Origin of the sequence: Streptomyces sp. NPDC079141 (assembly GCF_040686775.1) — a bacterium.
Taxonomy (GTDB): domain Bacteria; phylum Actinomycetota; class Actinomycetes; order Streptomycetales; family Streptomycetaceae; genus Streptomyces.
The window spans coordinates 57,672-109,200 of record NZ_JBFBLP010000026.1 but is presented as its reverse complement, the minus strand read 5'-3'; the positions used below and the strand labels follow the sequence as shown (position 1 = coordinate 109,200).

Genomic DNA, 51,529 nt, shown 5'->3' with positions numbered 1-51,529 from the left:
AAGCGAGATCAGACTGCCCACCAAGATCAGCATTCATGTCCACCGCGAACGTCGCCAACTCCCAGCTACGTGCTCACACAGAGAGTCGTCCAACACCCGGCCGAACTGGCCGACGCACTGCCGTATCTGCTCGGATATCGCCCCGAGGACAGCATCGTGCTGGTCGCCCTCCACGACCGGGACGGGCGCGGACGCTTCGGAGGCCGGGCCCGGCTCGGCATCCCGACGAACCCGGACGACTGGCCGCCCGCCGCCAGGCAGCTCGCCCACGGACTGGTGACCGGCAGCGAACGCCGAGGCGCCCGGCCCGAGCAGATGGTCGCCTACCTCTGCCAGGAACCGGCGCCGGGCGAGTCCGGCCGACAGGTCATGGAACGGCTGCGGCCGCTGGCCCAGAAGCTGCGCACCGAGTGCGGCCACCTCGACGTCCCGGTGATCGAGGCACTGTGCATCTCGGACGGCCGCTTCTGGTCCTACTGCTGTGCCAATGAGCGGTGCTGCCCGCCGGCGGGCACCCCGATGGGCCTGCCCGGCACCTCCGTGCTGGCCGCCGCTGCCACTTATGCCGGCCTGCAGGTGCGCGGCACACTGCGTGAGCTGCGGGCCAGGCTGTTTCCCTGGGAGACCGCGGCCGCCCTGGAGCAGGAAGTCGCCCTGGACACCGCCAGCATGGCCCTGGTCCCCAGGATCCTCGACGACACGAGCCGCGGCGAAGTGGCCGCCGAGACCATGGAGCTGGCGGCGCGGGTCATGAAGCGTCTCTCCGACGCGCCCGCGATCTCCGGCCCGCTCACGGCGGACCTCCGCGACGACGAACTCCTCACGCACGACGAAGCGGCCCTGCTGATCCTCGGTCTGCAGGACCGTACGACCCGCGATCGCGCCGCCGAGTGGATGGAGGGCGACGAGGCCGCTCCCGCCCTTCGCCTCTGGCGGGCACTGGCCCGCCGTTGCGTCGGACCGTACGGCGAGCACGCCGCGGCGCCTCTCACCCTCGTCGGCTGGGTCGCCTGGTCCACCGGTGACGACCTGGAAGCTCGGGAGGCGCTCGCGATGGCACTCGGCGCGGATCCTGGTTACCTCTTCGCCCGCCTTCTGCATCAGGCCTGCAACGAGGGACTGGACCCGGAGTCGATCCGCCGCTGCCTGCGCGCGGCGCGCACGGGCAGCGCGCCGACGCCGACCGAGCGACTCGACGCCACGACCAGTGCCGATTCCTCGGCATCCGCTGACTCCACCCCATCAGGACCGCCGTCGGAGGAGAACGAACGACGAGGCGCGCGTTCCGCGCACTCGTCCGACGGTCCGGGGCGACCGGCCGAAGCGGAAGGCCGGCGCCTGGGAGCAAGGGTGCCGCGTCCGCGCACGCCCAAGGCTGGGACGCGCCCGGCCTCCGCGCGGCCTGCCCGGACGCGGCCACGCACGTCGGGCAAGGGAGTGGCGCGTCGCCGCGGCACGTGCCCGGGAGCGACGGGCCCCGAGGCCGCGGAACCCCAGGGGGAGGAATGAGCACCCGCAGGGAACTGACCGGTCTGCGCCGTCCGACCGAGGGCGACCGACCGGCGATCCACGGAGCACGGCGGGCGGCGAGCGCGGGTGATCCGGGCCTCCGCCGCCATTCGGTCGGGTTACCCGCCCTGGGGCGTTACCCGGGGGAGTGTCGCCCCGTTCACCTGAGTGGCGGAACGCCTGGACGGGCCGTGCCGCCGCCCTGCCCAGGCATTTCCGGACCCACCACCCGGTGCCGCACACGCCCGAGGCGCACAGCGCCCAGAGGAAGCCGCCCCATGCATCAGCCGACTCCGCCCTTCGCCGCCGACGACCGCTCGCCCGTCGACCGCTCCAAGGCGCCCGTCGGTCCGGACCACGGTGCGCCGCCCCTCACGGACAGCGCGGACCGGCCAGACCATGGCTCCCCGCGCCTCGGCTCGGGAGTGCTCGGACGTGAACACGGCCGTCTCGTCTCCGACGAGGCCTCGCCCGGACGTGCCCCGGGGCTCCCCGGGCCACCCCCCGACCGCTCCCCGGAATTCTCCACTCGCACCCACCGCCCCTCGTCATCTCCGGGCCTGTCTGCGCCACCACCGCCCGCAGCCACGGCACGCCGCGCCTCGCTCCCAGCACCCGGTTCCCCTCCCGCGCCACCACCGCAACCGCGCCGATCCGTCGAGCTACCACCCACCCACCACGCGATGATCTGCATCGCCCTCCCGGGCCTCGTGATCTCCACAGACCGGGGCCAGTTGACCGGGCACGGACTGGAAGGGTTCTACCGAGCGGGCAAGCGGGTGCTCTCCCGCTGCCAGGTGCGCGTCGCGGGGCGCGAACCGCTCGCGGTCCACGCGCGGATGACCGCCGCGGATCAGGCCCGCTTCGTCGGCACCGTGCGCGTCTCCCCCGACGCCGGACCGGATCCGGACGTCGTGGTCGAGCGGATCCGCCACGCGGGGGGCACCGAGCGGATCACGCTCCACAGCGCGGCCGTCCGCCCGTTGCGCCTGCCGGTCGAGGTCGCCCTGGGGACGGATCTGGCGCCCCTGGGGGCCATCGCCTCCGGCGCGACCGGGCCCGAGCTGCCCGCCAGCGTCCACGACTCCGGCCTGCGCTGGTCGTGCGCTGCCGGGAACGCGTCCGTCACGGCCGAACCACCGCCCTCTGACGCACTTGCCTCGGCAGGGCTGCTGCGTTGGGAGTTCGAACTGCCACCGGGCGGGAGCGCGAGCGTGGAGCTCCGGGTCCGACCGGACGGGGCGGGGCCCGTCCGGGCCGTGGCCCGGGCGGCGACGACACCCCTGGCCTCAGCGCGGGCCGCGGGCGACCATCCGGGCGTCCAGGCTCTGCTGCGGACGAGCATCGAGGACCTCCAGGCCCTCCTGCTGCGCGACCCGGCACACCCTTCCGACGTCCATCTCGCCGCCGGTGCGCCCTGGCGCTGCGGCCTGGCCCCGGCCGAGGCACTTGCCGCGGCCCGGATGTCACTGCCCCTGGGCACCCGGCTCGCCGCGGGCACACTGCGCACCCTGGCCCGCACTCAACTTCCGGGACCCGCCCCGCGGTCCGGCATGATCCCGGGCCCGCGCCGGGACGCGGGCACGCATCTGTCGCCGAGCTGCACGGGTACGGAGGCCACGCTGCTCTTCCCCGTGCTGCTGGCTGAAGCCCGCCGCTGGGGGCTCCCCGGGCAGGAGACGGAGGAACTGCTGCCGGCCGCCGAGCAGTGCCTGACCTGGCTGCGGACCAGCGTGAGCGACGGCACGTATCTCTGTGACCCACAGCCCGGAGGGCCCGCCCGCTGCGAAACGCAGGCACACGCCCACCGCGCGGCGCTGCTCGGCGCCGACCTGCTCGATTCGTTCGGCAGGCCGGGCGGAGCCTGGCTGCGACAGTGGGCCATGAGCCTGCGGGCGGCGTTCCAGCAGGAGTTCTGGATCGACGACCTGGGCGGCGGCCGGCCCGCGGCCGCCCGATCCCCCGACGGGCGACTCGTACCGCACCTGGGCGCGAGCTCTGTCCACCTCCTCGACACCGGCCTGCTGGGCGGCGGCGAACCCGCGCCCGGGCTGCTCGACAAGGTTCAGACCGAGCAGCTCGCCCGACTGCTCGGCAGCCCGGCCATGGACTCCGGCTGGGGACTGCGCGGACTGGGCGCGAAGGAGGTGGGACACAACCCGTTCGGCCACCGCAGCGGTGCCGTGCGGATCCACGAGACAGCCATCGCGGTGGCCGGTCTGATCGCCGCCGGGTACGAGAAGGAGGCGAACGGCCTGTTGCGCGGAACGCTCGCGGCGGCCGAGGCCTTCGGGCACCGACTGCCGGAGATGTACGCGGGGGAGCAGCGCACCGACGGGAGCACTCCCCTTCCACACCCTGCCGCCTGCCGTCCGGCCGCCACCGCGGCGGCGGCCGGGGTGCTGCTGCTGACCGCGCTCGCGGGGATCCGCCCCGACGCCCCGGCAGGGACGGTCACGCTCCGCCCGGCACGCAGCGCCCCTCTCGGGGAGATCGTCCTCACCGGGCTGCGGGTCGCCGGCGCGCCCTTCTCCGTACGGGTCGGCCGACTGGGGCACGCCATGGTCGAGGAGGCGGCCGACGGACTGCAACTGGGGGTGTGACCTCCTGGGACCGGCCCCGGCGCGACAGTCCGGAACCGCAGCCACGGCAGGTCCCGCAGCGAACTGGATCAGCCACCGATGCGGCTGGCGAAGGGAGTGTTTATCGTCAGGAAGACGACTATGATCGCCGCATGCCCTACGACCCGTCAGCCTTTCCGCCCTTCGCCGTCACCGTGGACCTGGTCGTGCTGACCGTGCGCCGCCATGCCCTGTGCGCGCTGGCGGTACGCAGGGGCGAGCCGCCGTTCCAGGGCCGCTGGGCCCTTCCCGGCGGATTCGTGCGGGCCGACGAGGACCTGGCCCAGGCGGCCGCGCGCGAGCTGGCCGAGGAGACCGGCATGCGGGCCCACGATCCCGCCGTCCCGGTCCAGGACAATGGCGCTCACCTGGAGCAGCTTGCGACGTACGGCGACCCCAAGCGCGACCCGCGCATGCGCGTCGTCAGCGTCGCCCACCTCGCACTCGCCCCCGACCTTCCCGCCCCGCGCGCCGGTGGCGACGCCAGCAACGCCCGCTGGGCACCGGTCGAGGAACTGCTCCAGCAGGGCGGTTATGGCCGCGACGGCGAGCCCGTGGCGCCGCTCGCCTTCGACCACGCGCAGATCCTGTCGGACGGGGTGGAGCGCGCCCGCTCCAAGATCGAGTACTCGTCGCTGGCCACGGCGTTCTGTCCCACCGAGTTCACCGTCGGCGAGCTGCGCCGCGTCTATGAAGCCGTCTGGGGTGTGGCCCTCGACCCGCGCAATTTCCACCGCAAGGTGACCGGCACCCCCGGCTTCCTCGTCCCGACCGGTGGCACTACCACCCGCCAAGGCGGCCGCCCCGCCCAGCTCTTCCGGGCCGGCGGAGCCACACTGCTCAACCCCCCGATGCTGCGCCCCGAAGTCTGAGGCGAAGACCCGAACGGCGCGGCCCGACCGGGCCGGGGATCGAACGGCGAACAGGGGTCCGAGTCGGTCGACTGCCGCCTTTGGAGCGGGCCTTGCGGTGCCCGAAAAACCGGACATAGCGCGCTATCTTGCTTCGGGTGATCCAGGCCTTCGGACTGACCAGCAACCCGCGCAAGGAGCTTCCGCCCGCCGTCGACGACGTCTCCTTCGACGCACGTGCGGGCCATGTCACCACGCTGCTCGGTGCACCGGGGGCGGGCAAGACGACGGCGCTCAGACTCATGCTCGAACTCCAACAGGGTCGTGGACTCACCTACTTCAGAGGCCGCCCGCTGCACCGCATCGCTCATCCGTCACGCGAGGTCGGCGTCCTCCTGGGCGATGTGCCGGGGCACCCGGCCCGCACGGTCCGCGGCCACCTGCGCATGCTGTGCGCCGCGGCCGGCGTTCCGGTCCGCCGCGCCGACGAAGTCCTGGAGGTGGTGGGCCTGGTCAGCCTGCGCGACGAACGCCTGGGCACACTCTCGCGCGGCATGGACCGCCGCCTCGGACTGGCCTGCGCCCTGCTCGCCGACCCGCACACGCTTGTGCTCGACGACCCCGCCGACGGACTCTCCGCCCGGGAGAGCCGCTGGCTGCACGGCGTCCTGCGCACCCATGCGGCGAAGGGCGGCACGGTGTTGCTGACCACGGCCGACCCCAAGGAGGCCGCCCGCACGGCCGACAGGGTCATCACCCTGGACCAGGGCCGGCTCGTCGCCGACCAGGAGGCCGCCGAGTTCGCCCGCACCCGGCTGCGCCCCCGTGTCGCCGTCCGCACCCCGCACGCCACCCGTCTCGCGGCCCTGCTGGCCAAGGAGGCCCGCACCGCACAGCGCTCCGTCGAGATCGTGCGTGAGGAGGGCAACCGCCTCGCCGTGTACGGCAGCACCTGCGCCGACATCGGGGAGATCGCCTTCCGGCACGGCATCCTCGTTCACCAACTCGCGGACGAAATCGGGGACATGGGCCCCGCGTCGTCCCGCACGACGGAGGAACCCGATGCCCGGCAACCAGCAGGTCAGGGGGCTTTGCCGGCCGACGACGCGGCTCAGGAGCTTGCCGACTCGCCCGAGACGCACGCGCCCGCCCGGACCCAGCCCGACGTCCGCTCGCAGTCGATGTCGGACCCCTCCACTCCCCGCACCGAAGCCCGCACACTCACCCCCCTCCCCTCCCTCCCGCCCCCCATCTCCGTACGCCCCGCCCCCAGCCCCCTGCGCCCGCTCCGCTACGAACTCCGCCGCGCCGCCGGAGTCGGCACCGGGTTCCTCACCGGGGCCGCCGTACTCGTGGCGTCCGCCGTCACCGCCGTACTGCTGGCCCGCATCGGGCACACCCCGCAGCCGCGCCTGCTGGCCGCGTGGCCGAGGGAGCTGCCGCTTCCGCCCGCGGCGCTTGGCGCGGGACTGCTCGGCGCGCTCGCCTTCGGCGACGAGTTCCGCCACCCCGCCCTGGCAGCGGACCGCGGCACCGTGCCCCGTCGGCTGGGACTGCTCGCCGCCAAGCTCCTCGTCTCCGCGGGCACCGCGCTGCTCCTGGCCTTCTTCACGGTGGGATGCGACGCCGAAGTGCTCTATCTCGTCTACGGACGGGAGCTCGCGCAAGTTCCCGCGGACTGGCTTTCGCTGAGCGCGAGTTGGATTGGGCTGGTGGTCGGGAGCGCCTGGGCCGGTGTACTGGCCGCCGGCGTCTTCCGGTCCGCCTCGGCAGGGCTCGCCGCGGTGGTCGCCGTACCCGTGATCGTCGTACCCCTCGTACAGAAGGCCGTGGAGGGACCCGCTGTGCGATCGGCGGCCGGATTTCCGCTGCGGTTGCGCGAGCTGCTGCTGATGCAGTGGCCCTTCGGCGGCGAGCGCTATCTGGCGGCCGCCGCGCGCGTGGTAGCCCAACCCGTGGGCGGCGCACTGGCGTTGTCGCTGACCGCCCTGCTCTGCGCGTATCTGCTCACAACCCTTCGCGGCAAGGTCCGATGACGACCGACCGCGCCCCTTCCGGCCCCGCCGTGCGCACAACTCCCCGTGGAAAGCCCATTTCTTTCCGATAAGGCGTCAATTGCGACGGGGTGAGCGATCACCCTTTCGTGTGCTTTTCACCAAAGACCTCAAGGGAGTTGGAGAGGGCGCCGACAAAGGATCCGTGAGTACCCTTGCGCACACCATGATGACCGCCGCCCGCGCCGCCGATTCCGGTCTGGCCGGCCCGGGCGAACTCGACCGCTACCCCTACGCAGAGGCCCCTGTGGCCGACCGCGTCGGAGCCCCCTCCTGGGAGGGCGCGGACCCGGAGCTGGGCCGCGTGGGCCGGCGTGCCGCGGGCAGCCGCGGGCGCGGACTGCACGGCCAACTCGTCCAGCAGCTCGGCCAGATGATCGTCTCCGGCGACCTGGGCGCGGACCGTCCGCTGGTGCCCGAGGAGATCGGCCAGCGTTTCGAGGTCTCCCGTACCGTCGTTCGCGAGTCGCTCCGCGTGCTGGAGGCCAAGGGGCTGGTCAGTGCCCGGCCGAATGTCGGCACGCGCGTGCGTCCCGTCAGTGACTGGAACCTCCTCGACCCGGACATCATCGAGTGGCGGGCCTTCGGGCCGCAGCGTGACGACCAGCGCCGCGAGCTGAGCGAGCTGCGCTGGACGATCGAACCCCTCGCCGCGCGGCTCGCCGCCGGGCACGGGCGCGAGGACGTCCAGCAGCGGCTGTCCGACATGGTGGAGATCATGGGCCACGCCATGGGCCAGGGTGACGCGCTCACCTTCTCCCGCGCGGACGCCGAGTTCCACTCCCTGCTCATCCAGGTCGCGGGCAATCGCATGCTGGAGCACCTGTCCGGGATCGTGTCCGCCGCGCTTCAGGTCTCCGGCGGCCCGGTCACGGGCTGTGACCGGCCGAACGAGGCGTCGCTGGCGCACCACGCGCGGATCGTCGACGCCCTCGCCGCCGCGGACGGCGCCGGCGCGGAGGCGGCCATGCGGCAGCTTCTCACCGTCCATCCCGAGGTGGAGCGCGTGGTGCCCGCCCCGCGCGAGCACTGACCGCGCACCCGCGGGCGGCGCGGTCGTGGGATGCCTCCCCCCTCCTGTGGCATCGCTCGGCCGGCGAGCCGCCTCCCGACGGACCCCGCAGGATCCCGGGTGATCCTGCGGGGTCCGACGGTGCGACGAGGCGGTGACAACACCCGCTCTGCCTCGGGCGTAGGCCTTGACTGACCTCCTCTGCCCGTGTCTGACCGTTTTTGAGCGCTTACGGGGTGTGACTCGGGACACGCAGATTGGGCGTAACGCTCATGGAAACAACGCGATGACCTAAGAGGTGACAGCCGCGGAGGGAATACGGACGCCATACAAGGCGCTGTGCATCTTCCCGGCCCCCGCCCGCGCCGTCGGCCCATCCCCAAGGCCGGTGGTCGGCTCCTGTCCGCCTTGGACGGGGCCGGAAGCCGTTTTCCAACGTTCCGAGAGGTTGTTCGTGTCGGCCAGCACATCCCGTACGCTCCCGCCGGAGATCGCCGAGTCCGTCTCTGTCATGGCGCTCATTGAGCGGGGAAAGGCTGAGGGGCAGATCGCCGGCGATGACGTGCGTCGGGCCTTCGAAGCTGACCAGATTCCGGCCACTCAGTGGAAGAACGTACTGCGCAGCCTCAACCAGATCCTCGAGGAAGAGGGTGTGACGCTGATGGTCAGTGCCGCGGAGCCCAAGCGCACCCGAAAGAGCGTCGCAGCGAAGAGTCCGGCCAAGCGCACCGCCACCAAGACGGTTGCGGCGAAGACGGTGACCACCAGGAAGGCCACCGCCACCGCCACGCCGGCGGCGCCTGCCGCCGACGCCGCCGCTGTCGAGGACGAGGCGCCCGCGAAGAAGGCCGCCGCCAAGAAGACGACCGCCAAGAAGGCGGCCACGAAGAAGACCGTCGCCAAGAAGACCGCGGCGAAGAAGACCACCGCCAAGAAGGACGACGCCGAGGTTCTTGAGGACGAGGTCCTTGAGGACGCCAAGCCCGGCGAGGAGCCCGAGGGCGCCGAGAGCGCCGGCTTCGTGCTCTCCGACGAGGACGAGGACGACGCTCCTGCGCAGCAGGTCGCCGCGGCCGGTGCCACCGCCGACCCGGTCAAGGACTACCTGAAGCAGATCGGCAAGGTCCCCCTGCTCAACGCCGAGCAGGAGGTCGAGCTCGCCAAGCGCATCGAGGCCGGTCTGTTCGCCGAGGACAAGCTGGCCAACGCCGACAAGCTCGCCCCGAAGCTCAAGCGCGAGCTGGAGATCATCGCCGAGGACGGCCGCCGCGCCAAGAACCACCTCCTGGAGGCCAACCTCCGTCTGGTGGTCTCCCTGGCCAAGCGTTACACCGGCCGCGGCATGCTCTTCCTGGACCTCATCCAGGAGGGCAACCTCGGTCTGATCCGCGCGGTCGAGAAGTTCGACTACACCAAGGGCTACAAGTTCTCCACGTACGCCACCTGGTGGATCCGTCAGGCGATCACCCGCGCCATGGCCGACCAGGCCCGCACCATCCGTATCCCGGTGCACATGGTCGAGGTCATCAACAAGCTCGCGCGCGTGCAGCGCCAGATGCTCCAGGACCTGGGCCGCGAGCCCACCCCGGAGGAGCTGGCCAAGGAACTCGACATGACCCCGGAGAAGGTCATCGAGGTCCAGAAGTACGGCCGCGAGCCCATCTCGCTGCACACCCCGCTGGGCGAGGACGGCGACAGCGAGTTCGGTGACCTCATCGAGGACTCCGAGGCCGTCGTCCCGGCCGACGCGGTCAGCTTCACGCTCCTGCAGGAGCAGCTGCACTCCGTCCTGGACACCCTGTCCGAGCGCGAGGCGGGCGTCGTCTCGATGCGGTTCGGTCTCACCGACGGTCAGCCGAAGACCCTCGACGAGATCGGCAAGGTGTACGGCGTGACGCGTGAGCGCATCCGCCAGATCGAGTCCAAGACCATGTCGAAGCTGCGCCACCCGTCGCGTTCCCAGGTGCTGCGCGACTACCTCGACTAGGTCGCCGTCGTACGAGACCGAAGGCCCGGCTCCCCGAGAGGGGGCCGGGCCTTCGTGTGTTCGCGCGCGGGTGCGGCGTGCGGCGCGCTGGATCACTCTGGGTGTCCGATGACCACCCATGAGTGAGGAGCATCCATGCGTCGTCCCTTCGTCCGGCTGCTGGCCGGGCCGCTGGTCCTGGCAGCAGCCATGGCCGCCATACCGCCCGCGTCCGCCGCCTCTGTGGCCAACGACAGTGTCGTCGTCGGCGGCTTCCCGGTGGACGTGTCGGACAGCCCCTGGACGGTGGCGCTGGCCAGTCGTGACCGGTTCGGGGGTATGCGCGCGGGGCAGTTCTGCGGCGGTGCGGCCGTCGGTCCGTCCACCGTGCTCACCGCGGCCCACTGCCTGCGCGAGGACGTCCTGGGGGCGCCGCCGGACCGCATCGCCGATCTCAAGGTCATCGCGGGCCGCACGGACCTCGGCTCGGACGAGGGGCAGGAGATCGCCGTACGCGAGACGTGGGTGAACCCGGAGTACGACGAGGCCACCAATGCCGGGGACTTTGCTGTGCTCATGCTCGCCGAGCCCCTTCCGGAGGGGTCGGTCATCGGGATGGCGCCCCCCGGGGATCCGGCGTACGAGCCGGGGGCGGGCGCCATGGTCTACGGGTGGGGTGATGTCACTGGGGGCGGTGACTACGCGCAAAGTCTGCGGGCGGCACGCGTGCACGTGCTCTCCGACGGGCTGTGCGAGAAGGCGTACCCGGACTCCGGTGGTGATGCGTATCTCGCCGACAGCATGCTGTGCGCCGGAGAGGTGATCGGTGGCAGGGACGCCTGTCAGGGCGACAGCGGAGGGCCGCTGGTCGCCGAGGGGCGGCTGGTCGGGCTCGTGTCCTGGGGGAGTGGCTGCGGACGCGCGGGAAGCCCCGGGGTCTACGCCCGTATCTCCCACATCCTGACGGCCCTGGGCTGGGACGTCCGAGGCGGGCGAGGGTCGCGTGCGGCCTTCTGAGGCAGCCTGAGGGATCGGCGACTACGCGTACGGGCGGCTGCCCCTGAAGATCAGGGGCAGCCGCCCGTACGCCGGCCTATGCCTGGAGCTGGCTCGTCGTGGACGCGAGTGGTCAGCGCTCTTCTTCGGAGGCGGTCGCAGGAGCGGCCGTCAGCCGCTCCGTCTCGTCCTGTATCTCAGCGGCGATCTTCTTGAGTTCCGGCTCGAACTTGCGGCCGTGGTGGGCGCAGAAGAGCAGTTCTCCGCCGCTCAGCAGGACGACGCGCACGTACGCCTGGGCGCCGCAGCGGTCGCAGCGGTCAGCGGCCGTCAGCGGGCTCGCGGGGGTCAGAACAGTAGTCACGTCGCCTCTTCTCTAGCTCGACGAGCTGTCGTACCAGGGTCAACATCCAACCAGCCCCAAAACGTTCCCGCTCGCGGCTTCTCCCAGAGAGAAATTTTTCCGGGGCGGCAGGCTGCTGCCGGTTTGGCGGCGAATGTGCCGTATTGCGTGTCTGTCGTGCTTACGGTTTCGCGCTGTCGGTCATGGTCGGTCCCTCCGGCTGGATTGCCGGTTTGTTCATGAGGACGTGCCCGGAGCCTAAATGGTTCATGCCTGGAAGGGAACGTGATATGTACTTCACCCCATCGAGGGATCGAACATGCATACGACTCTGGACTAGTCTGTGTTCCACACGAGGGTGGCGTTACAACGGCTCTACCAGGCCTCGGTACCCTCTTGGCGGCGACCGAAGCCGTGCCCTTACCCAGAAGGGCCCCACCTGAAATTCAGCGAGGAGCGAACCGCGTGACCGCCGAGACGTCCGTGCCGTCCACAGCTCTGCTGGCAGGAGCAGACCGGGACGGTTCCAACTACACCGCGCGGCACCTGCTCGTCCTTGAGGGGCTAGAGGCCGTACGCAAGCGCCCGGGCATGTACATCGGCTCGACCGACAGCCGGGGCCTGATGCACTGCCTGTGGGAGATCATCGACAACTCCGTCGACGAAGCCCTGGGCGGATACTGCGACCACATCGAGGTGATCCTCCACGACGACGGTTCCGTGGAGGTGCGGGACAACGGCCGGGGCATCCCGGTCGACGTCGAGCCCAAGACGGGACTGTCCGGCGTCGAGGTCGTGATGACCAAGCTGCACGCCGGCGGCAAGTTCGGCGGCGGCTCGTACGCGGCCTCCGGCGGTCTGCACGGCGTCGGTGCCTCCGTGGTGAACGCCCTGTCCGCCCGGCTCGACGTCGAGGTGGACCGCAGCGGCCACACCCACGCCATCAGCTTCCGGCGGGGTGTCCCGGGCGCCTTCACCGCCGCCGGGCCCGACGCCAAGTTCGAGGCCGGCGGACTGCGCAAGGCCAAGCGGATCCCCAAGACCCGCACCGGCACGCGCGTGCGTTACTGGGCCGACCGCCAGATCTTCCTCAAGGACGCCAAGCTCTCCCTGGAGACGCTGCACCAGCGCGCCCGCCAGACCGCGTTCCTCGTGCCCGGCCTGACCATCGTCGTCCGCGACGAGTACGGCCTCGGCGAGGGCGGCAGCAAGGGCGAGGAGTCCTTCCGCTTCGACGGCGGCATCAGCGAGTTCTGCGAGTACCTGGCCACCGACAAGGCCGTCTGCGACGTACTCCGCTTCACCGGCCAGGGCACCTTCAAGGAGACCGTCCCGGTCCTGGACGACCACGGCCAGATGACGCCCACCGAGGTCACCCGTGAACTCGGCGTCGACGTCGCTCTGCGCTGGGGCACCGGCTACGACACCACGCTCAAGTCCTTCGTCAACATCATCGCCACGCCCAAGGGCGGCACCCACGTCGCCGGCTTCGAGCAGGCGGTGGCCAAGACGATGAACGAGGTGCTGCGCGCCAAGAAGCTGCTGCGTGTCGCCGAGGACGACATCGTCAAGGACGACGCCCTGGAGGGCCTCACCGCGGTGGTCACGGTGCGTCTGGCCGAGCCGCAGTTCGAGGGCCAGACCAAGGAGGTCCTCGGCACCTCGGCGGCCCGCCGCATCGTGAACAACGTGATCACCAAGGAACTCAAGGCGTTCCTGACGTCCACGAAGAGGGACGCCGCAGCCCAGGCCCGTGTGGTCATGGAGAAGGCCGTCGCCGCCGCCCGTACGCGCATCGCGGCCCGCCAGCACAAGGACGCGCAGCGCCGGAAGACGGCCCTGGAGTCCTCCTCCCTGCCCGCCAAGCTCGCCGACTGCCGCAGCGACGACGTCGACCGCAGCGAGCTGTTCATCGTCGAGGGAGACTCCGCGCTCGGCACCGCCAAGCTCGCCCGGAACTCCGAGTTCCAGGCGCTGCTGCCGATCCGTGGCAAGATCCTCAACGTTCAGAAGTCGTCCGTCACGGACATGCTGAAGAACGCCGAGTGCGGCGCGATCATCCAGGTCATAGGAGCGGGGTCGGGCCGTACCTTCGACATCGACGCGGCCCGCTACGGCAAGATCATCATGATGACCGACGCCGATGTGGACGGCTCCCACATCCGCTGCCTGCTGCTGACGCTGTTCCAGCGGTACATGCGGCCCATGGTCGAGGCCGGCCGGGTCTTCGCCGCGGTGCCGCCGCTGCACCGGGTCGAGATCGTCCAGCCCAAGAAGGGCCAGGACAAGTACGTCTACACGTACTCGGACCGCGAGCTGCGCGACAAGCTCATGGAGTTCCAGAGCAAGGGCATCCGGTACAAGGACTCGATCCAGCGCTACAAGGGCCTCGGCGAGATGGACGCCGACCAGCTGGCCGAGACGACGATGGACCCGCGCCACCGCACCCTGCGCCGGATCAACCTCTCCGACCTGGAGGCCGCCGAGCAGGTCTTCGACCTGCTGATGGGCAACGACGTGGCGCCGCGCAAGGAGTTCATCTCCAGCTCGGCGGCGACGCTGGACCGCTCGCGCATCGACGCGTAGAGCCTGGGCCGGGGTGGTTGTGGCGCATGGTCGGCCACAACCCACCCCGGCTTTACGCGTATGCGAAGAGTCGCGCGCAGCCTCCTGCGAGACAAATCACCTGATGGGGTGAAGCGCGAGGGGAACAAGAGTCGGGGATCTTCCCGTTCTGTCCATCCTTGGGCATGCACTCAAGCAACGGTCACTCCCGCGCGCGCGAGGGTGGTACCGACAGTTCGGACCCGGTCGAAGCGCCGGGGAGCGTGCGGTACGACGACCCCTGGTACGACGCGCTGGCCTCCGGGTGGGGCGAGTCGGACGGCGCCGGTGCCCCCGCTGCCGCCGCCGTCCCGCAGGCCCGCGCGGAGGGCGAGGACCGGGCCATGGCCGCGGCGGACGTCTATCTGGAGGTCCAGCGCAGCGCGGCCTTCCAGGAAGTGCGCAGCCGGTACCGGAGGTTCGTGATCCCGGCGGTTGTCGGCTTTCTCGCGTGGTATGTCGGCTACGTCGTGACCGCCACGACCGCTCCGGGGTTGATGGCCCGGCCCGTGGTCGGCGCCGTGAATGTGGCTATGTTCGCCGGACTCGGCCAGTTCCTCACCACCTTCGTGCTCACCTGGGCCTACGCCCGGCACGCGCGGCTGCGCAGGGACCGGGCCGCGCTCGAACTGCGCTGGGACACCCAGGAGCTGACGCGGGGCGTGAGGGGCGGCATGTCGTGACGGACGATCACCAGACCCTGGCGCTGGTCCTGTTCAGCGCGTTCGTTGCCGTCACCCTGGCGATCACGACGTGGGTGAGCCGCCACCGGCACGGCTCGGCCGAGGAGTTCTACGCGGGCGGCCGTCTCTTCTCGCCGATGGAGAATGGTTTTGCCATCGCCGGCGACTACATGTCGGCCGCTTCCTTCCTCGGCATCTCCGGACTCATCGCCCTCTATGGCTACGACGGGCTGCTGTACTCGGTGGGCTTCCTCGTGGCGTGGCTCGTGGTGCTGTTCCTGGTCGCCGAACTGGTCCGCAACTGCGGGCGGTTCACCCTCGCCGACGTGGTCGCGGCGCGGATGAGCGAACGGCCGGTGCGGATCGCGGCGGGAACTTCCTCGGTCACCGTGTCCGTTCTGTATCTGGTGGCGCAGATGGTGGGTGCGGGCAGTCTGGTGGCGCTGCTGCTCGGCGGCCAGGGCGAGGCGGCGCAGGCCTGGACCGTCATCGGCGTCGGCGCGCTCATGGTGATCTACGTGTCGTTGGGAGGGATGCGGGCCACTACATGGATTCAGATCGTCAAGGCGGTCCTGCTGCTCGGCGGCACCATCGCGCTGACCGTGCTCGTCCTGCTGCGGTTCCACGGCGACTTCGACCAGCTCCTGCTCTCGGCTGCCGAGCGCAGCGGTCACGGCGATTCGTTCCTGGCACCGGGGCTGAAGTACGGCGGTGACTGGACCGCCCGCTTCGACTTCATCAGCCTGGGACTGGCGCTGGTGCTGGGCACGGCCGGGCTGCCGCACATCCTGTCCCGGTTCTACACCGTGCCCACCGCGCGGGCGGCCCGGCGTTCGGTGGTGTGGTCGATCGGGCTGATCGGCGGCTTCTACCTGATGACGATCGTCCTCGGCTTCGGCGCGGCGGCGATCGTGGGACCGGAGGCGGTGCGCGGGTCGAACGCCGCGGGGAACACGGCCGTACCGCTGCTGGCCCTCGACCTGGGCGGCGGCGCCGACTCCACGGGAGGAACGGTTCTGTTCGCGATCGTGGCCGCCGTCGCCTTCGCCACGATCCTCGCCGTCGTCGCCGGAATCACGCTCGCCTCCTCGGCGTCCGTCGCCCACGACCTGTACGCGTCACTGCGGCGCCGACGGGCCAAGCCGCGCAGCGAGGTCGCCGTGGCGCGCGTCGCGGCGGTCGGTATCGGCGTGGTCGCGATCGCGCTCGGCCTGCTGGCCCGCGACCTCAACGTCGCCTTCCTGGTGGGCCTCGCCTTCGCCGTCGCCGCCTCCGCGAATCTGCCGGTGCTGCTCTACTCCCTGTTCTGGCGGGGCTTCACCACCCGAGGCGCCGTGTGGGCGGTCTACGGCGGCCTGGTCCCGGCCGTGGTGCTCGTGCTGCTGTCGCCGGTGGTGTCGGGCAGCCCCGAATCCCTGTTCCCGGGCGTCGACTTCCAGTACTTCCCGCTGCAGAACCCCGGCCTCGTTTCGATCCCGCTGGGCTTCGTCGCCGGCTGGCTCGGCACGGTCACCTCGGCGGAGATCCCGGACGAGGCCAAGCACGCGGAGACCGAAGTGCGGTCACTGACGGGAGCGGGAGCGGCGTAACGCGCGCGTGCTTTCAAAGAGACGCGTGTTCCCGGAGACAACGGCGCGTCCCGTGCGTATGTAGGTGGGGTACGGCTGTTTCCCCGCCCCCACCCGGCCGTGCCCTCAGGCGCGGGTCGCCCACACGTAACGGTGTTCCGGGCGGCCCGCGTCCCCGTACTTGAGGGTCAGTCGCGCCCGTCCCGTGCGTTCCAGGAGCTTCAGATAGCGCTGGGCGGTCTGGCGGCTCACACCGGTCCGCTCGGCGATCTCCTGGGCCGACAGCGGGCCTTCGGCGTTGATCAGGGAACGGCGCACCAGCTCCGCCGTGGTGGGGGAGTGCCCCTTGGGCAGGTCGGGCTCCGACGACGCGGACAGGGCACCGAAGATGCGGTCCACCTCGGCCTGTTCCGCCTCGCCGCCGCCGTCGAGGGTGCGCCGCAGGTCCGCGTACGCCTCCAGCTTGGCGCGCAGACCCGCGAAGGCGAACGGCTTGACCAGGTACTGCAGGGCACCGTGCCGCATCGCCTCCTGCACGGTCGAGACATCACGGGCGGCCGTCACCATGATCACGTCGGTCCGGTGGCCGCGCCGCCGCATCTCCCGCACGACCGACAGACCCGTGTCGTCGGGCAGGTAGTGGTCCATGAGGACCAGGTCCACCCGCGGCAGCTCCTCGACCCGGCGCAGTGCCTCCGCCGCGCTGTGCGCCTCGCCGGCCACATGGAAGCCCGGCACCTTCTCGACGTAGGCGGCATTGACCCGGGCGACCCGCAGGTCGTCGTCCACGACCAGGACCTCGATCATCGCGACTCCTCTTCGGCAGTGGTCTCGGGGGCCGGCGGCCCGGCCAGGGCCGGTTCGAGGTCCGGCTCGGCCAGCGCCTCGGGCAGGACGACGGTGAACTCCGCGCCTCCTCCGTCGGCCTCGCCGACGCAGGCGCTGCCACCTTGCCGTTCGGCGAGCCTGCGCACCAGGGACAGGCCTATCCCACGCTCGCGGTGCGCCGGCCGTTCCTTCGTGGTCCAGCCGTCGGCGAAGATCAATTCGCGTTGCTCGGCCGGGATTCCCGGACCGGTGTCGCGCACGGTGAGGGCGACCGTGCGCCCCTCCGCCCGCAATTCGACCTCCACGCGCGCGTGCGGTGTCCCCGCGACCGCGTCGAGGGCGTTGTCCACCAGGTTGCCGACGATCGTGACGATGCCCCGGGGATCGATCAGCCGGTCCGGCAGCCGGGTCCGGTCCGACACGACCAGGGCGACGCCGCGCTCCGCGGCGACGGTCGCCTTGCCGACCAGCAGAGCCGCGAGCAGCGGATCCCGGATCCTCTCCGTGATCTCTTCCGCTGTGGCCCTGTGGTCGCCCACCACCTCTCCGACGAAGTCCATGGCGTCGTCGTACATCTCCAGCTCCAGCAGGCCGAGGAGCGTGTGCATACGGTTGGCGTGCTCGTGGTCTTGGGCGCGCAGGGCGTCGATCAGACCGCGCGTGGAGTCGAGCTCCCGGCCGAGCTGCTCCAGCTCCGTGCGGTCGCGCAGGGTGGCGACGGCGCCGCCGTCGTCGGTGGGCATCCGGTTGGCGACCAGGACTCGCTGGCCGCGCACGGTGAGCAGGTCGGTGCCGGTCACCCGGCCGGCCAGGACATCGGTCGTACGGCCCTCGCCGAGCGCCTCGTCCAGCGACCGGCCGACGGCCTCGTCACCGATGCCCAGCAGGCGCCGCGCCTCGTCGTTGAGGAGGCGGACCCGGCCGGCCCGGTCCAGGGCGACCACGCCCTCACGGATGCCGTGGAGCATCGCCTCGCGCTCCGCGAGCAGCGCCGAGATGTCGGAGAAGGCCAGGTCACGGGTCTGCCGCTGGACCCGCCGGGAGATGAACCAGGCGGCCAGCGCGCCGACGGCCAGCGCACCGCCGGCGTACGCCAGCAGCCCCGGGATCGCATGGATCAGGCGGGCCCGCACACTGTCGTAGGCGATGCCGACCGAGACCGCGCCGACGATGTCGCCGTCGCCGTCGCGCAGGGGCACCTTGCCGCGGGCGGTGCGGCCCAGGGTGCCGTCGTCGATCTCCATGACCTCATGGCCGGCCAGCGCCTGCCCGGGGTCGGTCGACACCGTCCGGCCGACTTCTGCCGGGGTGGGATGCGACCAGCGCACGCCTCGAACGTCCATCACGACGACGTACTCGGCCCTGGTGGCCTCGCGGATCCGCTCCGCCTCCCGCTGGACGGGCCCGTCGGCGCTCGCGGGGGTGTTCACGACGCCTTCGGCGAGCTGCGGCTCGACAGCGGTGGTCTGGGCGATCGCGAGCGCCCGGCGCATGGCCTGGTCGTCCAGCTGGTCGCTGAGCGGCGCGAGGAACAGACCGGTCGCGAGCACCGCAACTCCCGCGGCGATTGCCACCTGCATCAGCAGCACCTGCGAGAACATCCGCCGCGGCAGGCCGAGGCGCAGGCGGCGCGCGAGGGGAGTGGGGCTCATACCCATGACGGTACGTGGGACTGCGGGAACCGCCGTAGAGGGTGTGGCCCGGATCTCTTGACCAGCGACCTTGATCTCTTGATCAATATCGCTTGATCAATGGTGGACGGAGCTTGCCGGGCAGGTGTCCGGTCAGCTCGCCAGCGCCGTCGCCGTGACGAGCTCGCGCACCGCCACCACCTCCATGCGGGCCGGGGAGCCCAGCACCGAGGTCCCGCAGCTCTCCGCGCGGGGCGGCAGCGAGGCCCCCTGGGCGACACCGACGCGCCAGAGACGGCCGTCGGTGTGCGCGACGGTCACCTCCCAGCGCGGTGCCGCGCCCTCCGTGCGGACGACGCTCAACGCCTCCGCCGCGTACTCGCCCGCAGCCGTGCGCACGGCCAGCTCGGCGGCCTGGCCGGGCCGCTCCCAGGCGGAGTTGCCGCGGCACTGGTCGACGACGATCCGGCCCAGCTGAACGTTGTGCAGGATCTCCTTGACCGTGTGGGCCTCTGCCCTGCCGTAGGCGTATCCGTACGGCAGGACGAGCAGCGTGGGGGAGAAGCGGTGACCACCCAGATGGGTGACCTCCCAGACGCCCTCCACGCCGGAAGCGGCGAGCTCGGCGGCCAGGGGGCGACCGAGAAGGGCGCAGCAGCGGTCCCGCTTGCCGTTGGTGCAGACGAGCGCGAGCGGGTCGCCCGTGTGCGGCCCGGCCTGAAGTGCCGAGTCGAACGTGCCGTGGTCGCCCTTGCCGAGCGCCGCGAAGTCGAGATCGAGCAGTCGGCGCGGATCGGATGTCGTGGCACTGCGCAACCACACATTGCCCGGCGTGGTGTGGGCCGCGTACACCTGGCGCGCGGCGGACGTACGGCAGTCGGCGTGCCGCCCGGGACGGCGGATCAACGCGATGCGCACGCCCGTGCCCTTCGCGGCCGCTTCCAGGGCACGGCCCAGCGCGGGGTCCAGGTGGCTCGAAGTGAGCGCCTTGGCACCCCACGGACCGGGCTGTTCCAGCAGTAGCCAGGTCCTCGCGGTGGCCGCGGTTCCCGAAATGGGCTCGTCGAGGTCCCGGGAGACGCTTGAGCACATACTCACGAAGGTGAGCCTAACCTGAATTGCTTCAGGGTGACTTCCGGTCGCGCTTGTGTCCTACTCCGGCAGCGGTTGCGGCGGCCTCGGACCCACATAGTGCCCGCTGGGGCGCATCCGCAGCGGGCGCTCCCCGTACTCCTCCAGCGTGTGGGCGATCCAGCCCGCCGTCCGGGCGACGGCGAAGATCGTCTCGCCCGCCGTCGCGGGCATGCCGCAGGACACGGTCAGCACGGCGAGTGCCAGGTCGACGTTGGCGTGCAGCGGGGTGTGGCGAGCGGTGGTGACGACGACGTCACGGGCCGCGGCCAGGGCGGGTGCGGCGCGGGGAATCTCCTCCAGCATCCCGAACAGGACCCGCGCGCGTGGGTCCTCACCGGGGTAGAGCCGGTGGCCGAGTCCGGGGATACGACGGCCGGCGCGCAGTTCGTCGGCGATCACCGGGGCCGCGTCGCCGAGGTCCAGGACGTCCAGCAGCAGCCGGTGGGCGAGCCCGCTGGCGGCGCCGTGCAGCGGGCCTTCGAGGACGCCCAGGCCCGCCGAGACGGCCGCGTAGGCGTGTGCCCGGGCGGAGGCGGCGACGCGCACCGCGAGCGTGGAGGCGGCCAGGTCGTGGTCCACGAGCAGGGCGAGCGCCGTGTCCAGGGTGCGCAGGGACGCCTCGTCGGGTTCGAGACCGCTGAGGCGGGCCCACAGGCGATGGGCCAGCGGACCCTCGTCGCGATGGGCGTGCCGCTTCGGCGGGAGGGCGGCGACGAGGGTGGGGATGAGGCTGCGCGCGGTGCCCAGGACGGCGTCCTCGGACAGGTCGAAGCGCAGGGGGTCGGCGGTCGCCGCGGCGACCGCGGCGACCCTCAACCGGTCGGTGGGACCTGCGTGTTCGGGCAGGGCGTCAACGGCCCGGCGGGCGACGGCGACCGTGGCCTCCGGCGCGGTGAAGGCGATGCCGGGGCGCAACTGCCCGGTCCACAGCCACTCGGCGACCTCTTCGTAGGAGTGGCGGACGGCGAGTTCGGCCGCGTCCACGCCCCGGAAGTAGTACCGGTCCGTGTCGATGAACGTGATCCGGGTGCGCATGACCGGCTCGCCGCCGGACGTCGAACCGCCGCTGCCCTCACGCCTGTTGCGCCGGGCGAGCGCCTCGACCTCCTTCGCGTCGAAGGTGCTGCCCCGGCCGCTGGGCACCCGTTGGCTGCTGAGCTGGCCGCGGCTGACGTACGCGTACACGGTTTCGGGCTTCACGCCCAGCAGCTCGGCGGCTTCCTTGGTGGTCAGCCGCCGCGCCGCGTGGCCGGGGGCAGGCTCTTGATCGCGCATGGGGCTCACCGTATCCGGACGAGGACACATTGATTGCGATGCATTGATTCAATCAATATTGACAAGGATTCAGTCAAGCATGGACAGTCGAATCAAGTCCAGGGAGGAATCCATGTCCGTCAACCGGTCGTCCACCACTCTCATCGAAGCGCCGCGCGGTCTTGCCGGCGTCGTCGTCACCGACACCGCGATCGGTGACGTCCGAGGGCGCGAAGGCTTCTACCACTACCGCCAGTACTCGGCCGTCGAGCTCGCGCAGACGCGCAGTTTCGAGGACGTCTGGCATCTGCTGGTCCACGGCGAACTGCCGGACGCCGAACGCGCCTCCGCCTTCGCCGCCGAGACCGCCGCGCTGCGGCGGCTGCCCGACGAGGTGCGGTCGGTCCTGCCGGCGATCGCGGCGGCGAGTGGATCCGCCGACGCCGGCGGATCCGGCCCCCTGGCCGGCATGCGCACCGCGCTCTCCCTGCTCGGCGCGGCCAAGGGCTTCCGTCCGGTGTACGACATCGACGCGGACGAGCGCCGACGGGACGCGGTCGTCGCGGCGGCGGCCGTGCCGACGCTGCTGACCGCGCTGTACCGGCTGAGCGTGGGGCTGGACCCGGTCGAGCCGCGTGAGGATCTGTCGTTCGCGGCGAACTACCTGTACATGTTGACGGGTTCGGAGCCGGATCCGGTGCGTGCCCGGGCGGTCGAGCAATACTTGATCTCAACCATTGACCATGGCTTCAATGCGTCAACCTTCACCGCGCGCGTCATCGCCTCCACAGGGGCGGACGTGGCGGCCTGTCTTGCGGGCGCGGTGGGTGCGTTGTCCGGGCCCCTGCACGGCGGTGCACCCAGCCGGGCGCTGGACACCCTGGATGCGATCGGCACCCCCGACCGCATCGACCCCTGGATCCGCGACCGAGTCCTCGCCGGCGACCGCATCATGGGCTTCGGCCACGCCGTCTACCGCACGGAGGACCCCCGCTCCCGGATGCTCCGCGAGGTCGCCCAGGGCTTCGGCGGCCCGCGCGTGGACTTCGCCGTGGAGGTGGAGCGCCAGGTCGAAGCGATCCTGGCGGAGCTCAAGCCGGGCCGCGAACTCCACACCAACGTCGAGTTCTACGCGGGCGTGGTCATGGAACTCTGCGGACTGCCGCGCGAGATGTTCACTCCGACGTTCGCGGCGGCGCGGGTAGTGGGGTGGAGCGCCAACATCCTGGAACAGGCCGAGGACTCGAAGATCATTCGGCCGGTGGCGCGGTATGTGGGGCCGGGGGCGCCGGTGGCGGTGCCGACGGTGGTGTGACCGCGCGCCGCGTTGTCCCGGGTGCTCAGCCCTGGCCCCGGAGGCCACGAGCCCGAACCGGGCTCTACGAGGAAGGTAATGGGCATCGCGGTCGCGTCGCAGTCCTCGTGGAGCACTGCGTAAAAAACGGGCTCGGCACCAACGGTGGCGCCGAGCCGGAGGCCGCACAAGTGCCGAGGCCGCTCCTTGAGGGGTGCGGCCCCGACGCCGTCATGCGTCAGGAATGTCGGCCTTGGCCCTGACGAGAGTTTCCCGGGTGATCACCACGATGCGTTCGTAGTCGGCCCGGGCCGCATCGGAGGGGAGGTGGGAGTCGAGTGAGTCGGTCGCGTCCGTGCCGATGATGGCGAAATTCCCGTCGGCCAATTCGAAAATATCCGGGCAAGTTGCACCGGTCGCGCTGCCTCGTTCTCGCGGAGACGCCCCGAGGCGACGGACGATCTGACTCACTGTTGATTTCCCTACGGTCTCAAGGCACTGGCGCCTGCGCACGACTGCAGCGCGGCGCGCGAGTGCATCCCTGTAGGGCTGGGCCTCGACCACCGAGCGGCGTGGAGCGACGAATCCTTGGCGGTCAACTCCTCGCGCGGTCGCGCAGCAGTCAACCTCTTCCTGTCTCGATGAACGCCTCGTTTTATGCATCCGTTATCGCCCGTTGGCGTGATGTCTACCGACGGGCGCGCTGGTGAAGTTCGCTCAAGGGGTGTGAAAGGGGGGGGCGGGGTTCGCACGTCCCGCCAAGGTGGGCGCCGGCCTATTGGCTCGGCGGTTCTCCGACCACCCACCACTCCTCGGTGTCCGCCTCTTCCAGCTGGCGCAGGAGATTGTCGACCAGCAGTCCGATTTCAGCCTCCTCGGAGTTCGGGATGCTGGCGCGATGCTTCTGTGTCGCGTACCAGTATTCGCGCACGATCGGGTTCTGGAACATCCCGCGGGCGAGGCCGAAGAACTCTTCGCGGCTTATGTTCCCAATGCGGTAGTAGAGGAGCAGATTCGTGTAAAGGGCGTTCGCGAACAGGTACTGCCGACGCTGCTTGGGGGAGAGGGGGTCCTCGTAGAGGTCCAGGACCTCGGCGAGATCGGGATCGTCGATCGCCTTGCTCAGTAGTTCCCAGTGCTGGCGCTGTTGAGTGGCCAGGTTGGTGTGCTGCTGGCTGTGCGTGTGCTGTTCCAGGTACTCCAGGCGCATGCGCAGCGACTCAAGCGTGTGACGCTGAGCGGCCATGGTGGCGAGGGTGCCGACGATCGCGCCGAGCCCGGCCGCCGCAGCGGAACCCAGCCCGCGTATCCCAAAGTTCTGTGTGGCCATGTCAACCCCCGAATCAGGCGGCCGTCCGCCGGTCGTCGGGGTGCGGGTCGACTGAAGGGGACCGGCGAGCGGTGGGCGGCGCTTGCCGTCTCCCAGGGTGCCGAGCGGCTCTGATCGGCAGGGAGGCGGAGAGGAGGCGCACGGAGGGAAGCGAGGGTCGCACAGTCCGGCGCCATGACCAACGTCTGCCCCGCAAGTGCTGCTAACAATCGTTCACTTCGCGCGGTTTCTTCCGGCTCGTATCCTGGGGCGGCATTCAGTCTTCGTACACGCGCCGGAATCGAGAGCCGGTGCGTGCAGAGGTGTGAGAGAGGTCGCTCGTTGGACCAGAGCCGCAGTTCGCAGCAGATCCCGGTCGTCGTACTCGCCGGCTTCCTCGGCTCCGGCAAGACCACGCTCCTCAACCACCTCCTCCACCGCAGCGGAGGGAGCCGTATCGGAGCCCTCGTCAACGACTTCGGCGCCATTGAGATCGACGCGATGGCCGTGGCGGGCGCGCTCGGCGACTCCACCGTGTCCCTCGGGAACGGCTGCCTGTGCTGTGCCGTCGACGCCAGTGAGCTCGACGTCTATCTGGAACGGCTCGCCGCGCCTTCCGCCGGCATGGACGTCATCGTCATCGAGGCCAGTGGGCTCGCCGAGCCCCAGGAGCTGGTGCGCATGCTGCTGGCCAGCGAGCTTCCCGGCATTGTCTACGGCGGGCTCGTCGAGGTCGTCGACGCCGCCGAGTTCGACGACACCCGTGCCAAGCATCCCGAGATCGACCGGCACCTCGCCCTCGCCGATCTCGTCGTCGTCAACAAGCTCGACCGGGCGGCGGACGGCGGGCGGATTCTGGAAAGCGTCCGTGGCCTCACCGACCGTGCCGCCGTCGTCCCCGCCACCTACGGCCGTATCGACCCCGAATTCCTCTTCGACTGCCGGCCCAGCGAGGAGCGCATCGGGCAGCTGTCCTTCGACGACCTGCACGAACACCAAGGCGACGACCACGACGAGCATCACGGCCATCTGCACGCCGCCTACGACAGCCTCTCCTTCAGTTCCGAAGTCCCTCTCGACCCGCGCCGTCTGATGGCCTTCCTCGACAGCCGCCCCGAAGGGCTGTACCGGGTCAAGGGCTACGTCGACTTCGGCCCGCACGACACCGCGAACCGCTACGCCGTGCACGCCGTCGGCCGGTTCCTGCGCTTCTACCCGCAGCCCTGGCCGGCAGCCGCCGACGCCCGCCTCACGCAGCTCGTGCTCATCGGCTCCGGCATCGACACGCCCGCCCTCGGCAAGGAGCTGGAGGCGTGCAAGCGCGACGCCCCACACGCCGACGAACACGACATGTGGGGCGTTCTGCGTTATGTGCAGGGCTCGGAGGACGAGCCCTCAGAGCCCTCAGAGCCCGCCGACTCCCCCGAGCCCTCAGAACCCTCCGAGTCCCCCGAGGCCTTCGACCTCGCTTAGACCGGCCCCGCCACCACCGACACCGTCTTAGCCAGCGACACACCCGAGCCGTCCCGCCGCGGGTCCATCTCCGGCAGTTCCGCCGGCGTTCCGTTCTTCTGCGCGGCCCGTGCCGGGGTCGCGCCCGCCCAGGCCAGGGACAGGCAGTCCTCGCCCTTCAGGAACCGCTGGCAGCGGACGCCGCCGGTGGCGCGGCCCTTGCGCGGGTACTGGTCGAACGGGGTCAGCTTGGCCGTCGTCTGGACGGAGTCGTCGAGCGTGCCGCGCGAGCCCGCGACGGTGAAGACGACGGCGTCGGCCGCCGGGTCCACCGCCGTGAAGGAGATGACCTTGGCGCCCTCGGTGAGCTTGATACCCGCCATGCCGCCCGCCGGTCGGCCCTGCGGACGGACCTGGGAGGCCTGGTAGCGCAGCAGCTGAGCGTCGTCCGTGATGAAGACCAGGTCCTCCTCGCCGGTGCGCAGTTCGACCGCGCCGACGATCCGGTCACCCTCCTTGAGGGTGATGACCTCCAACTCGTCCTTGTTGGACGGATAGTCGGGCACCACCCGCTTGACCACACCCTGCTCGGTGCCGATCGCCAGACCCGGCGACGACTCGTCGAGCGTGGCCAGGCAGACCACCGTCTCGTCGTCCTCCAAGGAGACGAACTCCGCCAGCGGAGCACCGCCCGACAGGTTCGGCGCCGCGGCCGTGTCCGGGAGCTGCGGGAGGTCGACGACGTTGATCCGCAGCAGACGTCCTTCGGACGTCACCGCGCCCACCTCGCCCCGGGCCGTGGCCGGCACCGCAGAGACGATCACGTCGTGCTTGGTGCGCTTGGCGTCGGCGTCCTCCGGGAACGGCTCGCCGTTCGCCGTACGCGCCAGCAGACCCGTCGAGGACAGCAGGACCCGGCACGGGTCGTCGGCCACCTGGAGCGGAACGGCGGCGGCCGTGGCGCCCGCCGACTCCAGCAGGACCGTACGCCGCTCGGTGCCGAACTTCTTGGCCACCGCGGCCAGTTCGGCGGAGACCAGCTTGCGCAGCTCGGCGTCCGACTCCAGGATCCGGGTCAGCTCCGCGATCTCCTCGTTGAGCCGCTCCTTCTCCGCCTCCAGCTCGATGCGGTCGTACTTGGTCAGGCGGCGCAGCGGGGTGTCGAGGATGTACTGCGTCTGGATCTCCGACAGGGAGAAGCGCTCCATCAGGCGCTCCTTCGCCTGGGCGCTGTTCTCGCTGGAGCGGATCAGCCGGATGACCTCGTCGATGTCGACGAGGGCGGTGAGTAGGCCCTCCACCAGGTGCAGGCGGTCGCGTCGCTTGGTGCGGCGGAACTCGCTGCGCCGCCGCACGACCTCGAAGCGGTGGTCGAGGTAGACCTCCAGGAGCTCCTTGAGGCCCAGGGTCAGCGGCTGGCCGTCGACCAGCGCGACGTTGTTGATGCCGAAGGACTCCTCCATGGGAGTCAGCTTGTACAGCTGCTCCAGCACCGCCTCCGGCACGAAGCCGTTCTTGATCTCGATGACCAGGCGCAGGCCGTGCTCGCGGTCGGTGAGGTCCTTGACGTCGGCGATGCCCTGGAGCCGCTTCGAACCGACCAGGTCCTTGATCTTGGCGATCACCTTCTCCGGGCCGACCGTGAAGGGCAGCTCGGTGATGACCAGACCCTTGCGGCGCGCCGTCACGGTCTCCACCGACACCGTGGCGCGGATCTTGAACGTGCCGCGGCCCGTCTCGTAGGCGTCCCGGATGCCGGAGAGGCCCACGATCCGGCCGCCGGTGGGCAGATCGGGGCCGGGGACGTGCCGCATCAGGGCGTCGAGATCGGCGTTCGGGTGGCGGATCAGATGGCGGGCGGCCGCGACGACCTCGCCCAGGTTGTGCGGCGGCATGTTGGTGGCCATGCCGACCGCGATGCCGGAGGAGCCGTTGACCAGGAGGTTCGGGAAGGCGGCGGGCAGCGCCACCGGCTCCCGCTCCTGGCCGTCGTAGTTGGGTACGAAGTCGACCGTGTCCTCGTCGATCGACTCGGTCATCAGGCTCGTCGCGGCGGCCTGCCGGCACTCGGTGTACCGCATGGCGGCCGGCGGGTCGTCGTTGCCCAGCGAGCCGAAGTTGCCGTGGCCGTCGACCAGGGGGACGCGCATGGAGAAGGGCTGGGCCATGCGCACCAGGGCGTCGTAGATCGACGCGTCGCCGTGCGGGTGCAACTTACCCATGACCTCGCCGACCACGCGCGCGCACTTCACATAGCCGCGCTCGGGCCGCAGGCCCATCTCGTTCATCTGGTAGACGATGCGCCGGTGCACCGGCTTGAGGCCGTCGCGGGCGTCCGGCAGGGCGCGGGAGTAGATGACCGAGTACGCGTACTCAAGGAAGGAGCCCTGCATCTCGTCGACGACGTCGATGTCGAGGATCCGCTCCTCGAACGAGTCGTCGGGCGGCGGGGTCTTCGTGCTGCGGCGGGCCATCGCTGCCTGGGCTCCTTCTTATCTTCGCGCTCACCTACGGGGCGCCCATGTCGGTGCTCTAGCTGAAGCGTGAACTGGGTCTGACGCGGACCATTGTGGACCGTGGCACTGACAACCCGGACCAGGACCCGACGTAGGCCGTCCGGCCCGGCGCGGTGAGGCGCCTCCCCTGACGGTTGCCCGCAGGCTACGCGATCCGCTGTCGGCGTCCGCCCTCGGCATACGCAGCCCGGGAACTTCGCCGAGGCTGTGCACGCTTGCATACAGTGGCAGGACCGGCAGCAAAACCGCGGTTTCAACGACCGCGTCCGCGATCGAAGGGACGTACATGCCCATGGGTCACACGGCCACAGCCCAGGCAGGCTCCGGCGGCCTGACAGCGACCGAGCACCGCCTGGCCAACGGCCTGCGCGTGGTGCTCTCCGAGGACCACCTGACCCCGGTCGCCGCGGTGTGCCTCTGGTACGACGTCGGCTCGCGCCACGAGGTCAAGGGACGTACCGGCCTGGCTCACCTTTTCGAGCACCTGATGTTCCAGGGCTCCGCCCAGGTGAAGGGCAACGGCCACTTCGAGCTCGTGCAGGGCGCCGGCGGCTCGCTCAACGGCACCACCAGCTTCGAGCGCACGAACTACTTCGAGACCATGCCCACCCACCAGCTGGAGCTCGCCCTCTGGCTGGAGGCCGACCGCATGGGCTCGCTGCTCGCCGCCCTCGACGACGAGTCGATGGAGAACCAGCGGGACGTCGTGAAGAACGAGCGCCGCCAGCGCTACGACAACGTCCCCTACGGCACGGCCTTCGAGAAGCTGACGGCGCTCGCCTACCCGGAGGGCCACCCCTACCACCACACGCCGATCGGCTCGATGGCCGACCTGGACGCGGCGACGCTGGAGGACGCGCGCGCGTTCTTCCGTACGTACTACGCGCCGAACAACGCCGTGCTGTCGGTCGTCGGGGACATCGACCCGGAGCAGACCCTCGCCTGGATCGAGAAGTACTTCGGCTCCATCGCCTCGCACGACGGCAAGCAGCCGCCGCGCGACGGCACCCTGCCGGAGATCATCGGTGAGCAGCTGCGCGAGGTCGTCGAGGAGGAGGTCCCCGCGCGCGCGTTGATGGCCGCCTACCGGCTGCCGCACGACGGCACGCGCGCGTGCGACGCGGCCGACCTGGCACTGACCGTCCTGGGCGGCGGCGAGTCCTCCCGCCTCTACAACCGCCTCGTGCGGCGCGACCGTACGGCCGTCGCCGCCGGGTTCGGCCTGCTGCGGCTGTCCGGAGCGCCCTCCCTGGGCTGGCTCGACGTGAAGACCTCCGGTGACGTCGAGGTCCCGGTCATCGAGGCCGCCATCGACGAGGAGCTCGCCCGGTTCGCCGAGGAGGGCCCCACGGCCGAGGAAATGGAGCGCGCCCAGGCCCAGTTGGAGCGCGAGTGGCTGGACCGGCTCGGCACGGTCGCGGGCCGCGCCGACGAACTGTGCCGCTACGCCGTCCTGTTCGGCGACCCGCAGCTCGCCCTCAGCGCCGTCCAGCGCGTGCTGGAGGTGACGGCCGAGGAGGTCCAGGAGGTCGCCAAGGCCCGCCTGCGCCCCGACAACCGCGCGGTGCTCGTCTACGAGCCGACCGTCCCCACCGAGACGGTCGCGGACGCGCAGGACGAGGACGTGGAGTCCCAGGCCACCGTGGAAGCAAGCGACGAGAACGAGGAGACGGCCAAGTGACCGAGCTCGCCACGATGGAATTCCACCCCCAGCCGCAGGCGGGCGAGGCCAGGCCGTGGGCCTTCCCGGCCCCCACGCGCGGGACCCTCGACAACGGCCTGACGGTCCTGCGCTGCCACCGCCCCGGCCAGCAGGTCGTAGCCGTCGAGGTGATCCTGGACGCCCCCCTGGACGCCGAGCCGGCCGGCCTCGACGGTGTCGCGACGATCATGGCGCGCGCCTTCTCCGAGGGCACCGACAAGCACACCGCCGAGGAGTTCGCCGCCGAGCTGGAGCGGTGCGGCGCCACTCTCGACGCGCACGCCGACCACCCGGGCGTACGGCTCTCCCTGGAAGTGCCGGTCTCCCGGCTGCCCAAGGCGCTCGGTCTGCTCGCCGACGCGCTCAGGGCGCCCGCGTTCGCCGACAGCGAGGTCGAGCGGCTGGTCCGCAACCGCCTCGACGAGATCCCGCACGAGCTGGCCAACCCCTCCCGGCGCGCGGCGAAGGAGCTCTCCAAGGAGCTGTTCCCGGTGACCGCGCGCATGTCGCGCCCGCGCCAGGGCACCGAGGAGACGGTCGCCGGCATCGACTCCGCGGCCGTCCGTGCCTTCTACGAGAAGCACGTACGCCCCGCCACGGCCACCGCGGTGGTCGTCGGCGACCTGACCGGCACTGACCTCGACGCGCTCCTCGGTGACACCCTCGGCGCCTGGACCGGCTCCCGGGCCGAGCCGCGGCCGGTGCCCCCGGTCACCGCCGACGACACCGGACGGGTCGTCATCGTGGACCGGCCCGGCGCCGTCCAGACGCAGTTGCTGATCGGCCGCGTCGGCCCCGACCGGCACGACCTGGTGTGGCCCGCGCAGGTGCTCGGCACGTACTGCCTCGGCGGCACCCTCACCTCCCGCCTGGACCGGGTCCTGCGCGAGGAAAAGGGCTACACCTACGGTGTGCGGGCCTTCGCGCAGGTGATGCGCTCGGCCCCGGACGGCTCGGGCGCGGCGATGCTCGCCATCAGCGGCTCCGTCGACACCCCCAACACCGGCCCCGCCCTTGAGGACCTGTGGACGGTGCTGCGCACGCTCGCCGCAGGGGGGCTCACCGACGCCGAGCGCGATGTCGCCGTGCAGAACCTCGTCGGGGTGGCGCCGCTGAAGTACGAGACGGCCGCGGCCGTGGCGAGCACGCTGGCCGACCAGGTCGAGCAGCACCTGCCCGACGACTACCAGGCCACGCTGTACCGCAGGCTCGCCGTGACCGGCACCGTGGAGGCCACCGCGGCCGTCGTGAGCGCGTTCCCGGTGGACCGTCTGGTCACGGTCCTCGTCGGCGACGCGGCGGCGATCAAGGAGCCGGTGGAGGCCCTCGGCATCGGTGAAGTGACCGTGGTGTCCGCGGAATAGAGGCACGCGCGCGCAGGGGCCCTGGTGACTGATGTGTCACCAGGGCCCCTTAATGTCCGAATTGAGTGAGAGGTTGCCTGTCTGACCTGTGGCATGCGCTACAAAAGCCGTGATCCGTTTGGGGATTGAAAGTTGTCCCCTTTAGCGTCATCCGGGCTGTCCGTCCGAGCAGTGCGCCGCGTCCGCGGCACCGGACAGTCATCGCCGAGTCCCCGTACGGCGCGAGCCAGGGGAGCCGGGGACCCATCGCAGTCCCTGGGGTGAATCGGACGCCCGCGCGTGTCGCGAGGGGGTCCGTAGGAGACCTTCCTGCTCCGAACCCGTCAGCTAACCCGGTAGGCGAGAGGGAAGGAAAGGATCAGCCACTACATGGCGTTCACGCGCGCCACCGGGAAGCACCGTCGTCCCAGCAGGATGCAGCGCACCACCGCCCGTGCGGCGGGCGTCGCGGCACTCACCACCACCGGCGTCATCGGCACCCTCGCCGCCCCGGCGCTCGCCGCGGAAGCCACCGCCGAGCAGACCGGCCTCACCCCGGTGATCACCATCGGCGACTCGATCGCCGACAAGATCGACGCCCAGGCCGCCGCCCAGCAGCAGGCCGCCGACGAGGCGGAGCAGCGCAAGAAGGCCGAGGAGGCCGCGCGCAAGAAGGCCGCCGAGGCGGCCAAGGAGGCCCGCGAGGCCAAGGAGCGCGCCGCGCGCGAGGCCGAGCGCAAGCGCCTCAACACCTTCGTCACCCCGATCGCCGGCTCCTACGTCTCCACCAGCTACAAGGCCGGCGGTGCCGTCTGGTCCTCCGGCAGCCACACCGGCGTCGACTTCCACGCCTCCAGCGGCACCTCCGTCCGCTCGGTCGGCATGGGCACCGTCGTCGAGGCCGGCTGGGGCGGGGCGTACGGCAACCAGATCGTGATCAAGATGAACGACGGCACGTACACCCAGTACGGCCACCTGTCGTCCATCGGCGTCTCGGTCGGTCAGACCGTCACCCCGGGCCAGCAGATAGGCCTGTCCGGCGCGACCGGCAACGTCACCGGACCGCACCTGCACTTCGAGGCCCGTACGACGGCGGAGTACGGCTCCGACATCGACCCCGTCGCCTACCTCCGCTCGCACGGCGTGAACGTCTGACGACAGGCAGCTCCACCTCCTGAAGCCCCGGCTCCCCGAGTCGGGGCTTTCGTCGTTTCTGCGCCCCGACTGTCCAAAAAATATCCATGGATTCCGGCCCGCCATCGGAAATTCCGGCTCACTGCAATAGAGTCACTGAACACGCGTCAATCGTCGACGTTTCACGGGGATTAAAGCGGAGGTCGGTCATGCGTATTCCGGCGCACTCGGTATGCACGGCGATCCGGGACGACATCGTCGCCGGTGTCTACGAGCGCGGCAGCCGGCTCACCGAGGAACTGCTCGCGCGCCGCTACGGCGTCTCGCGCGTCCCCGTCCGGGAGGCCCTGCGCACCCTGGAGGCGGAGGGTTTCGTGGTGACCCGGCGGCACGCGGGCGCGTGCGTGGCGGAACCGACCGAGCAGGAGGCCGCCGACCTGCTGGAGATGCGTACGCTCCTGGAGCCGCTCGGCGCCGCCAGGGCCGCCCAGCGGCGCACCGAGGCCCACCTGAAGGTGCTGCGCGGCCTCGTCAGGCTGGGGCAGGAGCGGGCCAGGCGGGGCAACAGCGAGGATCTGCGCTCCCTGGGCGGCTGGTTCCACGAGACGCTCGCCCAGGCCTCCGGCAGCCCGGCCCTGACCTCGATGCTGACCCAGCTACGCCACAAGATCGCCTGGATGTACGCGGTGGACGCGCCGGTCAGCCCCGCCGAGTCCTGGGCGGAGCACGGGGCGATCGTGGACGCGGTGGCGCGTGGTGACAGCGAGCGGGCGCGGGCGATCACGGCCCTGCACACCGAACGGTCGAGCGGCGTGCACCGGCTGCGCTTCCCCGGCGGGGGTGATCGCGCGGAGCGTGTGAGGAATTCGCAACATCCCGTAAACATGCCGAGCCTGCGGCATTAACACGGTGGCCGTATACAAAGAGATGATATTCGGCGGCGGGTAATTTCCGCTGCCATTTTTCAGGTGTGCCGTGAATTCCGGCGGCCGTCTGCCCGAAAACAGCGAAGCCGCGCCGGCAGGAAATGCCGGCGCGGCTTCACCGCTCATGCGAGGGGTGCTCAGACGGTCTCGGGGAGCTCCTCAAGACCCTCGGCGACCAGCTTCGCGAGGCGGTCGAGAGCGATGTCCGCGCCCTCGGCCTCGGAGGCGAGGACGATCTCCTCGCCGCCCTGGGCGCCCAGGCCGAGAACGGCCAGCATGGAGGCCGCGTTGACGGGGTTGCCGTCAGTCTTGGCGATCGTCACCGGGACGCCTGCGGCCGTGGCGGCTCGGACGAAGATGGAGGCGGGGCGGGCGTGGAGGCCCTCGGCCCAGCCGACGTTGACGCGGCGCTCAGCCATGTGATGCTGCCCTTCAGGTTCTCAGGTTGTCTAGACCAGTGTTCCACACGTGAAGCGTGCTCGGAACGGTCCTTCGTCCCGTTCCGTGTGGTCGTCGGACCGCGGCCTCGGTCCGACACTCGTCCTCCACAGACTGCCTCGCGCCGTTGTCGTACGCGAGCCGTACTCTGGGCCCCATGCAGAGCGCGTCGGACCGGCACGAGTACCCCGCCCACTGGGAAGCCGACGTGGTGCTGCGCGACGGCGGCACCGCGCGCATCCGCCCCATCACCGTTGATGACGCCGAGCGCCTGGTCAGCTTCTACGAGCAGGTCTCGGACGAGTCGAAGTACTACCGCTTCTTCGCGCCCTACCCGCGTCTGTCCGCCAAGGACGTCCACCGCTTCACGCACCACGACTTTGTGGACAGGGTGGGACTCGCGGCCACGATCGGCGGCGAGTTCATCGCAACCGTACGCTATGACCGCATTGGCGCCGACGGTATGCCCGCATCGGCCCCCGCCGACGAGGCCGAGGTCGCCTTCCTGGTCCAGGACGCCCACCAGGGGCGCGGCGTAGCCTCCGCGCTCCTCGAACACATCGGCGCCGTCGCCCGCGAGCGCGGGATCCGCCGCTTCGCCGCGGAGGTGCTGCCCGCCAACACCAAGATGATCAAGGTGTTCACGGACGCCGGATACACCCAGAAGCGCAGCTTCGAGGACGGCGTCGTACGCCTGGAGTTCGACCTGGAGCCCACCGACCGGTCGCTCGCCGTGCAGTACGCGCGCGAACAGCGCGCCGAGGCGAGGTCCGTGCAGCGGCTGCTGACGCCCGGCTCCGTCGCCGTCATCGGGGTCGGCCGCGCTCCGGGCGGCGTGGGCCGCAGCGTCCTGGGCAACATCCGGGACGCCGGGTTCACGGGCCGGCTGTACGCCGTGAACAAGGCCTTCCCCGAGGACCTGAAGGACGTCGACGGCGTGCCCGCGTACCGCTCGGTGCGGGAGATCGAGGGGCACGTGGACCTCGCGGTCGTGGCCGTTCCGGCCGACCAGGTCCCCGAGGTCGTCGGCGAGTGCGGCGAGCACGGCGTGCAGGGGCTGGTCGTGGTCTCCGCCGGATACGCCGAGAGCGGTCCCGAAGGCCGCGAGCGACAGCGCGAACTCGTCCGGCACGCACGCGCGTACGGGATGCGCCTCATCGGTCCGAACGCCTTCGGGATCATCAACACCTCGCCGGACGTCCGGCTCAACGCCTCCCTGGCCCCCGAGACACCGAGGCCCGGCCGGATCGGGCTGTTCGCCCAGTCCGGCGCCATCGGCATCGCCCTGCTGTCCCGGCTGCACCGGCGCGGGGGAGGGGTCACCGGCGACACGGGCGTGTCCACCTTCGTCTCCTCCGGGAACCGGGCCGACGTCTCCGGCAACGACGTACTCCAGTACTGGTACGACGACCCGGACACCGACGTCGTCCTCATGTACCTGGAGTCCATCGGCAACCCGCGCAAGTTCACCCGCCTCGCCCGGCGCACGGCGGCCGGCAAGCCGCTCGTCGTCGTCCAGGGGGCACGCCACGGCGGGGCCGCGCCCCAGGGGCACGCGGTACGGGCGACACGGCTGCCGCACGCCACGGTCTCCGCGCTGCTCCGGCAGGCCGGCGTGATCCGCGTGGACACGATCACCGAACTCGTGGACGCGGGGCTGCTGCTCGCCCGCCAGCCGCTGCCGGCCGGCCCACGGGTGGCGATCCTCGGGAACTCCGAGTCCCTGGGGCTGCTGACGTACGACGCGTGCCTCTCCGAGGGGCTGCGGCCGCTGCCCCCGCTGGACCTGACGACCGGGGCGTCGGCGGAGGACTTCCGCAAGGCCCTGTCGCGCGCGCTGGCCGACGACACGTGCGACGCGGTCGTCGTCACGGCGATTCCGGCGATCGGGGAGACGTCACCGGGGGACGCGGTGCTGGCGGAGGCGCTGCGGTCGGCCGCGGAGGAGGTGCCCGGGAAGCCCGTGCTGGTGGTCCACGTGGAACTGGGCGGACTCGCGGAAGCGCTGTCCGCCGCGGCGAGTACGGCACCCCAGGCAGGCTCCGGCGTCGTGGCCGAACGGGGCGACGCCGCACAGCCCGGCGCCGACGGGGAGCCGCCCCTCCACGCGGCCGGTCCCGGCGGCCCCGTGGATCCGACCGCCGCCACGGCGCCTGCGCCCCGGCAACAGCCGCCCGCCGCCGAGGAGCCCTCCGCGCGCGGCCGCCTCATCCCCGCCTACCCCGCCGCCGAACGCGCCGTCCGCGCCCTCGCCGAAGCCGTGCGGTACGGGCAGTGGCGGCGGGACGCCGCCGAGCCCGGGCGGGTGCCCGAGTACGAGGACATCGACGAGCGGAGGGCCGCCGCGCTGATCGACGGCCTCCTCGCGCGCGGGCAGGGCCTCACGCTCGGCACCGAGGAGACCTGCGAACTGCTCGGGACGTACGGCATCCACGTCCGCCGGGCCGTCCCCGCGCCCAGCCCCGACGCCGCCGCCGAGGCCGCGCGCGCCATCGGCTACCCCGTGGCCCTCAAGGCCACCGCCCCCCACCTGCGGCACCGCGCCGACCTGGGCGGCGTCCGCCTCGATCTCGCCGACGAGGAGCAACTGCGCCGCTCCTACACCGAGTTGACCGAGGCCTTCGGCACACCGGAGGAACTGCGGCCGGTGGTGCAGGGCATGGCGCCGCGCGGGGTCGACACCGTCGTACGGGCCGTGATCGACCCGGCGGCCGGGGCCGTGCTGTCGTTCGCGCTCGCCGGGGCCGCGTCGCAACTCCTCGGGGACATGGCGCACCGGCTGATCCCGGTCACCGACCGGGAGGCGACCTCGCTCATCCGCTCGATCCGGACGGCGCCCCTGCTGTTCGGCTGGCGCGGCTCGACGCCGGTCGACACTCCTGCGCTGGAGGAACTGCTGCTGCGCGTGTCACGGCTCGTCCACGACCACCCGGAGGTCGTCGCGGTGACCCTGGAACCGGTCGTCGTCGCTCCGCACGGCCTCAGCGTGCTCGGCGCCACCGTGCGATTGGCCCCGCCACCGGCCCGCGACGACCTCGGCCCACGGACGCTTCCCGCGTACTGACCGGGCCTGCCCGCGGCAAGGCGCCTCCCGGCGTACGGAGCGGGGCCTCCCGAGCACTCCCCGGACCTCCCCGCGTACTCACCCAGTGTGCGTGCGCACTCCCCGAGCCTCCCCGCGCACTCCCCGAGCCTCCCCCCGCACTCCCCGGACCTCCCCGCACACCGACCGCGGGCGAGCGGTGCCTCGCAGTCAGTGGGCCCCCGTAGGATGGGCATCATGGCCAAGACCAGTACGACGACCCAGGGGCTGCGTGCGGCGATCGAGCGCAGCGGCTACTACCCGGCCCTCGTGGCCGAGGCGGTGGAGGCCGCCGTGGGCGGCGAGCCCATCCGGTCGTACCTGGTCCACCAGGAGACGACGTTCGACCAGAACGAGGTGCGGCGGCACGTCACGGTGCTCGTCCTGACCGGCAACCGCTTCATCGTGAGCCACACCGACGAGCAGGCTGCCGACAGCACGTCCCCGACCCCGTACGCCACGACCTCCACGGAATCGGTCAAGCTCGGCCGGATCTCGTCGGTCGTGGTCAGCCGGGTCGTCGCCAACCCGGAGCAGTACCAGCCCGGCACCCTGCCCCGCGAGGTCGTCCTGACCATCGGCTGGGGCGCCGTCTCCCGCATCGACCTGGAGCCGGCCGCCTGCGGCGACCCCAACTGCGAGGCCGACCACGGCTACACGGGCAGCTCCACCGCGGACGACCTGAGCCTGCGGGTCAGCGAGGCCGGCGACGGCCCGGAGACCGTGCGGCAGGCGCTCGCCTTCGCGCAGGCCATCTCCGAGGCGACCGCGGACGTCACCCGCTGATGGCGCAGCCCACCGCCTGGGAGTCCCACCCGGAACCGCTCGCCGTCGACTCCGCGCCCCTGCCCGAGTACGGCAGCGGCTCGCTCGCCGACCTCCTGCCCACGCTGGCCGCGGGCATGGACGTACCGGGCATGACCGCAGCGATTCCGGAGCTGACCCCCGCCGACCGGAACTGCGTGTTCCTGATCGACGGTCTCGGCTGGGAGCAGCTGAAGGCGCACCCGGACGAGGCGCCCTTCATGAGCTCGCTCCTGAGCACCTCCCGCGGCGGCACGGGACGGCCGATCACCGCCGGCTACCCGGCGACCACCGCGACCTCCCTCGCCTCCGTCGGCACCGGCCTGCCGCCGGGCGCGCACGGCCTGCCCGGCTACACCGTGCGCAACCCCGACACCGGCGAGCTGATGAACCAGCTGCGCTGGCAGCCGTGGACCTCGCCGGGCCCCTGGCAGCCGTACCCCACCGTCTTCCAGCTCGCCCACGAGGCGGGTGTGCACGCGGCGCAGGTGTCGTCGCCCGCCTTCGAGACGACCCCGCTGACCAAGGTCGCCCTCAGCGGCGGCAGGTTCCACGGGCGGCTCAGCGGCGAGGACCGGATGGACCTCGCGGCCGAGCAACTGGCCGCAGGCGACCGCTCCCTGGTGTACACGTACTACGCCGAGGTGGACGGCGCCGGCCACCGCTTCGGCGTCGACTCCGACACCTGGCGCGGCCAGCTCATGTACGTCGACCGGCTCGTCCAGCGCCTCGCCGAACAGCTCCCGCCGCGCACCGCGCTCTACGTCACCGCCGACCACGGCATGATCGACGTGCCCTTCGACGAAGAGCACCGCATCGACTTCGACGAGGACTGGGAGCTGCGCGCCGGGGTCGCCCTGCTGGGCGGCGAGGGCCGCGCCCGGCATGTCTACGCCGTGCCCGGCGCCGCGAACGACGTCCTGACCTGCTGGCGCGAGGTGCTCGGCGAGCAGTTCTGGGTGGCCTCGCGGGACGAGGCGATCGCGGCGGGCTGGTTCGGCCCGCGCATCGACGAGCGGGTGTACGCCCGGATCGGCGACGTGGTCGCCGCCGCCCGCGACGACGTGCTGATCATCGCCTCCGAGCGGGAGCCGAAGGAGTCGGCGATGGTCGGCAACCACGGCTCGATGACCCCTGTCGAGCAGCTGGTCCCGCTGCTCGAAGTACGTTCCTGAAGCCCCCGCCCCCCCCGCCGACCCCCTCCGCCGAAAGGTGCTCAACTCCCCATGCCCGAGCTGGTGTTCTTCTCCGGAACGATGGACTGCGGGAAGTCGACGCTGGCTCTGCAGATCGAGCACAACCGCTCGGCACGCGGACTGGTCGGCATGATCCTCACCCGCGACGACCGCGCCGGCGAGGGCAAGCTGTCCTCCCGCCTCGGCCTGGTCACGAACGCGGTGGAGGTCGAGGACGGCATGGACCTCTACGCGCACCTCGTCGACCATCTCTCCCAGGGCGGCCGCGCGGACTACGTCATCGCCGACGAGGCCCAGTTCCTCGCGCCGGGGCAGATCGACCAACTCGCGCGCGTGGTGGACGATCTGGGCCTCGACGTCTACGCCTTCGGCATCACCACCGACTTCCGCTCCAAGCTGTTCCCCGGCTCCCAGCGCCTGGTGGAGCTGGCCGACCGCGTCGAGGTCCTCCAGGTCGAGGCCCTCTGCTGGTGCGGCGCCCGCGCCACGCACAACGCCCGCACGATAGGCGGCGAAATGGTCGTCGAGGGCGCCCAGGTGGTCGTCGGCGACGTCAACCAGTCCGACACCGTCGGCTACGAGGTCCTCTGCCGCCGCCACCACCGCCGCCGCATGACAGCGGCTACGGCGAGGGCGGCGGCCCTGTCCCCGGACGTACTGCCCGTGCAGTCGGCCTAGCCGGGCACCGCACCGCGGGCCGGCGCCTCAGGCCCTGCTCTGGAGCAGGGAGAACCTCGCGCCCTCCGGGTCCGCGACCGTGGACATGCGGCCGAGGGCGCTGTCGTGGGGTTGTTTCAGGACGTGGCCGCCGAGCTCGTACACGCGGGCCGTTGCCTCGTCGGTGTCGGCGACCTCGAAGAACGTCATCCAGTGCGGGCCTCGGTCGCGGGGCAGGGCGTGGCCCATGCCGAGGACGGCGGCGACCGTGCGGCCGGCGATGTGCAGGGTGACGTAGTCGAAGTCGGCGGAGACCACCGCCTCCTGTTCGAAGCCGAAGACCGTCTCGTAGAACTTGACGACGCTTGCGGTCTCGAAGGTGATCAGCTCGTTCCAGGCGGGTGTGCCGGGTACGCCGGTGAGGGCGATGCCCAGGTGGGACGCCGCCTGCCAGACGCCGAAGACGGCGCCCGAGGGGTCGGAGCAGATCGCCAGCCGGCCGGCCTCCGCGGCGTCCAGGGGGCCCACGCCGATCGTGCCGCCGCACAGCCGTACCGTCTCGGCGGTCGCGTCCACGTCGTCCGAGGCGAAGTAGGGCGTCCAGGCGATGGGAAGGTGCCGGTCCGGCGGGAGCTGGCCGATGCCGGCCACCTCCTTGCCGTCCAGCAGCGCTCGTACGTAGGGGCCGAGCTGCTGGGGACCGGGCACGAACTCCCAGCCGAACAGCTCACCGTAGAAGTCCTGGGTCGCGTCCAGCCCGTGCACCATCAGGCTCACCCAGCAGGGCGTGCCGGGCGCGTGCCGAGCGTGCGCTTCGCCGTTCAAACCGGCCGACCCCCGTGCCTCGGTCATCGTCACTCTCTCCTCGGCCCCTCGCGGTGGCCGCGTCGCTTCCGCTCTCCGGACCCGTGCCGATGCTCGCACCACCCGCGGTGCCGCGCGTCCCGGGCGCGCCGCCCTGCGGCACCCTGTGCCCGGGAGGATGCCCGGAGTGCCGTTTCCCGTCCGTTTCCGTGTGATTGCCCACGGGTGTCGATCGGCTGTACAGCATGTGCCCGATCCCGTACGCCTGGTGATCGGGCCTGTCCGGCGGAGCAGAGTAGCCGGACATGGACGATGCGGCCACCCCGTGCGCAAGGATGGTGGCCATGAACGCCATCATCTCCGCAACCGAACTCGCGAGCGACCTGACAGGGCAGAATCGGCCAGTTGTGCTCGACATCCGCTGGCAGCTGAGCATGGCCAAGGCGACCGGCGAACCGCCCTTCGACGGTCGCGCCGCCCACGCGGCCGGACACATCCCCGGAGCGGTCTACGTCGACCTGGACGAAGAGCTCGCCTCCGCGCCGGGCACGGGCGGCCGGCATCCGCTGCCCGACGTCGCGGAGTTCGGTGCCGCGATGCGCCGGGCGGGCGTCTCGTCCGGCGTGCCGGTGGTGGTGTACGACGGCGGGCAGGGCTGGGCGGCGGCCCGCGCGTGGTGGCTGCTGCGCTGGACGGGTCACCCGGACGTGCGGGTCCTCGACGGCGGGTTGCCGGCCTGGCAGGGCCCGCTGGAGACAGCGGTTCCGACGCCCGCGGCAGGCGACTTCGAGCCGGTGCCGGGCGCCGTGGGCCTGCTCGACGCGGACAGTGCCGCGGCGCTGGCGCGCTCCGGCGTCCTGCTGGACGCGCGCGCGGGGGAGCGGTACCGCGGTGAGGTCGAGCCGATCGACCGGGTCGGCGGGCACATCCCGGGCGCCCGCTCGGCGCCGACCACCGACAATGTCGCCGCCGACGGCCGCTTCCTGCCCGCCGAGGACCTGCACGCACGCTTCAAGGACCTGGGGGCTTCCGACGGCACCGAGGTCGGGGTGTACTGCGGTTCGGGTGTGTCCGGAGCGCACGAGGTGCTGGCGCTCGCCGTCGCAGGTATCCCGGCGGCGCTGTACGTGGGCTCCTGGTCGGAGTGGTCCTCGGACCCGTCGCGCCCGGTGGCCGTGGGGCCGGACCCGCAGTAGCGCAGCGGAACGGGCCCGCACCGACCGGTGCGGGCCCGAGGGTCGACCGACTACTCCTGCTTCTTCCGCCGCGTCCCGAACACGATCTCGTCCCAGCTCGGGACCGCCGCGCGGCGGCCCGGGCGGACACCGTCGGCCTCCGCCTGGCGGTCGGTCGAGCCGATGAGGCGGTCGCGGTGGCTGCCCACGGAGCGGGGCATGAGGACGTCCGCGTAGGCGGAACCGGCCGAGGCCGCGGGCGCCGGGGGTTCCTCCGCCGCGGGTTCGGGCTCGGGCTCCTCCGGGGGAGCGGTCTCCGACGGGCGCTCGGGGACCACCAGGTCGCCGCGGAAGCTCGGTACGGCCTCCAACAGGCTGGTCAGCGAGTCCCGTTCGCTTGAGGTCTCCTCGACCGGCTCGGGAGCCGGGGCGGGCAGACTCGGCCGCTCCCGGTCCAGAGCGCGGTCGAGCGGGCGGTCGCGCGGCAGCCGGGCGATACGCGGCACGAACGGAAAGCTGGGCTCCGGCGCGGCGAGGTCCTCGGACTCGCCGATCAGCGAGCGTGCTTCCTCGTCGACGGCCTGGACGAGCCGCCGGGGCGGGTCGTACGTCCAGCTCGCCGAGTGCGGTTCGCCCGCGACCCGGTAGACCAGCAGGACCTCCCAGGTGCCGTCGTCGCGGCGCCAGGAGTCCCACTGCACGGTGTCCTTCTCGGCGCCGCGCAGCAGCAGTCGCTCCTGGACGGCCTCGCCGAGCTGGGGTCCGGCGTTCTCGCCGGGCCGGCGGACGGGCGTCTTGCGGGCCCGCTCGGCCATGAAGGCGCGCTCGGCCAGCACGGGACCCTCGAACCGCCGGACGCGGTCGACGGGGATGCCGGCCATCTGGGCGACCTCTTCCGCGGTCGCACCGGCGCGTATACGTGCCTGGATGTCGCGGGGGCGGAGATGGCTCTCCACCTCGATCTCGATCTGGCCGAGGCGGGGACGGTCGCCGCGCACGGCGGCGCGGAGCCGTTCGTCAATCGGAAGCGTGTACTCCGTGCTGTCCGCAGCCTTCAGCACCAGCCGTGTGCCGTCATTGGAGACGGCCACGACACGCAGTTCGGGCATGGGGACCTCCCGGGTGGTGCCTGCCGACGTCACGTGCGTCGCTGCTTCCGCTAGTCGAGTGTGGCCTGCCCGGGTGCAGCCTGCCACAACCTTGCCGAGTTGCCCGGCGTGTCGGGCACGGGCCCTGGATCGCCGTTATGGCACGGTTACCTATTCGCAACGCTAAGTGACCAACTCCGTCACCCTGTGCAACTAGCCCCCTCCCGGCGGTCCTTGAAGGCCACGGACGCCCTGGCGGGAGACCGGACCCAGGGCTCGCAACAGTACTCCATTCGGGCCACGTGCGTGGATTGGCACGCCGCCCAATCTCTCGCAAGAGGCGGGAGCCGGCCGCCCGTTGTGGGGTTTTCGGGATCTTGTGCGTGGCGTACTTCACGTAATCGCCAGAAACGGAACTAATGGTTTCGCTCGTACGTCCTTTTCTCGTGCAGTTGGTTGATCAAGTACGGGAAAGGCAGGCAAGGTCCCGGGATGCGTGAAAGGCCCGATGTCCAGCAGAAGCGGATCGATCTGAGCGTCCCTCAGGTCGCCGGCAGTGCGGTGGCGGCCGTCGTGGCGGCCAAACTCGCCTCCTCTTTCGGGGTCTACGGCACGATCCTCGGCGCCGGTGTCGTCAGTGTCATCGCCACGTGCGGCGGCTCGGTGTTCCAACACTTCTTCAAGCGCACGGGCGAACAGATTCGTGACGCCACCGTGGTGCCCAAGGTCCAGGAGCAAGGCGCCCCCGCCCCCGGGGAGTTCACCGAGGGGACGGTCCACCGCGCGCGGGTCAAGAGCTGGAAGCGGCCCCTCGTCGCCGCGGCGCTCGTCTTCGGCGTCACGCTGGGCGGCATCACCGCGTACGAGCTGGTGTCCGGCAACAGCTTCAGCGGCGACAAGGGCACGACGGTCAGCGACGCCTTCACGGGCGGCAGTTCGTCCTCGGGCTCCGACGACTCCGAGGACGCCGGCGGCTCCGGGGAGTCCGGTGCCGAACCGCCGTCCTCGGACTCGTCCACGGCCGACGTCACCACGCCCGCCTCCTCCGGCACTCCCTCGCAGAGCGCGAGCGACGAGGGCGGTACGACGGCCGCCACGACGCCGACCCCGAGCGCCACCGACAGTGCGAGCCCTGCCCCGACGCCCAGCGAGTCCGCTACGACCCCAACACCCTCCGCAAGTAGTCGTTCTGGAACCGCCGATCCGGATCAAGCCGATCCCGCAGCGCAGTGAACTCGCCGAAGCGGGGGTAGACCCCGGCGAAGTACTCGGCATCGCGCGTGTGCACCTTGCCCCAGTGCGGCCGGCCCTCGTGCGCCGTGAAGATGCGCTCGGCGGCGGTGAAGTACCGCTGGTACGGGGTGCCCTTGACCATGTGGACGGCGATGTACGCGCTGTCGCGGTCCGAGGCAGTGGACAGGGTGATGTCGTCGGCAGGCGCGGTGCGCACCTCCACGGGGAAGCTGATCCTCAGGCCCGAGCGGTCGAGCATCGTCTTCAGCTCGCGCAGCGTCTCGACGGCGGCCTCGCGCGGAACGGCGTACTCCATCTCCACGAAGCGCACCCGGCGCGGCGATGTGAAGACCTTGTAGGGGATATCGGTGTACGTCCGGGCGGACAGGGCCCGGCTGGAGAGCTGCGCGATCGCCGGGATCGTGGCGGGCACCGCGCGGCCGACCCACTGGGCGGCCTGGAAGACGCCGTTGGAGAGGAACTCGTCCTCGAAGAAGGCCCGGAGCTGTCCGACCGGCTGCTCGGGGCCCGCGCTGCGGTTGTTGCGCTTGGTGTTGGTGCTCCCGGTGTGCGGGAACCAGTAGAACTCGAAGTGCTCGTTCTCGGCCCACAGTTCGTCGAAGCTGCTGGTGACCCGGTCGAAGGTCATCGGCTCCTCGCGGGCGCAGAGCAGGAAGATCGGCTCGACGGCGAAGGTGATCGCGGTGACGATGCCCAGCGCGCCCAGGCCGATGCGGGCGGCCGCGAAGACGTCGGGGTTCTCCTTCTCGGAACAGCTGAGGACCGAGCCGTCGGCGGTGACCAGCTCCAAGCCCCTGATCTGGGCGGCGATCGAACCGGAGTCGCGGCCCGTGCCGTGCGTGCCGGTGCTGGTGGCTCCGGAGACCGTCTGCTCCATGATGTCGCCCATGTTGGCCAGCGACAGACCCTCGCGGGCCAGGGCCATGTTGAGTCTCTTGAGCGGGGTGCCTGCTTCCACCGTGACCGTCATGGCATCGCGGTCAATGTTGCGGATGCCGGTCAACAGTTGAGGGCGGATCAACACACCGTCCGTGGCGGCTATGGAGGTGAAGGAGTGCCCGGTGCCGACGGCCTTCACCTTCAGCCCGTCCTCGGCGGCGCCGCGCACGGCTGCCGACAACTCCTCCACGGAGGCCGGTACGACCTCCCGCGCGGGACGGGCGGCGACGTTGCCTCCCCAGTTACGCCATGTGCCGTTCGTCCCGCTCGCTGTGCTGCTCAACGGTGCCTCCCCGACCCGGAGCCGGCCTGCTGAGCCGGCGGTACCCCAGGAAACCGACCGCGACCGCGACGGCCCCGGACACCGCCGGAACCCCGTACCCGGCCTGCGCACCAGCCGCGTCGATCACCCAGCCGGCCACGGAGGAGCCGAGCGCGACCCCGACCGCGAGCCCCGTGCTCACCCAGGTCATGCCCTCGGTCAGTTGCGCGCGTGGTACGTGCTGCTCGATGAGGGACATCGTCGTGATCATCGTGGGAGCGATGCACAGGCCCGCAAGGAACAGCGCCACGGCCAGAAACGGCAAGTTTCCGACCAGTAGGAGGGGGATCATACTCACGGCCATCGCGCATATGCCCAGCAGCCAGCGAGGTTCGGGCGCTCCCTTGAGGTGCAGCAGCCCGAAGACGGCACCGGCCAGGCACGAGCCCGCCGCGTACAGCGCGAGGACGACGCTCGCCGCGCCCTTGTGGCCCTGCTCCTCGGCGAAGGCCACCGTGACCACGTCGACCGCCCCGAAGATCGCGCCCGTCGCCACGAAGGTGGCCACCAGGACCTGGAGCCCGGGGGAGTGCAGGGCGGTGCGGCCGCCCGCCGCGTCCCGGTCGCGCGGATGCGGCTCCGGCTCGGTGGCGCGCTGCGCGGTCAGCCAGAAGACCCCGGCCGCCAGGAAGCAGGCGGCGAGCAGCGGACCGGCCTCCGGGAACCAGACCGTGGACAGCCCGATGGAGATGATCGGCCCGAAGATGAAGCAGACCTCGTCCACCACCGACTCGAAGGAGTACGCGGTGTGCAGCTGCGGGGTCCCCCGGTACAGGGCCGCCCAGCGGGCCCGGATCATCGCGCCGACGCTCGGCACGCAGCCGATGCCGACGCATGCCGCGAACAGCACCCAGTCCGGCCACTCGTAGTGCGCGGCGAGGAGCAGTAGGGCCGCGGCCGTGAGGGAGACCAGCGTCGCCGGGCGCAGGACGCGCCGCTGCCCGTACTGGTCCACCAGCCGGGAGACCTGCGGTCCCGCGACGGCGGCGGCGAGCGCGATGGTGGCCGACAGGGCGCCGGCCAGGCCGTACCGCCCGGTCAGCTGCGACACCATCGTCACCACGCCGATGCCCATCATCGACAGCGGCATCCGGCCGAGGAAGCCGGCGGTGGAGAAGCCCTTGGAGCCGGGGGCGTCGAACAGGGCGCGGTAGGGGCTGGGCACGGGCTCTCCGGTCGGATGGCATGGCGGCGGCTCGGCAGTGCCGCCCGGTAAGGCGCGAACCTGGCCGATACAGCTTACAAGTGAGGTCACCCTAATGCACCCGCCCGGAGGGCCGGGCGCCAGGTCGACACCTCGCCGTTTCCCGGCTGTCAGTGCCGGGTGGCAGGATCGAGACATGCCAGACGCGCTCGATGCCACCCCCTACGACGCCCTGCTCCTGCTCTCGTTCGGCGGCCCCGAAGGACCGGACGACGTGGTCCCGTTCCTGGAGAACGTGACGCGTGGGCGCGGCATCCCCAAGGAACGCCTGAAGGAAGTCGGACAGCACTACTTCCTGTTCGGCGGGGTCAGCCCCATCAACGACCAGAACCGCGCCCTCCTGGACGCCCTGCGCAAGGACTTCGCCGACCACGGCCTGGACGTGCCGGTCTACTGGGGCAACCGCAACTGGGCCCCGTACCTGACGGACACCCTGCGCGAGATGGTCCAGGACGGCCGCCGTCGCATCCTCGTCCTCGCCACCAGCGCCTACGCCTCGTACTCGGGCTGCCGTCAGTACCGGGAGAACCTCGCCGACTCGCTGGCCGCCCTGGAGGCCGAGGGACTTGAGCTGCCGAGGATCGACAAGCTGCGGCACTACTTCAACCACCCGGGCTTCGTGGAGCCGATGATCGACGGCGTGCTGCGGTCCCTGGCCGACCTTCCCGGGGAGGTCCGGGCCGGCGCCCACATCGCGTTCACGACCCACTCGATTCCGGACTCCGCTGCGGACACCTCGGGACCGGTCGAGGGCCACGGCGAGGGCGGGGCGTACGTCGCACAGCACTTGGACGTGGCCCGGCTGATCGCCGACGCGGTCCGCGAGCGCACCGGCGTCGACCACCCCTGGCAGCTCGTCTACCAGTCCCGCTCCGGAGCCCCGCACATCCCGTGGCTGGAGCCCGACATCTGCGACCACCTGGAGGAGCGGCACGCCTTTGGTGTCCCGGCCGTCGTCATGGCGCCCATCGGCTTCGTCTCGGACCACATGGAGGTCCTGTACGACCTCGACACCGAGGCCATGGCCAAGGCCGAGGAGCTGGGGCTGCCGGTGCGGCGCTCGGCCACCGTCGGCGCCGACCCGCGGTTCGCCGCCGCCGTCCGCGAACTCGTCCTGGAGCGCGCCGCCGCCGAGAGCGGGCGGGAGGTCGCGCCGTGCGCCCTGGGCGCGCTCGGCGCGAGTCACAACCTCTGCCCGGTCGGCTGCTGCCCAGCCCGCGCCCCCCGGCCCGCCGCGGCGGGCATCGACAGCCCCTACGCATGAGGAGTCCTGTGACCGACCCCCTGCACTCGGAACTGCTCTCCCTCGCCCAGGAGGCCGCGCGACGCGCGGGCGACCTGCTGCGCGACGGCCGCCCGGCCGACCTCTCGGTCGCCAAGACCAAGTCGAGCCCGATCGACGTGGTCACCGAGATGGACATCGCGGCCGAGAAACTGATCACGGATCTGATCTCCGAGCACCGCCCGGACGACGGCTTCCTCGGCGAGGAGGGCGCCTCCACCGAGGGCACGAGCGGCGTCCGCTGGGTGATCGACCCGCTCGACGGCACCGTCAACTACCTGTACGGGCTGCCGACCTGGGCCGTCTCCATCGCCGCCGAGCAGGACGGCGAGAGCGTCGTCGCCGTCGTCGCCGCCCCGATGCGCGGCGAGACGTGCCACGCGGTCCGCGGCGGCGGAGCCTGGGCGCGAGGCGCCTGGGAGGGCGAGCGCAGGCTGACCTGCCGCCCGGCACCGCCGCTGGAGCAGGCCCTGGTCTCGACCGGCTTCAACTATGTGACCGAGGTCCGCGTCCACCAGTCCGAGGTCGCCCGGAAGCTGATCCCGCTGCTGCGCGACATCCGGCGCTCCGGCTCGGCCGCGGTCGACCTGTGCGACGTCGCCGCGGGCCGCCTGGACGGCTACTACGAGCGCGGCCTGCACCCCTGGGACCTCGCGGCGGGCGACCTGATCGCCCGGGAGGCGGGCGCCCTGACCGGTGGACGCCCCGGAGAGCGCCCGTCGAACGATCTGACGGTGGCTGCCGCTCCGGGAGTCTTCGAGCCCCTCCAGCGGCTCCTGGAGGACTTCGGCGCCTGGCACGACTGACAGCCCGCCCCGCAACGCACAGCACCCCGGCGCTGGATTCGCCGGGGTGCTGTGCGTTACGAGCTGGTCAGACGCCGGACACGCCGACCTCCACACCGTGTTCGGCGGCGAGGCGGCGCAGGTCGTCGAGCTCGCCCTGCTCCACCTCGACGAGGAAGTCGTCGCCCTCGTCACGAGCCCGCGTCAGGTCGGACTCGGTCGTCCTTATGCGCTGCAGAAGCCCTGCGGTGAATGCGTCCATGCTGTGCCCCCTCGTCCTGGGTCGTGGGTCGGTGGCACGGGGGTGTGCCGTTCGGAAGGGGCGATCACGCCTCGCCCGCTCTGCGGAAAGCGGATTGCTCCGTACCGCATGGTGGTGCGGCAGCAGCAGAGCGTGATCGCGGGGTGTACAGCCGTCCTCCCCCTGCTCTGTTTCACGGAAACCTCAACCGGACGAGAAAATCTCGCATTCCCGGGCCGCGCACCCGTCCTTCATGCGTCACTCACCCGTCTTACCGCCGACTTATGGCCGAAAAGGGCAGGATGGAGGCCAACAACCCCACCAGAACCCTGCCCGCGCGCAGAAGAAGCGCTACGCGGGTGGACAGAGGAAGGAACAGCGACGTGCGCGTACTCGTCGTCGAGGACGAGCAGCTGCTCGCCGATGCGGTGGCCACCGGACTACGCCGGGAGGCCATGGCCGTCGACGTCGTGTACGACGGTGCGGCCGCCCTGGAGCGCATCGGCGTCAACGACTACGACGTGGTCGTCCTCGACCGCGACCTCCCGCTCGTGCACGGCGACGACGTCTGCCGCAAGATCGTCGAGCTCGGCATGCCCACCCGCGTGCTGATGCTCACGGCCTCCGGCGACGTCAGCGACCGCGTCGAGGGCCTGGAGATCGGCGCCGACGACTACCTCCCCAAGCCCTTTGCCTTCAGCGAGCTCACGGCACGCGTGCGTGCCCTCGGACGCCGTACGAGCGTCCCCCTGCCGCCCGTCCTGGAGCGCGCCGGGATCAAGCTCGACCCCAACCGCCGCGAGGTGTTCCGCGACGGCAAGGAGGTCCAGCTGGCGCCCAAGGAGTTCGCCGTGCTGGAGGTGCTGATGCGCAGCGAGGGCGCGGTGGTCTCCGCGGAGCAGCTGCTGGAGAAGGCCTGGGACGAGAACACCGACCCGTTCACCAACGTCGTCCGCGTCACCGTCATGACCCTGCGCCGCAAGCTGGGCGAGCCCCCCGTCATCGTCACCGTCCCCGGCTCCGGCTACCGGATCTGATTCCCCATGGCAGCTACCCCCGCACCGCCCCAGGCGCCCCCGAAGCCGACCTGGGACCCGAGAAGGCCGGTGCAGCCCTTCCCCTGGCTGCGCCCCACCATCCGTATACGGCTCACCCTGCTGTACGGCGGCATGTTCCTGATCGCCGGCATCCTGCTGCTGTCGATCATCTATCTGCTGGCCGCGAGCGCGCTGAACGTCGGCAGCGATCTGCCCTTCAAGATCGTCACCGGCTCGGTGTCCAGCCAGAGCTGCAAGCTGGGCACCGGCGAGCTGCCCGCTGACGACCTCAACCACGCGCTGAACCAGTGCGTGAACGAGCAGCGCCAGCACGCCCTGGACACCCTGCTCAGCCGCTCCCTCCTCGCCCTCCTCGGCCTCGCCGTCATCGCCTTCGCCTTCGGCTACGCCATGGCCGGCCGCGTCCTGTCGCCGCTGGGCCGGATCACCCGCACCGCGCGCGCGGTGGCCGGGTCGGACCTGTCCCGCCGGATCGAGCTGGACGGCCCGGACGACGAGCTGAAGGAGCTGGCCGACACCTTCGACGACATGCTGGAGCGCCTCCAGCGGGCCTTCACCGCCCAGCAGCGCTTCGTCGGCAACGCCTCGCACGAGCTGCGCACGCCGCTCGCGATCAACCGCACGCTCCTCGAAGTGCACCTGTCCGACCCGAACGCGCCGGTGGAGCTCCAGCAGCTCGGCAAGACGCTGCTGGCCACCAACGAGCGCAGCGAGCAGCTCGTCGAGGGGCTGCTGCTGCTCGCCCGCAGCGACAACCAGATCGTCGAGCGCAAGCCGGTGGACCTCGCCGAGGTCGCCTCCCAGGCCGTGGACCAGGTGCACGGCGAGGCGGAGGCCAAGGGCGTGGAGATCCGCGGCAAGCGCGAACCCGCGGTCGTCCAGGGCAACGGCGTCCTGCTGGAGCGGATCGCCCTGAACCTCGTGCAGAACGCCGTGCGGTACAACATCCCCGAGGGCGGCTGGGTCGAGGTCACCACCGAGATCCAGCACGGCCAGGCGCTCCTCGTCGTGTCGAACACCGGGCCGGTCGTGCCGGCGTACGAGATCGACAACCTCTTCGAACCTTTCAGGCGGCTGCGTACGGAGCGCACGGGCAGCGACAAGGGTGTCGGGCTCGGGCTGTCCATCGCACGCTCCGTGGCACGGGCGCACGGCGGGCACATCGCGGCGCAGCCCCGCGAGGGCGGCGGGCTGGTGATGAGAGTGGCCCTTCCCGTCTGAGATCGGGTCGCAGGCACACAGGGATGTTCGCTTTGCGCGGAATTTTCTGGGCACTCGGGGAGCTGCACGCTGTGTGATCGATCACATGGGCGAATTTCCAGCCATCTACTCTCCGTGATCATGCAGAGTGCCGGAAAGCCGGGAAAATCCGGGTTTTCGGGGGTCTAGATCACGGGAAGTACACGGTGAGACGCCTTTGAAGTGCGGCATCCGGACCGTGTACGGTCCCGTTCGCCATCCAAGCCGATCACTCTTGAGGAGTCCGGTTGGGTGTCGATTGAGTAACAGACCTTGATGTGAGGCAAAATCTCCGCCTCGGGTCGGGCACAAGTCCGGCCTCTCACGCGTTACGTGCGCTGGAGACACCGCAGACACCCAGAGGGGGAGAGCGACATGGCAACGGATTACGACACCCCACGCAAGACCGACGACGACGTCGACTCGGACAGCCTTGAAGAGCTGAAGGCCAGGCGGAACGACAAGTCGACCTCCGCTGTGGACGTCGACGAGTTCGAGGCCGCCGAAGGCCTGGAGCTGCCCGGCGCCGACCTCTCCAATGAGGAGCTGGCCGTCCGGGTGCTGCCCAAGCAGCAGGACGAGTTCACCTGCATGAGCTGCTTCCTGGTGCACCACCGCAGCCAGCTGGCCCGGGAGAAGAACGGTCAGCCGATCTGCCGCGACTGCGACTGAGGAGGGGTCGGGCATGACTGGCTCGACCTCTCCCTGGAAGCGCCGCTTCCCCGCGCGGGGAGCGGACCAAGGGCCGCTCGACGGCCCTCACGGCGCGCGTGACGACGAGCGAGGCTCATCCGGTACGGGATCGGCCTCGCTCGAACCGGCGTCCGGGGGCAGCCTCCCGGCGCAGGCTCAGAATCCGGCGCCCGTCGCGCGGCGGCGGGCGGCGGTGATCCGGGACAAGGCCCGGGAAGGCGTCCGTAAGGGCGGCAGCCGCGCCAGGGCGGGACTGGGGTACCTCGCGGACCGGATCATCGAGAACGCCCCGCGTGTCCCCGTACGGGACCTCGCGACGCTCCGCAGGCAGTTCCCCGGCCTGGGACCGGAGCAGCTCGCCGACAAGCTCGTGGCGGGCGCCACGGCCGCGACCTCGACCGTCGGGGCCGGAGTCGGTGCGGCGGCGATGCTTCCCGTGCCGCCCGCGATGCCGGCCGAACTGGCCGCGGAGATCACCGGAGTGGCCGCGATCGAGCTGAAGCTCATCGCCGAACTCCACGAGGTGTACGGGGTACGG

General features: G+C 71.2%; 42 protein-coding genes and 1 riboswitch (1 of these 43 running past the window's edge). Of the genes, 28 read left to right on the top strand and 14 right to left on the bottom strand.

What is annotated here, in order from left to right; translation table 11 throughout:
- Positions 1-69: 69 nt before the first annotated feature.
- The 7 genes from AB0Q90_RS40240 (at position 70) to AB0Q90_RS40210 (ending at position 11,030) form a co-directional block, all read left to right on the top strand.
- Positions 70-1,509 (top strand): DUF4192 domain-containing protein, encoded by a 1,440-nt coding sequence (locus AB0Q90_RS40240; RefSeq protein WP_363165027.1) that lies wholly within the window; start codon positions 70-72, stop codon positions 1,507-1,509.
- A 683-nt stretch (positions 1,510-2,192) separates the two neighbouring features.
- On the top strand, positions 2,193-4,112 hold the full coding sequence (locus AB0Q90_RS40235) for a glycogen debranching N-terminal domain-containing protein (RefSeq protein ID WP_363165026.1): 1,920 nt from the start codon (positions 2,193-2,195) through the stop codon (positions 4,110-4,112).
- A gap of 131 nt (positions 4,113-4,243) precedes the next feature.
- Positions 4,244-5,002 (top strand): NUDIX hydrolase, encoded by a 759-nt coding sequence (locus AB0Q90_RS40230; RefSeq protein WP_363165025.1) that lies wholly within the window; start codon positions 4,244-4,246, stop codon positions 5,000-5,002.
- Positions 5,003-5,139: 137 nt separating this feature from the next.
- Positions 5,140-7,017: an ABC transporter ATP-binding protein gene (locus AB0Q90_RS40225; protein ID WP_363165024.1), complete on the top strand. Its 1,878-nt coding sequence runs from the start codon at positions 5,140-5,142 to the stop codon at positions 7,015-7,017.
- Positions 7,018-7,180: 163 nt separating this feature from the next.
- Complete coding sequence (locus tag AB0Q90_RS40220) at positions 7,181-8,068, top strand: FCD domain-containing protein (protein WP_363165023.1); 888 nt, start codon at positions 7,181-7,183, stop codon at positions 8,066-8,068.
- A 433-nt stretch (positions 8,069-8,501) separates the two neighbouring features.
- A complete protein-coding gene (locus AB0Q90_RS40215; RefSeq protein ID WP_363165022.1) occupies positions 8,502-10,034 on the top strand; it encodes an RNA polymerase sigma factor in 1,533 nt (510 codons plus the stop codon).
- Positions 10,035-10,169: 135 nt separating this feature from the next.
- On the top strand, positions 10,170-11,030 hold the full coding sequence (locus AB0Q90_RS40210; protein WP_363165021.1) for a serine protease: 861 nt from the start codon (positions 10,170-10,172) through the stop codon (positions 11,028-11,030).
- Between the two features lie 112 nt (positions 11,031-11,142).
- Here the strand turns inward: AB0Q90_RS40210 and AB0Q90_RS40205 are convergent, their stop codons facing one another.
- Entirely contained in the window at positions 11,143-11,373 is a 231-nt protein-coding gene (locus tag AB0Q90_RS40205; RefSeq protein WP_363165020.1) for a hypothetical protein, read from the bottom strand.
- A 444-nt stretch (positions 11,374-11,817) separates the two neighbouring features.
- On the opposite strand from AB0Q90_RS40205, the gene AB0Q90_RS40200 reads away from it, so the two are divergent.
- The 3 genes from AB0Q90_RS40200 (at position 11,818) to AB0Q90_RS40190 (ending at position 16,228) form a co-directional block, all read left to right on the top strand.
- The gene (locus AB0Q90_RS40200) at positions 11,818-13,938 is read left to right on the top strand and encodes a DNA topoisomerase IV subunit B (RefSeq protein ID WP_363165019.1); all 2,121 of its coding nucleotides are present in this window, start codon (positions 11,818-11,820) and stop codon (positions 13,936-13,938) included.
- Positions 13,939-14,102: 164 nt separating this feature from the next.
- Positions 14,103-14,639 (top strand): DUF485 domain-containing protein, encoded by a 537-nt coding sequence (locus tag AB0Q90_RS40195; RefSeq protein WP_363165018.1) that lies wholly within the window; start codon positions 14,103-14,105, stop codon positions 14,637-14,639.
- Positions 14,636-16,228: a cation acetate symporter gene (locus AB0Q90_RS40190; protein ID WP_363165017.1), complete on the top strand. Its 1,593-nt coding sequence runs from the start codon at positions 14,636-14,638 to the stop codon at positions 16,226-16,228. Before AB0Q90_RS40195 ends, AB0Q90_RS40190 begins: the two co-directional genes overlap by 4 nt.
- A 105-nt stretch (positions 16,229-16,333) precedes the next feature.
- Here the strand turns inward: AB0Q90_RS40190 and AB0Q90_RS40185 are convergent, their stop codons facing one another.
- The 4 genes from AB0Q90_RS40185 to AB0Q90_RS40170 form a co-directional block, all read right to left on the bottom strand.
- Positions 16,334-17,014: a response regulator gene (locus tag AB0Q90_RS40185; RefSeq protein ID WP_363165016.1), complete on the bottom strand. Its 681-nt coding sequence runs from the start codon at positions 17,012-17,014 to the stop codon at positions 16,334-16,336.
- Complete coding sequence (locus AB0Q90_RS40180) at positions 17,011-18,693, bottom strand: sensor histidine kinase (RefSeq protein ID WP_363165015.1); 1,683 nt, start codon at positions 18,691-18,693, stop codon at positions 17,011-17,013. The genes AB0Q90_RS40185 and AB0Q90_RS40180 overlap by 4 nt, the downstream gene beginning before the upstream one ends.
- A gap of 126 nt (positions 18,694-18,819) precedes the next feature.
- On the bottom strand, positions 18,820-19,764 hold the full coding sequence (locus AB0Q90_RS40175) for a sucrase ferredoxin (RefSeq protein ID WP_363165014.1): 945 nt from the start codon (positions 19,762-19,764) through the stop codon (positions 18,820-18,822).
- A 54-nt stretch (positions 19,765-19,818) separates the two neighbouring features.
- Positions 19,819-21,075 (bottom strand): citrate synthase, encoded by a 1,257-nt coding sequence (locus AB0Q90_RS40170; RefSeq protein WP_363165013.1) that lies wholly within the window; start codon positions 21,073-21,075, stop codon positions 19,819-19,821.
- Between the two features lie 112 nt (positions 21,076-21,187).
- Between AB0Q90_RS40170 and AB0Q90_RS40165 the strand changes: the two genes are divergently transcribed.
- Positions 21,188-22,369 (top strand): citrate synthase/methylcitrate synthase, encoded by a 1,182-nt coding sequence (locus AB0Q90_RS40165; protein WP_363165030.1) that lies wholly within the window; start codon positions 21,188-21,190, stop codon positions 22,367-22,369.
- A gap of 210 nt (positions 22,370-22,579) precedes the next feature.
- Here the strand turns inward: AB0Q90_RS40165 and AB0Q90_RS40160 are convergent, their stop codons facing one another.
- Positions 22,580-22,819, bottom strand: a complete 240-nt coding sequence (locus AB0Q90_RS40160; RefSeq protein ID WP_363165012.1) for a hypothetical protein — start codon at positions 22,817-22,819, stop codon at positions 22,580-22,582.
- 304 nt (positions 22,820-23,123) lie between these two features.
- Positions 23,124-23,678 carry a DUF6082 family protein gene (locus tag AB0Q90_RS40155; RefSeq protein ID WP_363165011.1) on the bottom strand — a complete coding sequence of 185 codons (555 nt, stop codon included), beginning with the start codon at positions 23,676-23,678 and terminating at the stop codon, positions 23,124-23,126.
- Positions 23,679-23,999: 321 nt separating this feature from the next.
- Here AB0Q90_RS40155 and AB0Q90_RS40150 point away from each other — a divergent pair, with 321 nt between their 5' ends.
- A complete protein-coding gene (locus AB0Q90_RS40150; protein WP_363165010.1) occupies positions 24,000-25,130 on the top strand; it encodes a GTP-binding protein in 1,131 nt (376 codons plus the stop codon).
- Here AB0Q90_RS40150 and AB0Q90_RS40145 read toward each other — a convergent pair.
- Positions 25,127-27,583 (bottom strand): DNA topoisomerase IV subunit A, encoded by a 2,457-nt coding sequence (locus AB0Q90_RS40145; RefSeq protein WP_363165009.1) that lies wholly within the window; start codon positions 27,581-27,583, stop codon positions 25,127-25,129. The two genes, AB0Q90_RS40150 and AB0Q90_RS40145, sit on opposite strands and share 4 nt — an antisense overlap.
- A gap of 328 nt (positions 27,584-27,911) precedes the next feature.
- Between AB0Q90_RS40145 and AB0Q90_RS40140 the strand changes: the two genes are divergently transcribed.
- From AB0Q90_RS40140 to AB0Q90_RS40125, 4 genes are all read left to right on the top strand, one after another.
- The gene (locus tag AB0Q90_RS40140) at positions 27,912-29,306 is read left to right on the top strand and encodes a pitrilysin family protein (RefSeq protein ID WP_363165008.1); all 1,395 of its coding nucleotides are present in this window, start codon (positions 27,912-27,914) and stop codon (positions 29,304-29,306) included.
- Positions 29,303-30,691: a pitrilysin family protein gene (locus AB0Q90_RS40135; protein WP_363165007.1), complete on the top strand. Its 1,389-nt coding sequence runs from the start codon at positions 29,303-29,305 to the stop codon at positions 30,689-30,691. Before AB0Q90_RS40140 ends, AB0Q90_RS40135 begins: the two co-directional genes overlap by 4 nt.
- Positions 30,692-30,883: 192 nt before the next feature.
- Positions 30,884-31,048, top strand: a riboswitch (cyclic di-AMP (ydaO/yuaA leader).
- Positions 31,049-31,060: 12 nt separating this feature from the next.
- Entirely contained in the window at positions 31,061-31,825 is a 765-nt protein-coding gene (locus AB0Q90_RS40130; RefSeq protein ID WP_363165006.1) for a M23 family metallopeptidase, read from the top strand.
- A gap of 188 nt (positions 31,826-32,013) precedes the next feature.
- Positions 32,014-32,709, top strand: coding sequence for a GntR family transcriptional regulator (locus AB0Q90_RS40125; RefSeq protein WP_363165005.1), 696 nt, complete (start codon positions 32,014-32,016; stop codon positions 32,707-32,709).
- Positions 32,710-32,867: 158 nt separating this feature from the next.
- On the opposite strand, the gene AB0Q90_RS40120 is transcribed toward AB0Q90_RS40125, so the two are convergent.
- The gene (locus tag AB0Q90_RS40120; protein WP_363165004.1) at positions 32,868-33,149 is read right to left on the bottom strand and encodes an HPr family phosphocarrier protein; all 282 of its coding nucleotides are present in this window, start codon (positions 33,147-33,149) and stop codon (positions 32,868-32,870) included.
- A 176-nt stretch (positions 33,150-33,325) separates the two neighbouring features.
- Between AB0Q90_RS40120 and AB0Q90_RS40115 the strand changes: the two genes are divergently transcribed.
- The 4 genes from AB0Q90_RS40115 to AB0Q90_RS40100 all read left to right on the top strand — a co-directional run bounded on the left by AB0Q90_RS40115 (position 33,326) and on the right by AB0Q90_RS40100 (position 38,928).
- Entirely contained in the window at positions 33,326-36,232 is a 2,907-nt protein-coding gene (locus tag AB0Q90_RS40115; protein ID WP_363165003.1) for a GNAT family N-acetyltransferase, read from the top strand.
- Between the two features lie 216 nt (positions 36,233-36,448).
- A complete protein-coding gene (locus AB0Q90_RS40110) occupies positions 36,449-37,036 on the top strand; it encodes a DUF5998 family protein (RefSeq protein WP_363165002.1) in 588 nt (195 codons plus the stop codon).
- The gene (locus tag AB0Q90_RS40105) at positions 37,036-38,229 is read left to right on the top strand and encodes a nucleotide pyrophosphatase/phosphodiesterase family protein (protein ID WP_363165001.1); all 1,194 of its coding nucleotides are present in this window, start codon (positions 37,036-37,038) and stop codon (positions 38,227-38,229) included. The genes AB0Q90_RS40110 and AB0Q90_RS40105 overlap by 1 nt, the downstream gene beginning before the upstream one ends.
- Positions 38,230-38,280: 51 nt before the next feature.
- Positions 38,281-38,928: a thymidine kinase gene (locus AB0Q90_RS40100; RefSeq protein ID WP_363165000.1), complete on the top strand. Its 648-nt coding sequence runs from the start codon at positions 38,281-38,283 to the stop codon at positions 38,926-38,928.
- A gap of 27 nt (positions 38,929-38,955) precedes the next feature.
- Here AB0Q90_RS40100 and AB0Q90_RS40095 read toward each other — a convergent pair whose 3' ends face one another.
- Positions 38,956-39,759, bottom strand: a complete 804-nt coding sequence (locus tag AB0Q90_RS40095) for a VOC family protein (protein ID WP_363164999.1) — start codon at positions 39,757-39,759, stop codon at positions 38,956-38,958.
- A 296-nt stretch (positions 39,760-40,055) separates the two neighbouring features.
- On the opposite strand from AB0Q90_RS40095, the gene AB0Q90_RS40090 reads away from it, so the two are divergent.
- A complete protein-coding gene (locus AB0Q90_RS40090; RefSeq protein ID WP_363164998.1) occupies positions 40,056-40,907 on the top strand; it encodes a sulfurtransferase in 852 nt (283 codons plus the stop codon).
- Positions 40,908-40,957: 50 nt separating this feature from the next.
- Here AB0Q90_RS40090 and sepH read toward each other — a convergent pair whose 3' ends face one another.
- Positions 40,958-41,995 carry a septation protein SepH gene (gene sepH / locus AB0Q90_RS40085; RefSeq protein WP_363164997.1) on the bottom strand — a complete coding sequence of 346 codons (1,038 nt, stop codon included), beginning with the start codon at positions 41,993-41,995 and terminating at the stop codon, positions 40,958-40,960.
- A 471-nt stretch (positions 41,996-42,466) separates the two neighbouring features.
- Between sepH and AB0Q90_RS40080 the strand changes: the two genes are divergently transcribed.
- Positions 42,467-43,207, top strand: coding sequence for a hypothetical protein (locus AB0Q90_RS40080; RefSeq protein WP_363164996.1), 741 nt, complete (start codon positions 42,467-42,469; stop codon positions 43,205-43,207).
- Here AB0Q90_RS40080 and AB0Q90_RS40075 read toward each other — a convergent pair.
- Together AB0Q90_RS40075 and AB0Q90_RS40070 are read right to left on the bottom strand one after the other, a co-directional pair.
- Positions 43,131-44,450 carry a D-arabinono-1,4-lactone oxidase gene (locus AB0Q90_RS40075; RefSeq protein ID WP_363164995.1) on the bottom strand — a complete coding sequence of 440 codons (1,320 nt, stop codon included), beginning with the start codon at positions 44,448-44,450 and terminating at the stop codon, positions 43,131-43,133. The two genes, AB0Q90_RS40080 and AB0Q90_RS40075, sit on opposite strands and share 77 nt — an antisense overlap.
- Positions 44,410-45,654 (bottom strand): MFS transporter, encoded by a 1,245-nt coding sequence (locus tag AB0Q90_RS40070; protein ID WP_363164994.1) that lies wholly within the window; start codon positions 45,652-45,654, stop codon positions 44,410-44,412. The genes AB0Q90_RS40075 and AB0Q90_RS40070 overlap by 41 nt, the downstream gene beginning before the upstream one ends.
- 175 nt (positions 45,655-45,829) lie before the next feature.
- Here AB0Q90_RS40070 and AB0Q90_RS40065 point away from each other — a divergent pair, with 175 nt between their 5' ends.
- Together AB0Q90_RS40065 and AB0Q90_RS40060 are read left to right on the top strand one after the other, a co-directional pair.
- Positions 45,830-46,957 carry a ferrochelatase gene (locus AB0Q90_RS40065; protein ID WP_363164993.1) on the top strand — a complete coding sequence of 376 codons (1,128 nt, stop codon included), beginning with the start codon at positions 45,830-45,832 and terminating at the stop codon, positions 46,955-46,957.
- 8 nt (positions 46,958-46,965) lie between these two features.
- Positions 46,966-47,781 carry an inositol monophosphatase family protein gene (locus tag AB0Q90_RS40060; protein ID WP_363164992.1) on the top strand — a complete coding sequence of 272 codons (816 nt, stop codon included), beginning with the start codon at positions 46,966-46,968 and terminating at the stop codon, positions 47,779-47,781.
- 67 nt (positions 47,782-47,848) lie between these two features.
- On the opposite strand, the gene AB0Q90_RS40055 is transcribed toward AB0Q90_RS40060, so the two are convergent.
- On the bottom strand, positions 47,849-48,022 hold the full coding sequence (locus AB0Q90_RS40055; protein ID WP_363164991.1) for a hypothetical protein: 174 nt from the start codon (positions 48,020-48,022) through the stop codon (positions 47,849-47,851).
- Positions 48,023-48,384: 362 nt separating this feature from the next.
- Between AB0Q90_RS40055 and AB0Q90_RS40050 the strand changes: the two genes are divergently transcribed.
- From AB0Q90_RS40050 to AB0Q90_RS40035, 4 genes are all read left to right on the top strand, one after another.
- Complete coding sequence (locus AB0Q90_RS40050) at positions 48,385-49,038, top strand: response regulator transcription factor (RefSeq protein ID WP_007385219.1); 654 nt, start codon at positions 48,385-48,387, stop codon at positions 49,036-49,038.
- A 6-nt stretch (positions 49,039-49,044) separates the two neighbouring features.
- On the top strand, positions 49,045-50,280 hold the full coding sequence (locus tag AB0Q90_RS40045) for a HAMP domain-containing sensor histidine kinase (RefSeq protein ID WP_363164990.1): 1,236 nt from the start codon (positions 49,045-49,047) through the stop codon (positions 50,278-50,280).
- Positions 50,281-50,673: 393 nt separating this feature from the next.
- On the top strand, positions 50,674-50,970 hold the full coding sequence (locus AB0Q90_RS40040; RefSeq protein WP_005481602.1) for a DUF4193 domain-containing protein: 297 nt from the start codon (positions 50,674-50,676) through the stop codon (positions 50,968-50,970).
- 13 nt (positions 50,971-50,983) lie between these two features.
- On the top strand, positions 50,984-51,529 hold the 5' portion of the coding sequence (locus tag AB0Q90_RS40035) for a hypothetical protein (protein WP_363164989.1). The gene runs 387 nt beyond the window's last position; only the first 546 of its 933 coding nucleotides appear in the window; it begins with the start codon at positions 50,984-50,986; its stop codon lies off the right edge, out of view.

Excerpts from the sequence above, each read along its gene's own strand:
- AB0Q90_RS40065 (WP_363164993.1), top strand. The coding sequence starts at position 45,830 with ATGCCAGACGCGCTCGATGCCACCCCCTACGACGCCCTGCTCCTGCTC.
- AB0Q90_RS40105 (WP_363165001.1), top strand. The coding sequence starts at position 37,036 with ATGGCGCAGCCCACCGCCTGGGAGTCCCACCCGGAACCGCTCGCCGTC.
- AB0Q90_RS40155 (WP_363165011.1), bottom strand. The coding sequence starts at position 23,678 with ATGGCCACACAGAACTTTGGGATACGCGGGCTGGGTTCCGCTGCGGCG.
- AB0Q90_RS40170 (WP_363165013.1), bottom strand. The coding sequence starts at position 21,075 with ATGCGCGATCAAGAGCCTGCCCCCGGCCACGCGGCGCGGCGGCTGACC.
- AB0Q90_RS40230 (WP_363165025.1), top strand. The coding sequence starts at position 4,244 with ATGCCCTACGACCCGTCAGCCTTTCCGCCCTTCGCCGTCACCGTGGAC.
- AB0Q90_RS40130 (WP_363165006.1), top strand. The coding sequence starts at position 31,061 with ATGGCGTTCACGCGCGCCACCGGGAAGCACCGTCGTCCCAGCAGGATG.
- AB0Q90_RS40100 (WP_363165000.1), top strand. The coding sequence starts at position 38,281 with ATGCCCGAGCTGGTGTTCTTCTCCGGAACGATGGACTGCGGGAAGTCG.
- AB0Q90_RS40145 (WP_363165009.1), bottom strand. The coding sequence starts at position 27,583 with ATGGCCCGCCGCAGCACGAAGACCCCGCCGCCCGACGACTCGTTCGAG.
- AB0Q90_RS40080 (WP_363164996.1), top strand. The coding sequence starts at position 42,467 with ATGCGTGAAAGGCCCGATGTCCAGCAGAAGCGGATCGATCTGAGCGTC.
- AB0Q90_RS40120 (WP_363165004.1), bottom strand. The coding sequence starts at position 33,149 with ATGGCTGAGCGCCGCGTCAACGTCGGCTGGGCCGAGGGCCTCCACGCC.
- AB0Q90_RS40165 (WP_363165030.1), top strand. The coding sequence starts at position 21,188 with ATGTCCGTCAACCGGTCGTCCACCACTCTCATCGAAGCGCCGCGCGGT.
- sepH (WP_363164997.1), bottom strand. The coding sequence starts at position 41,995 with ATGCCCGAACTGCGTGTCGTGGCCGTCTCCAATGACGGCACACGGCTG.
- AB0Q90_RS40115 (WP_363165003.1), top strand. The coding sequence starts at position 33,326 with ATGCAGAGCGCGTCGGACCGGCACGAGTACCCCGCCCACTGGGAAGCC.
- AB0Q90_RS40185 (WP_363165016.1), bottom strand. The coding sequence starts at position 17,014 with ATGATCGAGGTCCTGGTCGTGGACGACGACCTGCGGGTCGCCCGGGTC.
- AB0Q90_RS40125 (WP_363165005.1), top strand. The coding sequence starts at position 32,014 with ATGCGTATTCCGGCGCACTCGGTATGCACGGCGATCCGGGACGACATC.
- AB0Q90_RS40110 (WP_363165002.1), top strand. The coding sequence starts at position 36,449 with ATGGCCAAGACCAGTACGACGACCCAGGGGCTGCGTGCGGCGATCGAG.
- AB0Q90_RS40045 (WP_363164990.1), top strand. The coding sequence starts at position 49,045 with ATGGCAGCTACCCCCGCACCGCCCCAGGCGCCCCCGAAGCCGACCTGG.
- AB0Q90_RS40180 (WP_363165015.1), bottom strand. The coding sequence starts at position 18,693 with ATGGGTATGAGCCCCACTCCCCTCGCGCGCCGCCTGCGCCTCGGCCTG.
- AB0Q90_RS40140 (WP_363165008.1), top strand. The coding sequence starts at position 27,912 with ATGCCCATGGGTCACACGGCCACAGCCCAGGCAGGCTCCGGCGGCCTG.
- AB0Q90_RS40195 (WP_363165018.1), top strand. The coding sequence starts at position 14,103 with ATGCACTCAAGCAACGGTCACTCCCGCGCGCGCGAGGGTGGTACCGAC.
- AB0Q90_RS40210 (WP_363165021.1), top strand. The coding sequence starts at position 10,170 with ATGCGTCGTCCCTTCGTCCGGCTGCTGGCCGGGCCGCTGGTCCTGGCA.
- AB0Q90_RS40095 (WP_363164999.1), bottom strand. The coding sequence starts at position 39,759 with ATGACCGAGGCACGGGGGTCGGCCGGTTTGAACGGCGAAGCGCACGCT.
- AB0Q90_RS40040 (WP_005481602.1), top strand. The coding sequence starts at position 50,674 with ATGGCAACGGATTACGACACCCCACGCAAGACCGACGACGACGTCGAC.
- AB0Q90_RS40055 (WP_363164991.1), bottom strand. The coding sequence starts at position 48,022 with ATGGACGCATTCACCGCAGGGCTTCTGCAGCGCATAAGGACGACCGAG.
- AB0Q90_RS40090 (WP_363164998.1), top strand. The coding sequence starts at position 40,056 with ATGAACGCCATCATCTCCGCAACCGAACTCGCGAGCGACCTGACAGGG.
- AB0Q90_RS40235 (WP_363165026.1), top strand. The coding sequence starts at position 2,193 with ATGATCTGCATCGCCCTCCCGGGCCTCGTGATCTCCACAGACCGGGGC.